Origin of the sequence: Streptomyces flavusporus (genome assembly GCF_046267975.1) — a bacterium.
Classification (GTDB): Bacteria; Actinomycetota; Actinomycetes; order Streptomycetales; family Streptomycetaceae; genus Streptomyces; species Streptomyces flavusporus.
In genome coordinates this window covers 4,533,092-4,590,762 of the sequence record NZ_CP176503.1, presented here as the reverse complement: position 1 = coordinate 4,590,762, position 57,671 = coordinate 4,533,092, and the positions used below count along the sequence as shown (strand labels likewise).

At 67.1% G+C, this 57,671-nt stretch carries 46 protein-coding genes (2 of these 46 running past the window's edge); 27 read left to right on the top strand and 19 right to left on the bottom strand.

Annotated elements, in window-relative coordinates; all coding sequences use genetic code 11:
• On the bottom strand, positions 1–231 hold the beginning of the coding sequence (locus ACKTSN_RS21675) for a DUF5994 family protein (protein WP_409470630.1). 294 nt of this gene lie to the left of the window's left edge; only the first 231 of its 525 coding nucleotides appear in the window; it begins with the start codon at positions 229–231; the stop codon falls past the left edge of the window.
• Between the two features lie 156 nt (positions 232–387).
• Positions 388–639: a hypothetical protein gene (locus ACKTSN_RS21670; protein WP_409470629.1), complete on the bottom strand. Its 252-nt coding sequence runs from the start codon at positions 637–639 to the stop codon at positions 388–390.
• A gap of 178 nt (positions 640–817) precedes the next feature.
• Between ACKTSN_RS21670 and ACKTSN_RS21665 the strand changes: the two genes are divergently transcribed.
• Complete coding sequence (locus tag ACKTSN_RS21665) at positions 818–1,303, top strand: DUF5994 family protein (protein WP_409470628.1); 486 nt, start codon at positions 818–820, stop codon at positions 1,301–1,303.
• Positions 1,304–1,472: 169 nt separating this feature from the next.
• Here ACKTSN_RS21665 and ACKTSN_RS21660 read toward each other — a convergent pair whose 3' ends face one another.
• The 8 genes from ACKTSN_RS21660 to ACKTSN_RS21625 all read right to left on the bottom strand — a co-directional run bounded on the left by ACKTSN_RS21660 (position 1,473) and on the right by ACKTSN_RS21625 (position 6,452).
• A complete protein-coding gene (locus tag ACKTSN_RS21660; protein ID WP_409470627.1) occupies positions 1,473–1,961 on the bottom strand; it encodes an Asp23/Gls24 family envelope stress response protein in 489 nt (162 codons plus the stop codon).
• 173 nt (positions 1,962–2,134) lie between these two features.
• A complete protein-coding gene (locus ACKTSN_RS21655) occupies positions 2,135–2,302 on the bottom strand; it encodes a hypothetical protein (RefSeq protein WP_171117910.1) in 168 nt (55 codons plus the stop codon).
• Between the two features lie 348 nt (positions 2,303–2,650).
• Positions 2,651–2,923: a hypothetical protein gene (locus ACKTSN_RS21650; RefSeq protein ID WP_409470626.1), complete on the bottom strand. Its 273-nt coding sequence runs from the start codon at positions 2,921–2,923 to the stop codon at positions 2,651–2,653.
• Positions 2,924–3,005: 82 nt separating this feature from the next.
• On the bottom strand, positions 3,006–3,266 hold the full coding sequence (locus ACKTSN_RS21645) for a hypothetical protein (protein WP_409470625.1): 261 nt from the start codon (positions 3,264–3,266) through the stop codon (positions 3,006–3,008).
• A 105-nt stretch (positions 3,267–3,371) separates the two neighbouring features.
• Positions 3,372–3,596 carry a hypothetical protein gene (locus ACKTSN_RS21640; protein ID WP_409470624.1) on the bottom strand — a complete coding sequence of 75 codons (225 nt, stop codon included), beginning with the start codon at positions 3,594–3,596 and terminating at the stop codon, positions 3,372–3,374.
• A gap of 4 nt (positions 3,597–3,600) precedes the next feature.
• Positions 3,601–4,161 (bottom strand): DUF5994 family protein, encoded by a 561-nt coding sequence (locus ACKTSN_RS21635; protein WP_409470623.1) that lies wholly within the window; start codon positions 4,159–4,161, stop codon positions 3,601–3,603.
• Positions 4,162–4,868: 707 nt separating this feature from the next.
• Positions 4,869–5,687: a hypothetical protein gene (locus ACKTSN_RS21630; protein ID WP_409470622.1), complete on the bottom strand. Its 819-nt coding sequence runs from the start codon at positions 5,685–5,687 to the stop codon at positions 4,869–4,871.
• A gap of 84 nt (positions 5,688–5,771) precedes the next feature.
• A complete protein-coding gene (locus ACKTSN_RS21625; protein ID WP_409470621.1) occupies positions 5,772–6,452 on the bottom strand; it encodes a DUF488 family protein, N3 subclade in 681 nt (226 codons plus the stop codon).
• Positions 6,453–7,245: 793 nt separating this feature from the next.
• On the opposite strand from ACKTSN_RS21625, the gene ACKTSN_RS21620 reads away from it, so the two are divergent.
• The 11 genes from ACKTSN_RS21620 (at position 7,246) to ACKTSN_RS21570 (ending at position 28,209) form a co-directional block, all read left to right on the top strand.
• Positions 7,246–8,034: a hypothetical protein gene (locus tag ACKTSN_RS21620; protein ID WP_409470620.1), complete on the top strand. Its 789-nt coding sequence runs from the start codon at positions 7,246–7,248 to the stop codon at positions 8,032–8,034.
• Positions 8,031–9,353, top strand: a complete 1,323-nt coding sequence (locus tag ACKTSN_RS21615; protein WP_409470619.1) for a 7-cyano-7-deazaguanine synthase — start codon at positions 8,031–8,033, stop codon at positions 9,351–9,353. The genes ACKTSN_RS21620 and ACKTSN_RS21615 overlap by 4 nt, the downstream gene beginning before the upstream one ends.
• Before the next feature lie 175 nt (positions 9,354–9,528).
• Positions 9,529–10,572 (top strand): DUF6615 family protein, encoded by a 1,044-nt coding sequence (locus ACKTSN_RS21610; RefSeq protein ID WP_409470618.1) that lies wholly within the window; start codon positions 9,529–9,531, stop codon positions 10,570–10,572.
• Positions 10,573–11,195: 623 nt separating this feature from the next.
• Entirely contained in the window at positions 11,196–11,804 is a 609-nt protein-coding gene (gene brxE, locus ACKTSN_RS21605) for a BREX-6 system BrxE protein (protein ID WP_409470617.1), read from the top strand.
• Positions 11,801–12,586 (top strand): hypothetical protein, encoded by a 786-nt coding sequence (locus ACKTSN_RS21600; protein ID WP_409470616.1) that lies wholly within the window; start codon positions 11,801–11,803, stop codon positions 12,584–12,586. Before brxE ends, ACKTSN_RS21600 begins: the two co-directional genes overlap by 4 nt.
• Positions 12,583–13,221 (top strand): DUF1788 domain-containing protein, encoded by a 639-nt coding sequence (locus tag ACKTSN_RS21595; RefSeq protein WP_409470615.1) that lies wholly within the window; start codon positions 12,583–12,585, stop codon positions 13,219–13,221. Before ACKTSN_RS21600 ends, ACKTSN_RS21595 begins: the two co-directional genes overlap by 4 nt.
• Positions 13,222–13,229: 8 nt before the next feature.
• Positions 13,230–16,850, top strand: coding sequence for a BREX system P-loop protein BrxC (brxC, locus tag ACKTSN_RS21590; RefSeq protein WP_409470614.1), 3,621 nt, complete (start codon positions 13,230–13,232; stop codon positions 16,848–16,850).
• Positions 16,851–16,866: 16 nt separating this feature from the next.
• Complete coding sequence (pglX, locus tag ACKTSN_RS21585; protein WP_409470613.1) at positions 16,867–21,156, top strand: BREX-6 system adenine-specific DNA-methyltransferase PglX; 4,290 nt, start codon at positions 16,867–16,869, stop codon at positions 21,154–21,156.
• A complete protein-coding gene (gene pglZ / locus ACKTSN_RS21580; protein WP_409470612.1) occupies positions 21,153–24,080 on the top strand; it encodes a BREX-6 system phosphatase PglZ in 2,928 nt (975 codons plus the stop codon). The genes pglX and pglZ overlap by 4 nt, the downstream gene beginning before the upstream one ends.
• Positions 24,077–25,402: a BREX system ATP-binding protein BrxD gene (gene brxD / locus ACKTSN_RS21575; RefSeq protein WP_409470611.1), complete on the top strand. Its 1,326-nt coding sequence runs from the start codon at positions 24,077–24,079 to the stop codon at positions 25,400–25,402. Before pglZ ends, brxD begins: the two co-directional genes overlap by 4 nt.
• Complete coding sequence (locus tag ACKTSN_RS21570) at positions 25,399–28,209, top strand: DEAD/DEAH box helicase (protein ID WP_409470610.1); 2,811 nt, start codon at positions 25,399–25,401, stop codon at positions 28,207–28,209. Before brxD ends, ACKTSN_RS21570 begins: the two co-directional genes overlap by 4 nt.
• Positions 28,210–28,633: 424 nt before the next feature.
• Here ACKTSN_RS21570 and ACKTSN_RS21565 read toward each other — a convergent pair whose 3' ends face one another.
• The gene (locus ACKTSN_RS21565; protein WP_409470609.1) at positions 28,634–29,683 is read right to left on the bottom strand and encodes an IS110 family transposase; all 1,050 of its coding nucleotides are present in this window, start codon (positions 29,681–29,683) and stop codon (positions 28,634–28,636) included.
• A 478-nt stretch (positions 29,684–30,161) separates the two neighbouring features.
• On the opposite strand from ACKTSN_RS21565, the gene ACKTSN_RS21560 reads away from it, so the two are divergent.
• The 4 genes from ACKTSN_RS21560 to ACKTSN_RS21545 are packed head-to-tail and all read left to right on the top strand — an operon-like array spanning position 30,162 to position 38,901.
• Positions 30,162–31,454 carry a helix-turn-helix domain-containing protein gene (locus ACKTSN_RS21560; RefSeq protein WP_409470608.1) on the top strand — a complete coding sequence of 431 codons (1,293 nt, stop codon included), beginning with the start codon at positions 30,162–30,164 and terminating at the stop codon, positions 31,452–31,454.
• A gap of 60 nt (positions 31,455–31,514) precedes the next feature.
• The gene (locus ACKTSN_RS21555) at positions 31,515–32,762 is read left to right on the top strand and encodes a hypothetical protein (protein ID WP_409470607.1); all 1,248 of its coding nucleotides are present in this window, start codon (positions 31,515–31,517) and stop codon (positions 32,760–32,762) included.
• Positions 32,759–36,070, top strand: coding sequence for a hypothetical protein (locus ACKTSN_RS21550; protein ID WP_409470606.1), 3,312 nt, complete (start codon positions 32,759–32,761; stop codon positions 36,068–36,070). Before ACKTSN_RS21555 ends, ACKTSN_RS21550 begins: the two co-directional genes overlap by 4 nt.
• The gene (locus ACKTSN_RS21545) at positions 35,971–38,901 is read left to right on the top strand and encodes an RNaseH domain-containing protein (RefSeq protein ID WP_409470605.1); all 2,931 of its coding nucleotides are present in this window, start codon (positions 35,971–35,973) and stop codon (positions 38,899–38,901) included. The genes ACKTSN_RS21550 and ACKTSN_RS21545 overlap by 100 nt, the downstream gene beginning before the upstream one ends.
• A 293-nt stretch (positions 38,902–39,194) precedes the next feature.
• Here the strand turns inward: ACKTSN_RS21545 and ACKTSN_RS21540 are convergent, their stop codons facing one another.
• Entirely contained in the window at positions 39,195–40,685 is a 1,491-nt protein-coding gene (locus ACKTSN_RS21540) for a hypothetical protein (protein ID WP_409470604.1), read from the bottom strand.
• A gap of 143 nt (positions 40,686–40,828) precedes the next feature.
• Here ACKTSN_RS21540 and ACKTSN_RS21535 point away from each other — a divergent pair, with 143 nt between their 5' ends.
• Both ACKTSN_RS21535 and ACKTSN_RS21530 read left to right on the top strand, forming a co-directional pair.
• A complete protein-coding gene (locus ACKTSN_RS21535) occupies positions 40,829–41,395 on the top strand; it encodes a hypothetical protein (RefSeq protein WP_409474888.1) in 567 nt (188 codons plus the stop codon).
• Between the two features lie 155 nt (positions 41,396–41,550).
• Entirely contained in the window at positions 41,551–42,399 is an 849-nt protein-coding gene (locus ACKTSN_RS21530) for an IS5 family transposase (RefSeq protein ID WP_409467250.1), read from the top strand.
• On the opposite strand, the gene ACKTSN_RS21525 is transcribed toward ACKTSN_RS21530, so the two are convergent.
• Both ACKTSN_RS21525 and ACKTSN_RS21520 read right to left on the bottom strand, forming a co-directional pair.
• Positions 42,347–42,892 carry a hypothetical protein gene (locus tag ACKTSN_RS21525; protein WP_409467249.1) on the bottom strand — a complete coding sequence of 182 codons (546 nt, stop codon included), beginning with the start codon at positions 42,890–42,892 and terminating at the stop codon, positions 42,347–42,349. The genes ACKTSN_RS21530 and ACKTSN_RS21525 overlap by 53 nt on opposite strands.
• Before the next feature lie 152 nt (positions 42,893–43,044).
• The gene (locus ACKTSN_RS21520) at positions 43,045–43,989 is read right to left on the bottom strand and encodes an IS481 family transposase (RefSeq protein WP_409470603.1); all 945 of its coding nucleotides are present in this window, start codon (positions 43,987–43,989) and stop codon (positions 43,045–43,047) included.
• 593 nt (positions 43,990–44,582) lie between these two features.
• Between ACKTSN_RS21520 and ACKTSN_RS21515 the strand changes: the two genes are divergently transcribed.
• Positions 44,583–44,732, top strand: coding sequence for a hypothetical protein (locus ACKTSN_RS21515; protein ID WP_409470602.1), 150 nt, complete (start codon positions 44,583–44,585; stop codon positions 44,730–44,732).
• Positions 44,733–44,948: 216 nt separating this feature from the next.
• Here ACKTSN_RS21515 and ACKTSN_RS21510 read toward each other — a convergent pair whose 3' ends face one another.
• Positions 44,949–45,206, bottom strand: coding sequence for a DUF397 domain-containing protein (locus ACKTSN_RS21510; protein ID WP_409470601.1), 258 nt, complete (start codon positions 45,204–45,206; stop codon positions 44,949–44,951).
• Complete coding sequence (locus ACKTSN_RS21505; protein ID WP_409470600.1) at positions 45,203–46,084, bottom strand: helix-turn-helix domain-containing protein; 882 nt, start codon at positions 46,082–46,084, stop codon at positions 45,203–45,205. The genes ACKTSN_RS21510 and ACKTSN_RS21505 overlap by 4 nt, the downstream gene beginning before the upstream one ends.
• 221 nt (positions 46,085–46,305) lie before the next feature.
• Here ACKTSN_RS21505 and ACKTSN_RS21500 point away from each other — a divergent pair, with 221 nt between their 5' ends.
• A complete protein-coding gene (locus tag ACKTSN_RS21500; RefSeq protein ID WP_409470599.1) occupies positions 46,306–47,646 on the top strand; it encodes a hypothetical protein in 1,341 nt (446 codons plus the stop codon).
• A gap of 55 nt (positions 47,647–47,701) precedes the next feature.
• Entirely contained in the window at positions 47,702–48,406 is a 705-nt protein-coding gene (locus tag ACKTSN_RS21495; protein ID WP_409470598.1) for a 2'-5' RNA ligase family protein, read from the top strand.
• Here ACKTSN_RS21495 and ACKTSN_RS21490 read toward each other — a convergent pair.
• Positions 48,302–48,847 (bottom strand): ATP-binding protein, encoded by a 546-nt coding sequence (locus ACKTSN_RS21490; protein WP_409470597.1) that lies wholly within the window; start codon positions 48,845–48,847, stop codon positions 48,302–48,304. The two genes, ACKTSN_RS21495 and ACKTSN_RS21490, sit on opposite strands and share 105 nt — an antisense overlap.
• A gap of 212 nt (positions 48,848–49,059) precedes the next feature.
• On the opposite strand from ACKTSN_RS21490, the gene ACKTSN_RS21485 reads away from it, so the two are divergent.
• The 6 genes from ACKTSN_RS21485 (at position 49,060) to fxlM (ending at position 55,624) form a co-directional block, all read left to right on the top strand.
• Positions 49,060–49,467, top strand: a complete 408-nt coding sequence (locus ACKTSN_RS21485; protein ID WP_409470596.1) for a hypothetical protein — start codon at positions 49,060–49,062, stop codon at positions 49,465–49,467.
• Positions 49,467–49,643, top strand: a complete 177-nt coding sequence (locus ACKTSN_RS21480; protein ID WP_170198239.1) for a hypothetical protein — start codon at positions 49,467–49,469, stop codon at positions 49,641–49,643. Before ACKTSN_RS21485 ends, ACKTSN_RS21480 begins: the two co-directional genes overlap by 1 nt.
• A gap of 185 nt (positions 49,644–49,828) precedes the next feature.
• Positions 49,829–50,005, top strand: coding sequence for an FxLD family lanthipeptide (fxlA, locus tag ACKTSN_RS21475; protein ID WP_409470595.1), 177 nt, complete (start codon positions 49,829–49,831; stop codon positions 50,003–50,005).
• A 79-nt stretch (positions 50,006–50,084) separates the two neighbouring features.
• Positions 50,085–53,138 carry a lantibiotic dehydratase gene (locus tag ACKTSN_RS21470; RefSeq protein WP_409470594.1) on the top strand — a complete coding sequence of 1,018 codons (3,054 nt, stop codon included), beginning with the start codon at positions 50,085–50,087 and terminating at the stop codon, positions 53,136–53,138.
• A complete protein-coding gene (locus tag ACKTSN_RS21465; protein WP_409470593.1) occupies positions 53,138–54,313 on the top strand; it encodes a lanthionine synthetase C family protein in 1,176 nt (391 codons plus the stop codon). The genes ACKTSN_RS21470 and ACKTSN_RS21465 overlap by 1 nt, the downstream gene beginning before the upstream one ends.
• 87 nt (positions 54,314–54,400) lie before the next feature.
• Positions 54,401–55,624, top strand: coding sequence for a methyltransferase, FxLD system (fxlM, locus tag ACKTSN_RS21460; protein WP_409470592.1), 1,224 nt, complete (start codon positions 54,401–54,403; stop codon positions 55,622–55,624).
• Between the two features lie 444 nt (positions 55,625–56,068).
• On the opposite strand, the gene haaN is transcribed toward fxlM, so the two are convergent.
• Entirely contained in the window at positions 56,069–56,548 is a 480-nt protein-coding gene (gene haaN, locus ACKTSN_RS21455) for a cyclophane-containing RiPP N-acetyltransferase HaaN (protein WP_397874962.1), read from the bottom strand.
• A gap of 92 nt (positions 56,549–56,640) precedes the next feature.
• Positions 56,641–57,671: the 3' portion of an FxsB family cyclophane-forming radical SAM/SPASM peptide maturase gene (locus tag ACKTSN_RS21450; protein WP_409470591.1), read on the bottom strand. The gene runs 130 nt beyond the window's last position; the window shows 1,031 of its 1,161 coding nt (coding positions 131–1,161); the start codon falls outside the window, past its right edge; the stop codon is at positions 56,641–56,643.

The following is a 57,671-nucleotide window of genomic DNA, read 5'->3' as shown; positions in this document are numbered from 1 at the left end:
GATCGGCCAGTGGCGCGGGTTGACGGCGATATGGGTGATCCGTCCCCACAGCGGATCCAGCACGTCCGCCAAGGCGGAGAGTTCGTGTGTCAGGTCACGTGAACGGGGCCACCAGGCGCCGTCCAGCTCGACGTGCCCTGGTGAAGGGCTCTCGTGTTTCAGCGCGAGTCGCGCGGTCGGGGCCCTGAAGGGAACGGTCCGTAGCGGGGGATGAGAGGTGGTCGCGGACATCGCGCGAACCCGTCTCCGGACCTCTGCGCGAGCGCAGCCGCCCGGTGTCGTTGCTCACCGGGAACGACACCGGCATCGGAGCCGGTGCGCGAAATGCTCCCGATGAATTCACGCTACTCCCCGAAGAGGCCGAACAGACCGCTCCTGGACGTCGGCTCAATTCCGTCGGCGGTCGTCCTCCGAGGAGCGGCTGGTCTCCAGCCAGGACCGTGCCGGTTCTGCCGGGCGGGTGGTGTCCACGGTGAGCTGGAGGCGGGTCCCACCCTCGGCGTCCGCGGGATAACTGCGCTGCTCGGTCGCGGCGAAGCACTGGCGGAGAACCTCCGCGACGCGACGGGCTGCCTCCGGGGAGGCGGCGACGATGCGGACCTCGGCGTGCCCGTCCGGGGGTGTTTCCGTGGGCTGCATGGCGACCTCGTTGTTCGGGCACAGATCAGCGGACCGGATCTTTCACTCTGCTCCGGCATGTCCCGTGGTCCTCGGATGTGACCGGCGAGCTTCCCGGCCGGCGTGGGCTGCGGAGTACCGTGAAGCAAGGAAGTCACTCCGTTTTCCTTACAGGCAGGCAGGCAGGCAGGCGAGTGCGATGTCCGACTCCGGCTCCCCGCGTGTGACCAGGCTCCTGCCGGACGCCGTCCACCAGGCCGTGAAACCCGGGACGGCTGTCGTACGGCTGGAGACGACGCACGACCGCCGGGGTGTTCTCGACGGGGCGTGGTGGCCGCGGTCCCGGGACATCGCCGCGGAGCTCCCCGTCCTGATCGCCGCCCTGGCCGAGTACCTCGGGCCGGTCACGCGTGTCGGCCTGGATGCCGGTGCCTGGGAAGGACTGCCGACGAGGCTGGTTATCGATGACCGAGTCGTGCACATCGACTCCTTCCCGGTCGGCGACGACACCGTCCTCGTCACTCGGGGCGAGCAGGATCTCTTCTCCCTGCTCGTGGTCCCGCCGCACGCGACGCCCGACGCTGCGCGCGCCGCGATGGCCGAGGCCGTCCGCGCCGGCAACGTTACGCAGGCCGATCAGATCCTCATCGACACCGGCATCGACCGGGCAGCGCCGGAGGTGTGAGAGCGATCAGCCGCGGCGGTCCTCGGGGAGGTCCGGTGCGGGTGCCGGGATGGTCGCGGTGAGGTGGATCCGATGACCGCCGTCCTGACGAGCGATCACCCCGCATGGCAGGCAAGCGAGGACGGGAGGCGTGCGCGCGCTCCTTGCTCGATTCGGCTCCGGCAAGCGATTACTCGAGCCTCCGCTCTGGTTGTTCCTCGTCCTCGTCGAACATATGCACATCGCCGACCGCGATGTTGACCTCGACAACTTCCAGTCCGGTCATCCGCTCGATGGCAGCGATCACGTTCTCTCTGACGTCGCCCGCGACATCGATGATGGAGACGCCGTACTCGACGACGATCTCCAGGTCGACCGCGGTCTGTACCTCGCCGACCTCGACCTTCACCCCGCTGGTGACGGACTTCCCGCCGGCACCGGGCATACGTTCACGCATGGCCCCCATGCCACGGGCGAACCCACCGCCCATCGTATGGACGCCCGGCACATCCCGGGCCGCCATCCCGGCGATCTTCGCCACCACACCGTCGGCGATCGTTGTACGGCCACGCGATCCCGGATCGCTTCGGTGCGGCACCCCCGCACTCTTCCCGCCGCGCTCGCCCAATGATCCCGCGTGAGGGGTCTCGGGCCGGTTCGGCAGTCCGGTGTCCGTCATCTTCGGTCACCTCTTTCCGAGGCGCAGGCAGCCTGTCGTGCCTCTTCTTCACGCTAACGGCGATTGCCCGACGTCGCTCAGGCAAGTGGTATGCGAGCCGATGTCGGGCCTTGCGCCAGGGCCCGGTGGCACCCCACGCAGAGGGGCGGGTTGGGTGGCCGGTCGGACCGCCCCTACCGGACGCGGGGCCTGCGGCGGCGCCCCATCCGCGTTCTGAGAAGGACAAGGTCGGCGATGAGCACCATCACCCCGATGATCAGCAGGTAGAGCGTGTCCCTGCCGAGCGCCCCGATGACGCCGAGCGCAACCGCCACGATGAGCAGCAGAAGAAACAGCACCACGTCAGCCTCCCGGCGTCAGCGGCGGGCCAGTCCAGTCCAGTCGCGTCAGTCGCGTCGCTCTCCGCCGTCCACGTAGACGGCGCGCTGATCTCTCGGCCCTTCGGGTCAACGACGTCGCAGTTGCGTCACTCGCGGAGATCGGCCGAGTGGATCGCACCTTCTCCCTGTGGCATGTGCCGGTGACGCAACGGCCCCGGCGTATACACACCGGGGCCGCCCTTCCGGGTCGTTGCACGTGAGAGTGCACCGGCCCACTCACCAGGATATGCTCGGGAGGCCATTTCGGTCATATGGGAGGACATGGCCGTCATGTGACCGGCCGGAGCGCTGAGGGCGGCCTGGGCCGTGTCAGTCACTGTCCTTCTCCTCGGTCTCCATGAGCTGGATCCCCTTGTGCGTCAGTGTGATCATCGCGGGTGTGTTTCCTCGCGCCCAGTCGACCTGGATCAGCCCCTCGGCCGCCAAGTACGTGCAGGCGGCGGCCAGGTCCTCCTCGGGCATGGCGAGGTCCTCGCGCAGCCGCGCCCCGGTGAGGCCGAGGAGGCGATTGCCTTCGATGGCCTCGTACAGGGTCTTCATGATCGCCTCGCGGTAGTGCTGCCGCTCGTGCAGTGTCGCCATGGTCGCCTGCCTCTCGTGCTGGCACCGACGTAAACCCGTACGTCTGGGGCGGTATCCTCCTTCCCCGCTAAGGGCCATCTCCTCAGATTTCGTCCGGCTGTGTGTGATCGTCCCGGGAGGACTGGCTGGTCAACAGCCAAGAGCGCACCGGCTCCGCCATGCGCGTGGTGTCCACGGTGAGGTGGAGGCGTGTTCCGCCGTCAGCGCCTGCGGGGTGGCTGCGCGCTTCGGTGGCGGCGAAACAACGGCGGAGAATCTCCGCGACATGGCGAGCCGCATCCGGGTCCGCGGCGACAATACGAACCTCTGCGTGCCCGGCCGACGGCAGTTCCGGTGACTTCATGGTGCCCCTTGCTCATACAGGACGACGTGCATCAGAGGCGACGCGTCGGTGGGTGTGACGGCCGTCGCCCCACACCCACCCCCGGCTGGAAGCAGGTCTGCGTCATCAGCGGCTCCCCTCTCGATGCTCACGACGTGTGGCGTCGGCAGGAGGACCCTTCGGCGCGGTCGCACGCGGGCTCTTACGGGTCCGCCGACCGATTCCCGGTAGGGCATCGCTGTAGCGGAACGCCCCGATCCTTTCGTCATGCTGCGCGTTGAGCCGGTGGATCAGGAACATTCCCGCGATGATCACGAAGATGATCACGGCGACGGTGACGGCTGTCTCCACGTCCTCACCTCCTCAGGGCGGAACTCAAGATCCCGATCGCGGCTCCGGCCGCCGCAGCGGCTCCGCCGTCGGTCTCCCATCCCTCTTCCCGGCCCCGAGCCTCTGCCGCGTCGTGGCTCATGGCCTCGTCGGCCATCAGACCGCTGGCGGTGCGGATACCTCCCGGAACGGTTGCTGCGGCCATCAGCCGGGCGGCGGCGGCCGGCTCCGTCTCCGGAGGGATCACCAGCAGGTCCAGGCGGCCCACCGTGTAGGAGAGGAGGATCACTTTGTTCGGGTCCTGCTCGTCGGCGAACCAGCCGACATGCACCGTGTGCCCCGCGACGGGGACCTTGCGCGGGATGACGGGCCAGTGGGCCGGGTTCACGGTGACGCGGGTGATCCGGCCCCAGCACGCGTCCAGCACGCCCGTCAGAGTGGGTATCTCCCGGAGGAGATCACGGGAGCGGGGCCACCAGGCACCGTCCAGGAGACCTGGACCCGAGCTGGTCGGGGCCAGCGACAGCCGAGCCGACGCCGAAGGCAGGTGCTCTTTGATGATCGTAGGTTCGATGGTCGCGGTCATGACGCGGACCTGTCTCCGGTCCTCCTCTCGGAGGCCGGTGTTGTTGCTCGCCGGTAACGACACCGACATGGCGGCCGGTGTGCGAGGTGCTCCCGGTGTTTTTACTCTACGCCGCTCCGAGGTCCGGGACGTGCTCGTGAGCAGGCATTTTACCGAGATACAACGAGTCCGGCACCGCCGGCGAGCGCAGCCCGTGCGGCGGCGCACGACTTACGGTGAGAGGAGGAGGTCCCGCGTTCGGCGGCGACACCGAATCCCGCAGACCGGCGCACACGCCATGACCGAATCCGACATCCTCGCGCCCCCGGGCTTCTGCCGGACGCGATCCATCGGGCCGCGAAACCCGGGGGCTGGCCGAGGCGGTGGAGACTGCGACGCCGATCACGAAGCCGTACGAGGCGGAGATCAGCACGTCTCTGGGGCATGAACTGGCTGGGTATCGGGAGTCGCAGCCGCGCAAGGTGATCTTGCGCATCAGGTTCTGAGGCGTACCGGCGCTTCATCTCGGCAGCGAGTCTCACCTCACCGACAGCATGATGCCACCGCTGCCGGTGATGCCGGGGCGGGACCGTGCAAGGTCGTGGGTGCAGTGCCCTCAGTGGGGCGTCGGGTGCGTTGTAACTGAGCGCGGCACTACTAGGGCGTAGGAACGGCGGCTGGGCCCCCGATGCGGCCGGCCCACGGGACCGTGCCCTGCGTACTCACCCTCACAGGTCGAACAGACTCTCCTGGAAGTTCTCGACGACATCCCGTCGCGGGTAGAACAGGCCCAACAGCAGAAACGTCTTGGGGCGGGCCGCGACGTTTCCGACGAGGCAGTGCACGGCCTTCTCCGGAGAGACCATCCGGTCGAACCAGCGCTCGCGGAGCTTCTCCTCCACGTCGTCCTTCCCGTACTGGCGAAGGAACTTGCGGTACGACTCGCCCGCCTCCCAGTCCCTCAGCCCCATGTCGTGACCGCCGCACTCCTGATCCGCACATCGGAAGCTGTACCGGAACTCAATTGGCACCCATTCCAGTTGGCGAAGGTCCTGCGCGAGTAGATCCAACTGATCGGCCAGGGCCGCCTTCGAAGCGGGCCAGGGCTCGGCAGGAGCGAAGCGGAAGCCGGTGAACTCCTCTGGGCGGAAGACGCCGAGCGACGTACCTCGCACCTCCTGGTCCCGTTTTATGGAGCACAGAGACGGCGCTACGAGGGGCCGAACATGCGAGAAGCGTTCGCGCCAACCGTCCGCTGTCCCGAGGCGCTCGATGACCTTGAGGGTCTGCAGATTGGGGCGCAAGCTCTCGGGCCGACGGTCCCCATGGTGCCGCTGCACATCGACCTCGACGATCGAGTACTTGGCGAACTGGCTTTCTTCATTCAGCAGCCGGAACGGAACCGGGAAGAGCCGCACGTGCTGGGGCGCCCCCTGGTCGAGCCGTATGCCAGCCACGCAGCTCGTCTCGTGGTACTTCGCGGACAGTTCCGGATAGGTCTTGACCGTGATCATGATCTGTGCGCGCTGCCAATTCCCCGATCCCATGGTTGCCCCCTCCACTGATCTCCCGATCCGATTGGAGGAGAGGCATGCCACCGGCAAGGGCGCGTACAGGAGCGAGGGACGAAGTCAGGCCAGGGGAATGACGGGCACCGCGGCCCGTTTGCGGACCGTGTCCAGAACGACCTGCCGGTGGCAGCGGCTCTCGTCCTTCTCGAAGCACAGGACCGCGACCCGGGACTGCCGGGCATGCTCCGCGAGGCGCTCAAGATCGGTCTGCGCCTCCTCGGACCGCAGCACCCCACGGAACCGGGCCCGGCCCACGTCGAGCCGGCCGTCCCAGAACGGCGCCCGGTTGTCCTTGGGATTGCCCAGGCCGCGCAGGTGCGTGTACTCGATGCCGGCCTCGGCAAGTGCCTCCCCGAGGCGGGTCTTGCTGAAGCCCTTCTTGCGACTGATCGGCGTGAGCCGTACGTCCGCCACGACATCAATACGGCTGTCGAGGAGCGAGGTGACGAAGGAGTCGATGTCCCGGCCTTCGTACCCAGCGGACCAGAGGCCGGGAGCGACCTTGGTCTCCTGGAAGAGCTCATCGAGTGAGACCTCAAGTGCCTCGGCGACCGCTCCGACGGTGAAGAAACCTGGCTGGATCGCTCCCTCGCTCTCCAGACGGGCCAGCGTTCCTACGGCGATGCTGGCTTCCTTGGCGAGCCGCTCCCGCGACCACCCTCGGCCCTCCCGCATCGCTCGCACGCGCTGGGCGAGCGCTCGGGCGTGGTCGTGGGGGCGCGCTGAGTGATGGCTTGCCATGTGTCGTGATCCTAAGGGCGGTTGAGGCGGGCGGGCATGGTGTTCCCGGCCGACTACGGGGCTGGATTCGCGAACGCGCAGGTCCGAGTGCCCTCAGCCGCCTTACTTCTGACGGCCTCACCAGTCACCCCCTGGGAGAACCCGACCAAGATCTTCTCCCAGGTTTCTCCCAAACGATCTCCAGGAACCACTCAGGGGCCTGATCCACTCACTGGATCAGGCCCCTGACCTGGTACTTCTCTGTCGGGGTGGCGGGATTTGAACCCACGACCTCTTCGTCCCGAATGAGGTTCGGGTGCTGATCTTGTCAGCGCCGATGACGTTTGCCCTGGTCGCAGCGTCGGGCTGTCGTGGTCTCGGGTGGTCTCGAAGGGGGTTGGGGAGCAGGTTGGCTCCCAGGTAGCTCCCAGGGGGACCTCAGTCAGGGGCCGCTGAGTCCGGCCTTCCCGCCGTGTTCGCCGAGGCCGACTGCGGCGAGCAGTTCGACACTCCGCTGAGCCACACGGAGATGGCCTAGCGCTCGCAGCAGGCACGAGGTATGCGACACACGGAGCAAGGAGCAATCTTGCCAGCCCGTGACCTGCCCGGAACCGGGGTTTGCGCGACGTCTGTGACCCAGCGCTACGACAGGTTACGCTCCCGGGTGCGTGTGTCACAGAAAGTGATATCTCTGGCCAGTTGGCCGCCGGACCGGTCCGCGCCGCCCTGGCCGAGTCCCGCTCTACCTGGGGATCGTCCGGTCTGATGCCATGGCTGGGAGAGCAGGTCGGGACACCATCGGGCTGGGGGCGCTGTGGGGACATCCACGCGGTGGAAGGGGCCGAACGGCGACCAGTGGAGCCCCGCAGCGAGGCGGCTGGCGCGCTGGCGAGAAGACTCGCGCAACGCGGATCAGCGGCTGGAGGAGATAGCCGCGGACCATCTACACGCCCTGCACGAGACGCTCCGTGCCGATCGATCGGCTTTCGGGTTGTACGACACGGCCTGTGCGGCCGGCGAACGGCTCGCCGGGGCCCTGGGCTCGCTGGCCGCCGAGGGCGCGGAGTCGGGGGATGAGCTCGTCGCACGTCTCGTCGCGGAGGTCGGTGGAGACGGCGGCACACTCGCCGACGCCGCGGTGCGCAGGGGGGTGGCCGCGGCGGTCCGCGATGTCCTGGAGAGGCATCCCGAGCTGGACGACGCCATCGACGCGGGTGCCGCGCGCGACGGCTTCGCCTGGGACATCCTGTGCGATCTCTACCAGGTGTTCTTCGCCGACATGGTGGGGGAGTTCCTCCGATCCGTTGTCGCCGAGCACGTCAAGCTGGCCGTGCCGGTGCTGATCGCGACCGATCCGGAAGGCAGGATCGCCAACTGGGTCGCGGAGAAGGTGGTGGACCTGGTGCCGAATCCCTGCGAGGAGTCCGCGGAAGCGACGGGTCTCGCACAGGCCGTGGACACCGCGCAGTCGGTGGTAGGCGCTGTGCAGGATCCGTCGGCCGCGCTGCCCAAGATCGCCGAGTCGCTGGTACCGCGGGCGGTCGGCAAGGCACTTGGCTTGATCACTGAGGAGATCACCGGAGAAGAGGGAGCCGCGGCATGACCGGTTCTGACCATTTCCTGTGGTGGCGCGGCTCCCGAGGGGATCGGCCTCATGATGACCGCTGGACGGAGATCGGTGAGGAAGCGTTCCAGGAAAAGGAGCGGCGCATCACCGGCCGGCACCATCTGCCCGGTCCTGTCCCCGACTGGGCCGAGGACCTGTTCCGCGTCGCCAGGGCCGCGTTCATCGCCGATAAGTACGTACGCCGGACCGGCGTCCGGGACCGGTGGACTCGCCGTATCAGCCTCGCCGTGCCCGTCACGGAACACGAGCGGTGGCAGAGCGCAGCAGTCCGTACCCACCTCACCGCACTCCTCCAGATCCTCACCGGGGACCTCTGGAATGTGGACTTCCGGCCTCTCACCGGTCACTACGTCGAGGAGGCGATGGTCTCCCCCGACGACCCGCGTGCCTCGGAGGTAGCGCTGTTCTCCGGTGGACTGGATTCCCTCAGCTGGGCCGCCACCCGTTCGCGCGCCGACGACCCCCGACCGCTGCTCCTCGTGATGTTCCGTGAGATCGGCCTGCTGCGTCTCCAGCGGCGGGTGTACAAGGCCGTCGAGCGACTGGACGGAGCACGGCCGGTGCTGCTGCTACCGATGAGCCAGACCCCGGCGGGCGACGGCTCCGGGCTGCGGCTGGAAACCTCCTCCCGCACCCGCGGTCTGCTGTACGCGGCCGGCGCAATCCGCGCCGCTACCGCGCACGGAGTGGGCACCGTCCACATCCCCGAGAACGGCCAGCTCGCCCTCAATCCGCCCCTGACGCCCGCTCGTTCGGCTGCCTGCTCCACCCGTTCCGTGCACCCACGGACGCTGAGCAGTCTGAACGCCCTGGTAACCGCCGTGGGAGACGCCGGGAGCGCGGTACGGGTGGGCAACCCCTTGGCACAACTGACGAAAGGTGAGGTGTGCAAGGCTGGACGTGATGCGGGCCTCACCCGGTCCGACCTGGAGTCCACCCTGAGTTGCGGGAAGCCGCCCGCGCGCCGTAGCGGCGGCCCTCCCATTGCCAACTGCGGTGTCTGCTTCCCGTGTCTGGTGCGCCGCTCCGGGCTAATCCACGCAAACGGCACCGACGGCACCCGGTACGAGGCATTGCCATGGGCGGACGCCCTACCCCTCGACCGGGGTACCGACTGGCGCGCACTGCAGCGGTGGCTGCTCGGTCGGTACACCCTTACGGATCTCCTCACCGATACGCCGCTGCCGCCGGACACGGACCCGGCGGTGGCCTTCGATTTGATCAGGCGCGGGCGAGAGGAACTGGCCCGGCTGCTTCAGATCGCGGAGGCGACTGAGGCCGCTGACGCGGCGTAGGCGAGATCCAGCTCGCACCAGTCCGTCTTGGTGGTCATGGACGGCATCCAGCCGGACCCGTGCCGAGCTGTCAGTGTCGTCTGGTTAGCTTGGCCACGTGATGACGCTCGACGCCGCCGCTCCTTCCAGACCTCTCCCAGGCAACCGATCGTCCTTGTGTAGCGTGCTGTTGTGGATGGCCAGCGACACCTTCCGTTGGCTGGAGAGCGGATATAGAAGCCCTCCCGCCGCCAACGAGGAGAGTTTCACCGACATGAATGTGCGCCATTTCCGTGACTTCCTCGACCGTCGTGTCAAAGTGATCCAGTTCGACAAGTCCACGGAGCGCGTGAACGGCTCCGACTGGGAGATGTGGATCCACAACCGCTCCCATGGCATTGGGCTGCGGATTCAGGCGAAGAAGGCAGACAGGGGCGGCCGTTACCTCTTCGACCACGAAGTGAGGAGGCAGCGGGCCTACCAGTGTGACCAGTTGATCCAGCACGCTGCTGCCGTGGCGTGCGTGCCGGTCTACTTGCTCTACAACCACTGGGCCTGGCAGGGCGGCGCGCAAGAGAAGGCTGCGGATGCGGGGCTTCTCTGCGGCCATATAGCCAAGGACGGCTCGCACCATGGCTGCACCCTCGTGTCCGCGCACGACGTACAGGCTGAGCTGTATAGAAGGCAGAAGAACCGGAACATACGCCATAAACGGCTGTGGGAGAGTTCCCTGCCTTGGAATCGTGTCCTGTGTGACGAAAGGCTGCCACGGGCACAGCGACGTGGCGACGCAGCGCTTCGGGGCATCTTCGCGGCCGTGCAGCGTCTGGATGCTTCCGGGCGAGAGGCGGTGGCTGACACACTTCCCGGCGAACAGCGCACGCACGCTACTGGCCGGGCAACCTCCTCGGTCCGCGACGCGGCCACGCCTCAGAGCACTGCTTACGCTCGGTCCAGCGGTGGGCACTCCGCTCCCTCCCGGCGGGTGACGCCCAGCCACATGAGATGGGGTGAAGACGCCTTCGCTCAGGTGCCGTACGAGGATACGTCCGAGGCTGCTAACGTCGTCCTGGAGGACGGCCCGCAGGTGCTTCCTGAGCATGTGCAGGCGCTGTTGGACGCTCATGAGCTTGAGCCTCCTCCGCCTCCGGTTCCTACCCGCTGCACGTTGCTGTACGACGTCAGCGACGATGGCGGCAACGAACTGCCTGCGGATTCTTTCGGATGCGTCACTCTGTAGCGGCCCTTCAGGCCACAGCCGGTGCACAGGCGGACGCCAGTACATGTTGCTTGTCCGACACGCATACAAGATCAACGGCCGCGCAAAGGGAAGGGTAGCTCCAATTTGCGCAGCCGGACGGGGCGCTCGTTGCCGCCGACAAGTTGAGGGAAGTTCTGTTCCCTGAAGTCTGCCGAGTGATCGTTCCCGGACCGTCCGGGCTGTCCAAGGCCCCGAGGCAGATCACCAGCTACCTACAGTGACAAACGAGCCACAGCCAGCAGCGGCGAAACCCCAGGTCATAGCCCCGCGGCCACACGGGTCAGTAGATCACTCGCGCTGCACCTTCAAGCGCCCGCACACTCACTCCTGCGTCGGCGAGGATACGATGTACCGCGGTCATCGGCGTGATCGCACCGGGGAGGGTGGCGAAGATGGCGAGGAGTGATGGAAAAGGGTCGGTGGGCGACCGTCACCGAGTCTGAGTTCCGACACGAGAAGCGGGGACTGGAGTCAACCCGCAAGCAGCTCCTTTCCCTACCTGCGCACCGGGTGGGCCGGTTGCGGAAACTCAAGCTCTCACAGGTCGACGCTTGGATCGAGGCGGGTGGAGCAGCGGCGTTGAACAGCGAGAAGGTCGAGCCATGAGCATGTTCGATGTCAAGAGCGTACCGACTGGGAGTGAACGAGCGCCGATTCCGATGTCGGACATCGACACCGCACTCACCTCCCAGCTTGTGGTGGCGTGGGCGGGCGAGACAGGGGAAGAACACGGGCTTGGTTGGTGGCGCTCCGACCTCGTTTCTGAGTACGGCGGTGAGGATCTGTTCCGTCGGCTGTTGCCGGGCACCTGGCGCTGGGCTGTGCTTCAGGGCGCGAGAGAGGCAGCCCGACGGATGGACGCGGAGCGCCGGCGCCAGGACCACGACCCTGACCGAATCGTCTCGCTCTTCAATCTGGGTTTTGAGCTGGACGGGCGAATCGAGGAGCGCTTCCAGGATCTGAAGCGTTCGGGCCGCGCGCCGGACGAGGCGCTACCGGGCCTGGCAGTTATCAGTGCTGGCTGGCACCGGGATCATTTCTGGGACTGGGTCATCGGCCACGGTGAGGCTGATGCGGCAGCTTCACCGGTTGGACGGCGACTTAAAGGGAGCCCTCCGATCGCCTTGGCTCAACGGGTGCGGAAGCTCGTCGCGGGGCTCACCCCAGCGACTGAGACCTACCCGCTTCCCCACTACAGGAGAGCATCATGACGGGCCGCCCGCGGGAGGTGACAGACACGCACACGCGCCTCTCGAAGTGTGCCCTCGAGGTGGATAACTCACGCGCCTTCTGGGCCCACGCCGACGAGACCACTGACGTGAACGCCCAGCGGGCCTTCGACGAGTACTGGTTTGGCGCTCGCAGTCTGGCGCGCGTGGAGGTGCTTCTCACCAATATGCGTGCCCGATTCAGTACGTTTCCGTCGGCTCTCGCCGTGCTCCACAGCTGGCAACACATGTCACCGGAAACACGCAGAGCCATCTGCCACTGGCATCTGCAACTCACCGACCCGCTCTATCGGCGCTTCACGGGAGACTATCTGGTCGCGCGTCGCTCTGGGCCTAGGCCCGAGGTGACTCGCGATCTTGTCGTCGCGTGGGTCGGGCAGCAGGGGCCCAGCCGCTGGATGATGTCGATGCGAATCCAGTTCGCCAGCAAGCTCCTCTCCGCGGCGTACTCGGCAGCTTTGGTCACCTCGAACCGCGACCCTCGCCCTATCGGTATGCCGCATGTGCCAGACGAAGCGCTTGAGTACCTCATGTACTTGCTACGAGAGACGGAGTTCGAGGGAAATCTCCTCGACAACCCGTACGCGAGTTCGGTCGGCCTGGAGGGTGCCATCCTTGAGGAGCGCTTGCGTGGGCTCCCTGGTCTTGCTTTCAGGCGGCAGGGTGACCTCATCGACTTCGGCTGGAGGCATCACGACTTGCGGATGTGGGCCGATGCCAACCTCCGAAGCGAGGAGCGGCGCCTGGCTGGAGCTGCCCTATGAGCCTTCATCTGTTTCAACAGCACCTTTTGCAAGAGGCGTTCGTCGCGCTGCGCCGAGATCTCATCCACGAGGATGGCCCTCACATAAGCACGATGCGCAACTACCGCTTCGCGATTATGCAGTACGACCCGTCCGATGAGTTCGACCTCCGTGGCGAAGTGCAGCGCTTGACCGCAGACCTCGTCGCGAACGGCTGGATGGTCCTTTCGATCAGCCTTCAAAAGCTTCTTCTCGACCGTGTCAGAGCGCAGGGCCTGGAGTGGGTCGACCGCGTCGTGCAGATGGAAGAGCGCATGGCCGGCATCGAACCAGAGCGCGGGTTGAACTATCTGAAGTCGAAGCTCTGGCCACTTATCGAAGGGCCGGACGGGATCGCGGCGGACTGCAGCCGCCTGATCAGCGAGTACGCCGATAGGCACCCGGACACCGTTGACCGGACGGTGGCCTTCATCGGGCGCGCGGGCGCGCTGTATCCATTCATTCGATCATCGGCTCTTCTGCGCCACCTCGACGGCAGGACTCGAAATGTGCCGGTGGTCCTGCTCTATCCGGGCGAACGACGAGGAGTGGCAGGGCTCTCGTTTATGGGCATTCTCAATCCGGACAACGACTACCGGCCTCGGATCTATCCATGAGAGACGACATGCTGATTCGCGACCTCTTTCTCTCTGACGCCACGCGGGATATCCCGCCGGTCGTCTATTTTCACGAGCAGGGCGCGGACAAGCTCGCCGCTGAGGTTTCCGAGTACATCATCACGGGCGGCTGGCCCGAGGACCACCCGAACCATCGTCGTGTGCCGAGCGGCATCCACGAGCAGTACGTCCGACTGCTTACGAACATCGCCGCGGAGCTCGATAAAGCAGGTGGGCCCGAACTCCCCAACGCATGGATCTCAGGTTTCTACGGCTCCGGTAAATCGAGCTTCGCCAAGTTGCTCGGGCTCTCTCTCGATGGCGTCGCCTTGCCGGATGGAGGATCGCTCGCGGAGGCGTGGCTACAGCGAGACACGTCGCCGAAGTCTGCCGAGCTGCGCGAGGCATGGCGTGTTCTTCGCCAGAAGATCGATCCGCTGGCCGTCGTGTTCGACATCGGCGGCATCGCGCGCGACAACGAGCACATCCACGCCGCGACCGTTCGGCAGGTCCAACGACGGCTCGGCTACTGCAGCACCGAGCCGCTCGTAGCGGACTTCGAGCTGGGCCTCGAGCGCGACGGCGAGTGGTCCCGCTTCGAGGAGACGGCCCAGGAGACACTCGGCACGCCATGGGCCGACGTGAAGGACAAGGCGCTGGCCGAGGAGGAGTTTTCGCTCGTCATGAGCGTGATGTACCCCGACCGGTACACCGACCCCATGAGCTGGTTCACCAGCCGCGGCGGCACTCATGCGCGCTTGGAGTCGCCCGAGGAGGCCGTGGCGGCCATTCGCGACATGCTCAAGTTCCGCCGCCCGAGTGCGACGCTGTTCCTCGTAGTCGACGAGGTCTCCCAATACGTCCTATCCAACAAAGACCGCGTGGATCGGCTGCGTGCCTTCGCGACCGCCATCGGCTCCACGCTCCGCGGCAAAGCCTGGCTGCTGGCACTCGGGCAGCAGAAGCTCGACGAGGAGGCGGACGACTCCTTCCTGGTGTGGGCGAAAGACCGCTTTCCTCCAAAGCTCCGCGTCCATCTGGCGGCCACGAACATCCGGGACGTCGTCCACAAGCGACTCCTCCAGAAGCGACCCGACGCCGAGGGACAGCTGCGCGCGCTCTTCGAGAGCCACCGGCCTGATCTCAAGCTGTATGCCTACGGTTGCGAGTCGGTGACCCCCGAGGAGTTTGTCGAGGTCTACCCGATGCTGCCCGGGCAGATCGACCTGATCCTGCAGATCACCAGCGCCCTGCGCACACGCTCGGCCCGAGCCCAGGGCGATGACCAGGCCATCCGCGGCCTGCTCCAACTCCTCGGTGAGTTGTTCCGCGACCAGAACTTCGCCGAACAGCCAGTGGGCGCTCTCGTGACCCTGGACCAGGTCTACGAGGTTCAGCACACTGCGCTCGACTCCGACGTGCAAGCGTCGATGGCCCGCGTGCTGAGCCAGTGCACCGATGATGCGGACGGGCTCCTGGTGCGCGCGGCCAAGGCTGTGGCACTGCTCGAGCTCATCCAGGACACCCAGGCCACCGATGCAAAACTCGTGGCGCAGTGCCTCTACGACCGAGTCGACCGCGGCAACCATGTGGCTGCCGTGACTGAGGCGCTCGAGGAGCTGCGCCGCAGGAACCTCCTGGGGTACTCGGAAAAGCACGGCTACAAGATTCAGTCCTCAGCCGGCGAAGAGTGGGAGCGTGAGCGCCGCGACATCGGCGTCGCGCGTGAAGCCATCAGCGAGATCGTGCAGGGTGGGCTCACCTTTCTCCTCGCTGCTCCGGACCGCCCGCGACTTCAAGGACGGCCGTTCCCTTGGGCGGGGCAGTTCTCTGACGGCCGCCGCGCGGACGACGTCAACCTCGTCGACCCACGCGATGACGCTGCCGTCCGTGTCGACTTTCGCTTCCTGGCCCGCGAGGAGCGCACTGAGAGCGTCTGGGTGAAGAAGAGCGGTGAGACCGCACTTCACGACCGTCTCGTCTGGCTGTGCGGCGACAGCGACAACGTGGACCACCGTGCGCGCGAGCTCTACCGCTCGCGGGCCATGGTCAAGAAGTACAAGCCGCGCCGCGAGTCGTTGAATCCCGCCCGCAAGCTCCTGCTTCAGCTGGAGGAGAACCGTGCCGAGGATCTCGAGAAGCGCGCGCGGGACGACATCGCGGCGGCGTGGATGGCCGGAAAGATGTACTTCCGAGGTCGGAGCATCTCTCCACAGGAGCAAGGCACGTCGTTCGCCGTAGCGCTCCACGCAACGGCCACCCGGGTGCTGCCAGACCTGTTCCCGCATTTCACCGCCACGCAGGTCCAGCCCTCCGAACTAGTTCAGCTCGTCGAGGCCGAGCTTTCCGGCCCGTCACCCAAGTTCCTCACAGGCGACCTCGGCATCCTCGAGCTCGACTCCGGACGTTACGTCCCCTCGTGCAGCGGCGTCGTGGCACGCCGCATCCAGGAGCACATCGAATCCGAGGGGGGCCTCGGCGGGACGACACTCCTCGCCCACTTCGGAGGCCCACCCTACGGCTACACGGCGAACGTCGTGAGGGCCTGTGTCGCGGGCCTGCTCCGCGCCGGCAAGGTGCGTCTGCAGCCCGATGGCGGAAATGAAATCACCGCCATTCGCGATGCGGGAGTGCGCGACCTCTTCGATAAGGACCGCGCCTTCCGACGTACAACGATCTTCCCTGCAGGCGAAGACGACATCGGCTTCCAGGCACGGGCGCGCATCTGCAGGTTCTTTGAAGAACGCCTCAGGCACCGCATGGATCGCGAAGATCACGCCATCGCCGACGCGGTCGCCCAGCACTTTCCGCAACTCGCGCAGAAGCTCCGCAGCGTACAGGGCCAGCTCAACCAGCTCCCAGGCTCGCCTGAGGGGCCGGCTGTGTTCGGCAAGCTCGGCGATGCGCTCGAGCAGTGCATCCGCACCTGCCGGCAGACCAAGCCGACCGTGAAGCTGGTCAAGAAGCACCTTGAGACGCTGCAAGACGGCGTCCAGCTCCTGCAGCTCTACGACGCAGAGCTGACGGACGACGCTATTCGGGCCGTCACATCCGCCCATGGTGTGCTGACGTACCAGGCAACTCAGCTTAAGGACCTCGGCGTCGAGGCCACCAAGGTCGAGGCAGCCGCGACGCGCGTCGCTGCCCAGCTCGAGGCCGAGCGGCCTTGGCGCGACATAGGTGCACTTGATGAGGATCTCGCCGAAATTCACAATTGCTACCTTGCTGAGAGGCAGCGGCTGCTCCAGTGGCAAGAGCAGGAGGCAGAGACGGCCCGTACACGAGTGAAGGCGCGGGACGGCTTCAGCACCCTCACGGGCGAGCAAGCACACCGTGTGCTCCGGCCCTTCGTGTCAGCGGTGACCGACACCACTGCCGAGGCAATCGCACCACCGCTCGTCTCCCTGAATGACCCGTTCGTGCTCGCGCTGCAGCGTGCCGAGGACCAGGCGAATGACCTCCTCGATGAGATCTTGAGTGAGGGCGAGAAGCCGCTCATTGCCCGGGTCGACCTGCGACTGCGCAATCGAGAGGTGGCGACGGAGGCTGAAGTGCAGGCGCTCGTCGACGAGATCAAGGAACGCCTGCTCGAGCAGGTCCGCGCTGGCGCGCGCGTGCGGCTGCTGTGACCGGAGGATGACGACCATGCCCATGACTTCTGGCGCCAAGCGCGCGCTCTCGACAACCATCCGGTCCCTGCGTGCTCGCTTGCTCGAGGATCTCCACGCCGCCACCGAGACGGCCTACCGGCTCTCGGTGCACGCCCGCGAGGCCGGGCTGGACGAGGCTGCGCGCACCCGGCGAGGCCGCCTGGAGGCGTGGGTAGCCGAGCAGCTGCGAGCACAGGGCGCCGCCAAGGCCAAGGGAGACCGATCCGCGGATGACTTCCGCCGCGAGGCCGAAAAGCAGGCCGCCTACACACTGCTGAACCGGCTAGTGATGCTGCGGCTCATGGAAGCGCCAGGGCCCTCGGGCGAACCGCTTCGCGCGCCCGCCGTGGTGACCGGAGGCTGGGAAAGTCGTGCCTACAAGGATTACCGGCAGCTCGCGCCGGAGCTCGTGCGCGGCGATGAGACCGAGGGCTACGCCTTTCTGTTGCGCCTGACTTTCGAGGATCTCGCCACCGAGCTGCCCGGTCTCTACGGGCCAGCAGGGGTGGCCGACCTCGTTCCGATCCCGGCGGCGACGCTCCGATATGTCATCGACGCCCTCAATACCGAGGTGCTCGAGACATGCTGGACCGATGACATGACCCTCGGCTGGGTCTACCAGTACTGGAACGACCCCGAACGCGAGGCGCTCGACGACAAACTCAACGGCGGCGGCAAGGTTGAACCGCACGAGATCGCGAGCAAAACGCAGATGTTCACCGAACGCTACATGGTGGACTGGCTGCTCCAGAACAGCCTCGGGCCGATGTGGCTGGCCATGTGCCAGAAGCACGGGTGGACGCCCGATGTTCAGGCCGACGGCACGCTCGACCGCCTGGAAGAGCGGAGGTCCGAGTGGCGGGCCAAGCGCGCGTCGCGCGAGGTCGCGCTCACCGACCTGATGCCGCTCCATACCGACGCTGAACGCCGCTGGGCCTACTACGTACCGCAGCCGGTTCCCGAGGACGCCGTTGCGCAGGCGCCCGAGACCGTGCGCGAGCTGAAGCTGCTCGACCCTGCGGTCGGCTCAGGGCACTTTCTGGTCGTGGCGCTCGACCTGCTGGTGGCCCTCTACCGAGAGGAAGCCCGGCATCGGGGCGAGGCCGGCGGGGAGCGCTGGTCCGACCCGGCCATCGTCGAACGCATCTTGGCCCACAATTTGCACGGCATCGACCTGGACCCGCGGGCGGTGCAGATCGCTGCCTCCGCGCTGTGGCTGAAGGCCCAGCAGGTCGCACCTGACGCCCGGCCCGAGCGGCTGAACCTGGTGGCGTCGAACCTGCGCCTCGCAAGCCTGCCTGACGACGACCCAGCGCTCATCGAGCTGCGACGTGAGGTGGAGCGCGAAACCGGTACCCCAGGCGGACTGACCGACACGCTGATCCACGCCCTGCGCGGCGCCGACCACCTGGGCAGCCTGCTCAAAGTGGACACGGCGGTGGATGAAGCCTTGGCGCGGCACGAGGCGATGCTTGGACGGGCAGTCGCCGAGCAGGGTGACCTGTTCACCGGCTTCAATCCTCAGCCCGAGCGCGTCGCCATCGGTCGCGACGAGGCCAAGGCCACTCTCCTCGACCTGCTCGAGGGCTTTCTAGCGAAGCACACAGGAGGCGATGACCTTGGTCTGCGGCTGCGTGGCGAGCAGCTCGCGGCAGGTGTGCGTTTCGTGCGGCTTATGCGTCAAGGGGTCTACGACCTGGTGGTGGCGAACCCGCCATACCAAGGCACGAGCAAGATGGCGGATACAAAGTACATCGAGAAGACATACCCGCTCGGCAAGGCAAACCTCTACGCGGCGTTCCTGCTGCGTGGTCTGGAGCTAGCGCGCGATGGGGGCGTGTCGGCGATGCTCACGATGCGGAACTGGATGTTCATTCAGCAGTACGCGGGCTTGCGAAAGCATCTGTTGGGGACGCATGGGTTGCGGGCACTCGGCGACTTCGACCGCGGAGCATTTGAGGGCGTGCCGGACGAGGTCGTAAGTGTCGCCGTGGCAGCGTTTGCGCGGGCCATGTCGACCAAGGAATCGAAGGCACTCTGTCCGACGTCGCGAGAGGACAAGTCGCGAGATGCTGAGCGAACCCAGCGCAAGCGCGCCGCCACGCTCTGCCACGAAGGTCGCCATGTCTTCGACCCGGTTGCACTGAAGGACGTACCAGATTGGCCACTGGTTTATTGGTGGGAACGCAGCTTTATAAGGAAGTATGCAAGTCTCGCGAAGCTGGCTGACGCTGCACCAGTGCGGAATGGGATGTCCACACAAAACAATACCCGATTTCTTCGTCTGGCGTGGGAAGCGTTGCCATCTCACCTCTATCTTGGGATGGGTGCCTTGAACCCCTGCCCTCGTGCGACTTGGGCTCTATACATCAAGGGAGCAGAAGGGCGGGCGTGGCTTGAAGACGCTAGGGATATAGTGCGCTTCTCGCGCTTCGGCATGGAAGTGAAGATCTTCAATGAGGAGCTGTACGGGTCATACTCTCGGACAGTCAAGAATGAAGTTCACTACTTCGAGAAAGGTGTCGCATTTTCACTCATCGGTAGCGGGTTCACCGCAAGAGCCCATCGCTACCGCTCGATCTTTGGACATAAGGGTGCGTCCGTTTTTCCAGGTGAGCAAAATCTCGCTTCAACCGTCTGCCTTTTGAATTCATCACTCGCGCGATCCGTACTTTCGTCACTCAACCCAGGAATGGATTTCCTTGTGGGGGATGTGAATCGACTTCCTCTATTCCCCGTGGACGACGCTGGCGCCATCTTCGCGCAGGTCGAGGCAGCATTCGCCACCCACGAGTCCCACCGCGAGCCCTCCGTCGAGTTCAAATACCCCGGTCCCTCGCCCTGGCGCCACGCCCAGGATTGGGCCCAGACTGCCGTGGACCGTCCTGAAGGCGAGCTGCTCCCCGATTACATCGAACAGCTCGACAGTGAGTTTCCCGCCGACCACTTGAGCTTCGCCTTGGGCGTGGCCCTCGGGCGCTTTGATCCCGAGGGGAAGGGGGTGCTAGACCCGACCATCGCCGACGTTTCCCAGGCCCTGCCGCACGGCGTCCTCTTCCTCGACAGGACCCTTGACGCCGAGGACCGCCGCGACAGCCTCGGTCACCCCGCCGCAGCGCCCTTGCACGCCGCTTGGAGCGAGTACGGCCTGGCCATCGGCACGAAGCGAGGCTTGCGCGATTGGCTGGCCCTCGACTTCTTCAAGGACGTCCACAAGGGCATGTATGAGAACCGGCCCATCCACTGGCCGCTCTCCTCGTCAGACAAGACCTTCGTCGCCTGGGTAAACATTCACCGAATGAACGAGCAAACCCTGCGGGTGCTGCTTGCCGACCACCTCGTGCCGACGCTCGCCCGCCTCGACGGAGAGCTCTCCGATCTGCGCTCCGCCCGCGACGGCGCCGACAAGAAGGCTTCCCGCGCCGCCGAGCGGCAGTACGACCGGGTGCTCAAAACCAGAGACGAACTGCAAGCCTTCATCGCCGACGTCGAGCAGTGCGCCGATCGGGGCGCGCCGCCGACCGACAACAAGTGCCTGCAGCGCGAGCAGGACGCCCGTTACGCGCCTAGCCTCGACGACGGCGTGATGATCAACTCCGCCGCGCTGTGGCCGCTGCTCGACCCGCAGTGGAAGGACCCCAAGAAGTGGTGGAAAGAACTCGCCACCGCGCTGGGCCGCAAGGACTATGACTGGTCCCACCTGGCGATGCGCTATTGGCCGACCCGGGTAGACCGGAAGTGCCAGCAGGATCCGAGCCTTGCCGTCGCCCACGGCTGCTTCTGGCACTATCACCCCGAGCGCGCCTGGGGCTGGGAGCTGCGACTCCAGGACGAGGTAGGCCCCGACTTCAAGATCGAGGAGGCACCCTACCGACTCGGTGGACGCGACCTTGGTGACGGCGGCGACCGCCCCCATCGCGACGCCTTCCTGCGCGACCACCCGGCCAAGGCCCTTGCCACCATTGAGAAGGAGGCCGCACGGCGCATGGGACGTGGCAAGAGCCGAAAGCTCGTACCCGAAATGCGCATCCTCGAGACGGGTCTTTGGTCGGCCCACGCCGAGGCCCTCTGGGAGATGGAGCTGCGTCTGGCTGAGAAGCAGGGCGCCGAGCTCCGCATCCTCGCCTCCGATGAGCCCGAGGCCCGCGCGGCGTTCGAATCGCAGCACCCCGAGAAGGTTCGCGCGCGCAAGGACTTCCTTGCCACGCTCGTCCCGCCCGTCGACCTTTTTGAGAACGAGGACGCCTACGACGATGCTGAGGAGAGCGAGGGCGACGACACGTGACGACGACAGCAGCACCCCAGCCATCGACGGTGGGGCTCGGCGGCCCTGTGTCCGCGAGCCTTGAGGCGGACCTGCGCTCGTGGGTGCGCCGGCAAGGCGTTGTCGTGTGGCTTGACCAGGCCGGGCACTACCGAGGGTTTGTCGACCGCCTCCAGGCGTTGTGTGACGCCGGTGCGCTGCCCTACGAGGTCTACGCCTTCCGAGGCAGCCACCTGGCGCTGATGATGGCCCTTGACGGGGTCGCTGCTGGAACCGAGAAGGTGCCGCTAGTCATCCACCTGCCGGGCTTCACCGAGGAGAGCGTGCGCAGCACGCCGCTCTTCGAGCTTTACGCGGCCGGCGTGAGGTACCGGAAGGCGCTCGACACCCTCGTCACCGAGGCCGCCGCAGGACGGGTACGCCCTGATCAGATCGCCTCCTTCAAGGCGCAGCCCGACATGACGCTAGCGGGGGCCGACGCCTGGCTGAGTGCACTCCTGGATGACGCCGAGGGGGGCATCGCGGGGCAACTCCAGGCCATGAAACCGACGGCCGTGTTCGACGACCTGCTCACGGGGGGATTCGTCGCCGGACGAATCAGCAAGCTTGACGACGAGGATGCGCTTTGGGAACGCTTCGGCGTCTGGGTCGGCCTCCCTGGCTCCTGGCGCGATACCACGCTTCCGCCCTCGCGGCCGCGTGCCGAAGATGTGGCGTTTGTCGCCGCGAGTTGGGCGCTCTGCGTGGAGTACGTGGACGACCTGAAGCGTGCGCCGGTGAGTAAACACCTGGCGCGCGTCGCCGACCTGCCGCGCCCGGTCATCGAAACCTGCCGCGCCGTGGCGGCCCATCTCCGGGAGCGCCACCCAGGCTTCTACCAGCGGACGGCAGACGAGACCGAGGCATTGCTCGCCGATGAGGCCGATGCGGCCCGGGCCGAAGACCTCGGTAAGGTCGACACATTCCGGTTCGAGGAAGACAAGGTTCTCAAGGCGGCGCTGGCTGCCCTCGATCGCGCGGCTTACGACCTCGCCGCCGACTGGTCCGACATGCGGGTGGACCTCAAGTCGGCGAGTACGTCGTTCTGGCTTCGAGACGATCCCACGAGGCAGTCCGCCTGGCAGCTCGTCCGCGACGCGGCCCGTCTCGGCCAGACGATCGCGCGTGCGGGTGAGCGAATCGGGGTCGACACGCGCGACGGCGGTGGCCTCGAAGCCGCCGTGAACGCCTACGTCGAGCGTGGTGCCGCCGTCGATCAAGCGCATCGGCAGCTCGAGCAACGGCGGATGGCCTTGCTCTACCCGCAGCTTCCCGAGTTCGAGACCCTGCGGACGCGCCTCGACGGGATGCGCCGCGCCTGGCGAGTGTGGGCCGATGCCTGGGCGCGCGAGTTCAATGCGCTCTGCAAGGCACAGGGTTTCCTCGCAGGTGCTTCGCAACAACAGCGGATGCTCTTTGATGAGGTGGTCAAGCCGCTGACCCAGGAAGCCGGCACAACTGCATACTTCGTCGTCGACGCCCTGCGATTTGAGATGGGCGAGGAGCTCTACCGCCAGATGGAAGGCACCCCGGCCACCACTGTGCTGCTCAAACCCCGGCTTGCCGAACTCCCCACCGTGACCGAGGTGGGCATGAACGTGCTTGCACCCGTCGAGAAGAACGGTCGTCTGCACGTTTCGATGGCGAGCGACACCGGGAAGGTTCAGGGCTTTCAGACGGGTGAGTTTCGTGTGTCTGACCCTGAAACGCGCAAGCGGGCCATGCACGACCGGGTCGGCGGTGGGACATGTCCATGGCTCACCCTCGAAGAGGTGGTCAGCCGCGACAGCACCTCGCTCAAGCGCTCGGTCGCGCAGGCACGACTGGTCGTCGTACACAGCCAGGAGATCGACAACGCTGGCGAAAAAGGTGTCGGCCCCGCAGTGTTCGACCACGTCATGCAGAAGCTGCGTGCTGCATGGCATCTGCTTCGAGACGCGGGCGTGCGTCGGTTCGTCTTCACCAGCGACCACGGCTTCCTCTTGCTGGAGGACAGTGTCGCATCCGCCCAAGCCCACGGTCGTCGCATCGATCCGCAACGAAGGCATGTCTTCTCTCCAGTGGCGGCGGATCACGCGGGAGAGGTCAGGGTCGCGCTGGCGGACCTCGGCTACGAGGGAGTGAACGGGCACTTGATGTTCCCGGAGACCACGGCGGTCTTCGATACCGGCCGACGGTCCATGAGTTTTGTCCATGGCGGCAACAGTTTGCAGGAGCGCGTTATCCCGGTGCTGACCGTGGTGCATCGCACGGCGGCCGGCGGGAGCAGCGTGCAGTACGGCATAAAAGCCGAGGCCAGCGAGGGCGTGGCTGGGATGCACTGCATCGAAGCCAAAGTCGAAGTCCTTGCGCAGCGGTCGTTGGACTTCGGAAGTCCAAAGGATATCGAGCTCGCGCTGCGGGTCCCTGACGCCGAGGGCGTACAGGTCGAGCTTTGCCAGACACGCGGCAAGGCGCGGATCGCGGGCGGCGTGGTCGTCGCGACCGTCGGTGAACGCTTCGAGCTCTTCTTCCGGCTCTCCGGAGCCGTGGACGCGCGTGCGCTCATCGAGATCCACCACCCGAGCGCTGTGGCGGACGTTGTGCCGTGCGTACCGGATGCTCGCTTCGCGGTCACGGCGACGCGGGGGCCGGCGGCACCACCATCCACACCAGCAGCGGGCTTCGGGGCGGGCCATGGGAGCTGGCTGGAGCAGCTCCCCGAGTCGGGGGTCCGGCAGGTGTTCGAGCACCTGGCGGCGCATGGCACGGTCACGGAGAACGAGGCCGCCGCGATGCTGGGCGGCCCGCGTGGCCTGCGGCGCTTTGCCCTCCAGTTCGAGGCATATGCTCAGAAGGTCCCCTTCGGTGTGCGCATCGACGTCGTGGCCGGAGTGAAGCGATACGTACGTGAGGGAAGCGGATGAGCACCCTGACCCAGAAGGACGTCGAACACGTCTTCGAGTCGCTGCGTAAAGGCCTGGTGCCCGAGCGGGGAATCGACGCGTTCGCTGTCGGCATCGAGAAGCAACGCGGAGAGCTGCATCGACAGCTCGACCTGGCGAGGAGTGGCGAGGGAACTGTCAAGTTCCTTCGCGGCGGCTACGGTTGCGGCAAGACGTTCATGGCGCGCCTCGCGCTGCTGGATGCGCAGGCTCGGGGGTTCGCGACCAGCTTCGTCGTGGTCTCCGATAATGATCTTAAGTTCCACCGATTCGACGATGTGTATCGCAAGGTGCTGACCGAGCTAGGGACCGCGTCGTGCTCACGAGGAGCCCTGGGCGACGTACTTGACCGGTGGATTGGCCGCGTGGAAGAGAGCCTCGTCGCGGCCGGAGAGGACGACGCGGACCCCGCCTTCGACGCCAAGGTGCAGAAGCGTCTCGACGAAGACCTCGCGGCCATGACGGGCGGTCAAGCGCCTCAGGACTTCGTTCGCGTCATTCAGACCATCTTCGAGCTGAAGCAGAGGGGAGAGGTTGCGGAGGCAGGAGCTCTCATCTCTTGGTTGTGCGGCAGCGGCAACGTCGCCGCATCGGCCAAGAAGGCGGCAGGCATCAAGGGGGACATTGGGAGCCGTGATGCCCTCGACTACCTGCGGGGCGTGCTCGAAATCGTGAAGGCTGCCGGGTACGCGGGGCTCATCGTCGTCATCGACGAGGCCGAGACCATCCTCCGCATGCGTTCGGACTCACGGCACAAGTCGCTCAATGGGATTCGGCAGATCGCCGACGCATCAGGCTCCTATCCGGGCATGTTGTGGGTCTTGACGGGCACACCGGAGTTCTTCGACACGCGGCACGGCGTTGCTGGCCTCGCGCCGCTCAACGACCGGATCAGGTTCCTGAAGCAGGGCCGCTTCGCTAGCTTGAGACAAGCCCAGCTCGAGCTCGTCCCCTTCGACGCCGATCGGCTTCGGTCGGTCGCCCTTCGTCTCCGTGAGCTGTTCCCCACATCGGACCGTGGCCGCCTCGACCAGAAGATCAGCACGTCCTTCGTGGAGAGACTGGTGGCGGAGGTGACCGCGGGCTTCAAGGGTGACGTCGGCGTGGTGCCGCGCCAGTTCCTGCGTGAGTTCATCACCCAGCTCGACCTGGTCGAGGAACATGCGGAATACGAGCCCATGTCCGAGTATGGGTTTCAGGCCAAGGAGCTCAGCCCTGAGGAGCAGCATGTCCTCTCCGGCGCCTCGCTCGTCGACCTCGACGACCAGGTGGAAGGGCTCGTGCCGGCCGAGGACGTGTGGTGAGTGTCTTCGCCCGCTTCGCACCGCGCCTACAACAGGCGATCGTTTCCCGGCTCGGTTGGTCGAGCCTGCGTCCGGTGCAGGAAGAGGCGGGCGAGGCGCTGCTTGCTGGCGACAACGCGATCATCTTGGCACCCACCGCCGGTGGCAAGACGGAAGCGTCGATCTTCCCGACCCTTTCTCAAATGGTCGATAACGAGCCGGAAGGAGTAGGCGCCCTCTACATCGCGCCCATCAAGGCGCTGCTGAACAACCAGGCTGACCGCCTCGGGCTATACACAGAGATGGTCGGTCTACGGCGCTTCGTGTGGCATGGCGACACGCCCGACCACCCCCGCCGTCAGTTTCTCAGAGAGCCTGCAGAGCTCCTGATGACGACGCCGGAATCGCTCGAAGTGATGTTGGTGTCGCCGCGAGTGGATGAGAACAAGCTCTTCGCCGATCTACGAACCGTGGTCATCGATGAGGTCCATGCGTTGGCCGGTTCCGACCGGGGCGCCCACTTGATGAGCGTGCTCGAACGCCTGGCACGCATCTCCAAGCATGACGTCCAGCGAGTGGGGCTGTCCGCGACCGTGGGCAACCCAGAGGCGATTCTCACATGGGTCCAAGGCACATCGAATCGGCCGGGACGCGTGGTCAACCCCCCAAAGCAACCTGGGCGTCGGCAGCTCCTGGTTGCCCATCGCCAAGATCTCGCAGAGCTCTCCCGCGACGCGGCGGGCGTCGCGACGGGGCAGAAAAGCCTGTTCTTCTGCCAGTCCCGCTCAACGACGGAGGCGGTCGCCGAATACATGAGGCGCTCCGGCACCGCCGTGTTCGTCCACCACAGCGCAGTGTCTCGAGAGGAGCGTCAACTCGCTGAAGAGCGTTTTTACCACGGCAGCGACGCCTGCATCGTGTGCACCTCCACACTGGAGCTGGGCATCGACGTCGGCGACCTCGATAGGGTCCTGCAGGCGGAAGCGCCGGACACCGTGAGTTCGTTCCTGCAGCGCATGGGGCGAACGGGGCGGCGAACGGGGCAAGCAGCCAACACCACATTTTTCTGTGAGACGACCGAGGGCGTACTGCAGGCCATCGCCTTGGTCGAGCTGGCCAAGGCCGGCTGGGTCGAAGCGGTCGAGGTAGAGCGCCGCTGCTGGCCAGTGCTCATCCACCAGCTGCTCGCCATGGCGCTGGCGAGCGACGGGATCGCCGCTGACGACGCCTGGGAACACCTGTCGCGCGTACCAGACTTCCAAGGCATTCACCGGGCCGAATACGACCGTCTGTTGAAGTGGATGGTACGAGATGGCGCGTTGCGGCTCGTAGGGGGTCGGCTAGTCCTCGGACCCAAAACGGAACGTCGTTTCGGGCGCAAGAACTTCATGGAGATTTTCGCAGTCTTCTCGAGCCCGCAGACCTACACGGTACAAACCGCCGACGGCCAGCCCCTGGGCTCGTTGAACCAAGCCTTCGTCGACCGACTCGTCGATGGAGTCAGTAGCTTCCTGCTCGGAGGACGCGCGTGGGCTGTCCTTCAAGTACGGCACGACGACCGCCGCGTGGTCGTCGAAGCGGCTCCACGTGGACGGCAGCCCACGTGGGGAGGCTTTCTCCCGCAGTTTCTCGGCTCTGACGTCTGCCAGCGCATTCTGTCGGTGCTCCTGAGCGATGAGCGCTATCCATACCTCGACGACGCGGCATGGGCGGTACTCGCCGAGCATCGTGCTTCCATGCGCGGGATCATCAACTCCCAGCGCGGAGGCATGGAGTTCGTCGATGGGGAGATTCGCTGGTGGACCTTCGCGGGAGGACGCATCAATGCGACTCTTCGGTACGCGCTCGAAGCCATCGCGGGAGATTGGAAGGTCATCCCTGACAACTTCTTGATCAAGGTGCGGGGTGAGGACATTGACAGGCGCCGCTTCCTCGACGCGCTCACCAAGCTGGCGGAGCCCGAGTTCTGGGAGAATGATCGCCTCTGGGCAGAGGTCGCCGAATCGCTCCCGAGCTACCGCCTCAGCAAGTTCCAACCGCTGATGCCGCCGTGGGTCGAGCGTGAGGTAGTCGCCGGCTACCTGCTCGATGTCGGCGGTGCCTGGCGATGGCTTTCGGGGGTCGAAACCAGTCGACCCCGCTTGCCCGATGGCGTTCGGACTTTGACGCGTGGTGACGCGGAGCGTGTCGCCCAACTCGAGGGGGCACTAGAGGAGCTGCCCCTTCTGCGTCGAGAGAATGATCGACCGCTGATCTGGGTGCGCACGCTGCCGCAACTCAAGGCGGCGGTCGACGCGTTGATGTCCGAACCCGTTGTCGGTCTCGACGTCGAAACCACGCTCGCGAATCGCACGCTGTGCCTGATTCAGGTGGCGGGTCGCGAGGCCACCTACCTCATCGACGCGCTAGAGCTTCCCGATCTGGAGCCTCTCGGCCAGCTGCTCTCGAGCGCTGAAACGACGAAGCTGATCCACTACGCCTCATTCGAGCGTGAGGTCCTCGGCCGGCACGGGTTCGCCGTGGATGCCGTGCTGGATACGCGCGACGTGTCGAGGCGGCTCCGCCGCGCTGTCAGGGGCCACAGCCTTCGCGAAGTCTGCGCCCGTGAGCTCGGCATGGAACTCGATAAGAGGGAGCAGGTCGGGGATTGGACCCGGCGACCTCTCACCGAGAGTCAGGTGACCTACGCTGCTCTCGACGCCGAAGTACTGCTTCGCTTGCACGCGCACTTCGAGGAAATTGCACGAACTTCTGCAGCTCGTCGCCCTGCAGCTGGATCTGGTCCTGATCAGGCGAGTCGAGGGTTCCGCCGTCACAGACGAATCTGAGGCGGTCATCACACGGGCGGTGCGTTTTCACCCAGCCCACCACGCTCCTGATCGTTGGGCGTGCTTGCAGTGTTCGCGGTTTTGGACGAGATGGTGGCGCGCCCTCAAGAGCGCTGAATGAAACTCGGCAGCTTCGCGGTTTGAGGACTGTGGGCGTCGCGGTCTGCCCCGAACTGAACGGCGGAGACCCGCGAGGTTTTTCCCGGTCCTCGGCGGAAGGCGCGGCGGCCGCAGTATCAGCTGGCCCGGCGACCTTCCGGCCGGACTCGACCAGATCGAGGACGCGGCGGCGGAACTCGGGCGGATAGCTGCGGGGCATGATGGCCTCCGAAGGCTGCTGGACTGTCAATTCTCCAGCGCCCAGGCTCCATCAGATCCAGGGCAGACCAAGATCTCTACCGAATCCGGGGTGCCTCTGTGTTTGTCAAGCCGCTGCGGTGAGGCGGGACTTGACTCGTCGCTCGTCGCCGAGCATGACGCGCCATACGTGGTCGGCCAGGCGGCGTTTCAGGCACCGCTTCGCTTCCTTCGCGGTCTTGCCTTCGGAAAGTTTGCGCTGGTAGTAGGCGTGTCCGGGCGAGTTGGGCATCCGGATCTGGACGACCGCGATGGTGTGAAGGACTGAGTTGAGCTGACGGTCGCCGGAGCGAGAGAGTCGATGGCGGGCCTTGTCCGCGCTCGCGATCTCCACGGGTGCGGCACCGGCGTAGTTCGCGAACGCTGCCGCGGTGGGGAAGCGGCTGGCTCGCCCGACCCTGCCGATCAGCCGGGCTGCCATCACCGGCCCGATGCCCGGAGTACTCATCAACGTGCTGTCAGCTGCCTCCACGAGAGCCTGCATGCGGGCGCTGTTCTCGGTGAGTCGCTTGTCCAGCGTGCGGATTTCGGCGACGAGGTCGCGGGCGAGGTCCTTGCGGACCTTCTCGACGTCTCCGGTGGGACGGACCGCCCGTAACAGCGTGGCCGCCTGGTCCGCGGAGAGCTGGGCCGGGGCGCCGCCTGGCAGCAGGTCCCGCATCAGCGCATGAAGTTGGTTGACGGTGCGGACCCGGGCCTGGGCGAGGTTCACGCGCCGCTCGTCCAGGAGGGCCAACGCCGTGGTGTGGTCCTCGGCCCCGACTTCGCGGCTGTCGCCGTGCAGGTAGGCCACCGTGGCGGCAGCCGCTGCATCGATCTGGTCGTTCTTGCGCCGACCACCGCGGGAGAGCTCACGGACCCGGCTGGTCGCGGCCGCCGGAACGTCGACGACGCGCTCACCACGGGCGATGAGCCACTGTGCCAGGTGCCGGCCCAGCCCGTTGGCGTTCTCCACCGCCCAGGTGCGCTGCGGCCACGTGCGGGCCCAGGTCAGCAGCAGCCGGTACTCCGCCAGACTCGCCTCGATCCGCAGTGAGCCGATCTGCCGGTTCGAGGCAGGCTCGACGGCGGTGGCGGTGTGAGTGGACTTGTGCGGATCGACACCGATCAGTATCACGGGGCTGCGCTCCTCACGGTCGGACGACATGGGCGTCCACGGCCGACACGCCGACTTCCGGAACCAACCGACCCGGGACACGCCTCTGTTGAGTCAGACCGCGGATGGACGCCGCTCCGGTGACATACCCCGGGAGAGCCAGCCCCGAAGAGCGGCAGACGGTTCACGAGTCACCCGGACCGGCGTCCTACGGAACGCTACGAGCAGCCAACCCGACCGCGTTCCGCTACAGCCATACAAGTCGGCGGTTCAGGTTGCCCCGACACGCTTTCCATGTCCTCGTCTGGCGGCTCTGGGGCGTACAGGGACGTCCTGACCTACGGTGTGGCTGGTGCGGAAAGGGCTTCCGGACGGCGCTGTACGCCGGTGACTGCAACCAGAACTGCAACCACGAACCCACGCATTCGACCTGGCCAGCGGATCGGTCCTGGTCGGCTTCAAGCTGTACGGACTGCCGGTCTTGGTGAGCGCTATTGCCATGAAGTCTTCATTGCAGTTCTATGGAGGCATGCCATTGCCTATGCGCGTGATAGCGCCAGGTCGCCTAGCGACGCTGAGGGAGCAGGCAGGGCTGTCGAAAGCCGAACTCGCCCGGCGAATCGGGGTGTCGACGCGCATGGTGTTCTTCTACGAGGAGGGTCGGCACACGCCGACCCCGCAGCGGCTGCAGAAAATGGCGGAGGCACTGCGCTGCGATGTGGAGGAGCTCACCGGAGTCCGTCGCGGAGAGGAAGGACTCGTCGACCTGCGGTTCGCTGCCGGTCTGACACTCGACCAAGCGGTGGAGCTACTGCGCCGCACGACCGTCGGGCGTGACCTTCACCTGTCGGCGCCGCGGCTTTCCGCCTTGGAACAGGGGCATCCCGTCCTTGGCCGGAACTGGGGCGATCGCGATGTGGTGGGACGGCTTCCTGCCGCACTGGCCAAGATCTACGGCGTCCCCGTGCGTATGGTCGTGGACGCCTGGATGCGTACCCGTCCTAATGAGCCGACGCCGGTGCGCCCGAGGCACCGGCGCCGGAAGGGCGCGAGCGGCCCGGCCGATGCTGCCTGGCGGTCGTTGAACGAGCGGCAGAGGGTCTACCTCGGGGAGGTCCTACGGGACGAGCGCATGACGGAGACGGAGATGTGGATGCGCCGGGTCCACCATCTACCCGTGCTGCGGCCTGCTGAGTGGCGCAAGCTGCCCCTCGCTCTGCATGCACCTGCACGCGTCGTGGGCTACACGCGACTGCAGGAACGGTTGCGGAGCAATGGCGTTCACGACCCCGGAGCTGGTGCGACGGTGCATGCCTTGGAACGCCGCGGACTGTTGATCACCAGCACTGACGTAGTGCACCACCCGACAGCGGGTGAAGTGACCAGAGTTCGGGTCGAGATGACGAAGCAGGGTAGGGCAGCCGCCCGCGCGGGGCTAGGCGAACCCGCAGAGCAGCAGCCTCACATGCCACTGCTGTCCGAGTGGCTGTGGGGTGTCATGGCCCGGGTGGCCGCAGCAGGCCCGGATGGTCTGGATCGGGACGCGTTGTCCGGCCGGGCTCCGTTCTACCTGGGCGTCGGCTACAAGAGCAGGTCCGCGGGGCGGCCGAGCCGCGGGTTCATCGACGAAGTGCCAGTGCTTGCCACCGACGGAAGTCACATCGTCGGCTACCGGTGGAAGCTGACCCCAGTCGGCCTGCGGCACGCAGCTGAGTACCTGGACGAGTACCGTCGACGGTACCCACGGGTCGATGCCACTGTCGTCGCGGCGCTCGCTGACGAACACTCATAATGCGCCTGTTGCATACGAGGCCAGACGAATTGTCAGTGGCGGCTCTTACCCTCTGGGTTCATGGAGAACGCGACGAGCGATGACGTTCGGCCGGTCGATGAGCTCTGGGTGAAGTCCCTAGTGGCGCGCTCGGTGCTGCGGGCAGCCGACGCGATGACGGCCCCCAGGGTCACGCCCTCCGCCCGCCTTGGGACTTTGATGGAGTGCCACGGCGCGCTGTTGGCCGCGTGTGGTCCGGGCAGCGCATTGTCCTTCGGTGACTTTCGGCGCCAGGTGCGAGGTGATCCTTCCCAGCTCCTGCCCGAAGGGGTCCCCGGGTGGGACGTAGACGAACTGCGCGCGGTCGATGCCGACGGGCACGTCACGGAGGACGCTTTCGACATCGACGCGGAGCAGCGCCTGGTGCTCCGCGTCCTACAGAAGAGCAGTCGACGCACAGGTCTGATCAGTGCGCGGGACCTGGACGACGAGGTCGCGCAGGAGACGGCCTTCGCCCAACTGTGCAAGGCGGGGAACCAGAAGGTCTACGAGAGCGGACGTACCGATCTGATCCGTTACCCGGCTGGCCCGGTCAGCATGCTCAACGAACTGCGGTTGCCTCCACTGGTCGCGGATCTCTACGAGGACATCCCGTACGCCTCGACGTACCGGGGCTGGTGGTTCGCATGCCCAGTGTGCAGATGGCCGATGCGCGTCGCGATCCGCCGCGAGGCGGGCCGGCAGATCGGTGTGGTCGCTTGCTGGCACAAGCCGCACCAGGAGATGGGCGCCGACTACCGCTTCCGCCCCGTCGAGGGGCTCGTGCCGCCCGAACTGCTGCCGGAACCTCCCCCGCCACCCCCACGTGCCCGGGAAGCTGTCCTCTGGCCCGACTTGGAGGCCGTGCCAGAGGCGAAACCTGTCGAGGGGCAGAAGGCTCTGGTCCGGGGCGTGTGGCGATACACCTGCGTCCCAGGATTGGCGGAGCTGGCATTGCGGGACCGGCTGGTCGAGCTCGGCCTCAAGGTGGAGCTGTGGCCTGCCCTGGACGCCTACGACCTTTGTGTGCACGTCGGGCGCAAGCGGGCGCGGAAGAAGGAGCAGCTGCGCGTCGACGTGAAGGACTACACCTCGGGCACCGCGCTTGCGCAACTGATCCACGCACAGGAAGGCGACAGCGGGGGAGCAGAGTGGCTGGTGGTTCCAGACCACCGGGCCACCCAGGTGCCCCTCTTGTTGGGAGTGGGAGAGAGGTACGGACTGAAGGTGACCACAGCGTCCGAGTTCGGCGAGATGGTCTGTGAGCGTTCGGGGGTGGCCTGGGCGTGAGCAAGTCATCCGTGGAGAAGACAGTCCTGTGCGCCACGCTCGCACTGGCCGCCCATTACTTCCCTGACCCGTCCGTGGATGGCGACGCACCCGCCGCCCCCTTCCGTAAGGCAGCATTCCTGCTGTCCGGGCAGTTCCGGGCTTGGGACCGGTGGCCGGAGCTGACGAGTGAAGAACGCCGCCGCATCGTCGACGTGTTCAGCAACGCCCCCGGCTGGCTCGGCGACGTACGGAACTTCACTCTGGCAGCCCGCACACTGCTCGCAGCTTTCGACGACGAGAATCCGGGTGAGCCCCAGAAACTGCTCACCTTCGAACCTGCCGGCGGCAACCCGCTCACTGCCGAGGCGGCCATCCCCCGGGTCGGCGGTGACCTGCTGGCCTTCGTCGACCGCCAGATCGCCCGGTTCCGGCGGCCCAGCGCCCGGCCGAAGCCTCCCGAGTTCGCCGGCCCCGGAACCTGGAAGACGGGAGAGATCTACCTACCCCAGGTCGGGCAGGTGCACGGCCAGCTGACGATCCCCACCTATCCCGGATTCACCGAGGCATTCGGCCACGACCGCCTACCGCACATCGACTCCGCACCCCCACTGGATGACCTCCGTATCCCCACTGAGGACCTGCTTGAGCTGGCCGCGCAGATCGAGAGCGGCGAGCCGCAGGAGAAGCGCTACCTCCACGCCACGCTCAAGGGACTGTTCTTCGTCCTGCAGACGTCCGACACCATCAGCCCGCAGGAAGCACTGCGGATGACAGCGGGCGGCCTGGAGATCTTCCACGCTCCGACCGGGACGGGCAAGAGCGTCCTCGTGCGTGTCCTGGCCGCATGGTTCGCCAAGCAGAAGTACCGGGTCACCATTGTTCTGCCCGACATCAAGGCGTGTCTGGCCATGACCCGCAAGATCCAGTTCGACCTGCGCGTCTTGCAGGACCTCGACGTCATCAAGCACGAGACTGGTTGCGCGCACCTGATGTCGTCCTCGGGCATGCACGACCGTGCGCACAAGCTGGCCCGCCTCATCGACGAGGACCCGCAGTCGCCGGGAGAATGGGGCGAGAACGGCGAACGGGACGTAGACCCGCTCTCCTACGGTTGCGCCCAGCGACCGCTGCTGGAGTCCAGCGCCGACTATCCGCCTGGCCGCGAGCCCTGTCTGTCCCTGTTCCGGCAGGGCGTGGGCGCGTCCGCCTGTCCCTGGATTCCTACCTGCGGCAAGTTCGCCCCTGTCTACGATGCGTGCTCGTCGCACGTGATCGTGACGAACCACTTCGCCTTCCTTCAGGGCAACTTGCGCATCGGCGTGAACCTCGACGGACGGCCGGTCAGTGGGGTGAGCGTCGCTGAGTTCGCGTTGCGCACCTGCCACGCCGTCCTCGTCGACGAGGTCGACCAGTTCCAGTCGAGAGCAGTGGACCGATGCGCTGGCGAAGTCGTCCTGCACTCGCGACGGCACTGGACGGCGGCCCCGCAGGAGATGGACACGGATGCGAAGCGGCTGCCGGTCGTGGACGAGGCGGACCTGCTGCCGTCGGTTGGCCAGGTCCGGCTGATGGCGGAGTTCCTGCTGCTTGCCGTGTGCAGCAGCGCGTTGCGCCTGGACGTCATGGACGACGAGCGCGCCCAGAACCGTGTTCCGGACCGGACCGGGCTGCGGTGGCACCTGGCTCGTGGGCGTGACCGGCAGTTGGTCCGCTTGCTCTGGCCCGACCTGGACACCTCCGCGGAGGCGGATCTTCCGGCCGACCTCGCTCTGCGTCTCCAGGACCTCATGCCTGCTCGCTACCTGCAGCCACGTATTGCGGAAGCCGACCCGACAGAGGTGGGCTGGGACGAGGTACGCCGAGCCCTGGAAGCGTTGGTGGCCCCGCGCGGCCAACAGCTGTTGGAGGCGGTCAAGCTCGATCTGCACCGGCTGCTGGAATCACGGGTGAAAGACCCGCACCGGCGTGCTCAAGCGGTCAACCTTCTCGTCACCCGGGCGACCATGACCGAGCTGGATGAAGCGCTCTCGGAACTGCGTGCCTGCGCACAGCACTACCGCTCCTCCGGGCTCCGCTCCGCCCAGCGGATCGCGGAGACGCTCAGCCCGAGCGCCGTCACGGCCGTCCTGCCGCTCGGCCTGCTGGGGCGCTCCCTCACGGGATACCGAGTGACCGGTCTTGATGACCGGGAGCGCAGCGCCGAACTCGTCGCGCAGAGCATCGCCGGCGACCCGCACACCTTCACCGCCGAGCTGGGCGGCCTCGTCTCGCTTTGCCTGGCCGGAGTCGAGCGTCCCGTCATGGGACTGTCCGCCACGGCGTACTTCCCCCAAGCGGTCCGTGAGCACGTCCACGCGCCCGTGCGCTGGTGGATGACTGACGCCCAGGCCCGCTCGATCCGTGCCCGGCGCCACCGCATCGAGTACGGCGAGGGCCACCCCCTGTACGGCGAGCCGATCAAGATCTCGGGCCAGCACCCCAGCCGCAAGAAGGGCGCCCTGATAGAGCTCGGCACACAGCTGTACGACCAGTACATCCACCGGGAGCTGGAGCGGCAGCGCGCCAAGGACAAGGACCGCGCGCACGTCCTGGTCGTGGCCAACTCCTACCAGCAGTGCGCCTGGCTCGCCCGAGGAATCGCCCAGGCCGGCACCTACAGAGAAGGGCTCTGCATCGCCGTACGGGACGGAGACCGCCACAGCCCAGACCCGGACCTGCCTCGCGAGAACGTCGCTACGCGCCTCACGGCCGAGCAGTTCGAGGACTTCCCTCAGCACGGCAATGTCCTGGTCGTTCCCCTGTCCCTGATCGCCCGTGGTCTGAACATCGTCGTCGGCATCCGCTCCGCTGTGCGCTCGGTCTACCTCTGTGTCCGACCTCTGGCGCTGTTCGCCGAACCCGCGGAGATGTACGCCAGCGTCAACGCCGCCGGGCTACACACTCTCCCGGCGGGTGGCACCGCCGATCCCGACGACGCGCTGGATGTGGCACGTGCCGCCGCGTGGCAGCGGCTCGAACTGATCCTGCGTGCGGCACCCCAGTTCACCTCCATGCCCAAGTCGCTCCAAGAGGAGGTGGTCGCGGGCGTTGTCGTCGACCTGATCCAGCTGGCTGGACGGGCTCGACGTGGCGGTACCGAGGCCGTCCTTCACTTGGTCGACTACGCCTTCCACGAGGACACCTGGAGCTCTGACCTGGAAACCGTCCTGCGCCGCATCCACGACCAGTGGCCGCCCGCAGTGAGGCGGCAGATGAACGACCTGTACGGGGAAGCCCTGAACGCTTTCCTCTCCTACGCGGGCATCGACCCGACCCTCACCCACTGAAAGAGAAGAGACGAGTGAACGACCAGAACCTCGAGCCGGGCAAGTACCTGCACACTCTGGCCTACTGCTGTACTCCCGGTCTGGTGGGGGACGCGACGGTTCACGTGCGCCGACTCGACGCGGAGACCGCCAAGCTGTGGAGCACTTTCACTGCTCAGTGCCGAAAGCGCTTCGGCAAGGAGGAGGCCCAGGCTCCGTACACCATCGCCACGACCGTGCTTCAGGTGATCACCGGCGGGTATGCGTTCTTCGAACCCAAGGGCGCGTCGCCGTTCCTGGTGTCTCGGCAGTCGATCGACAGCGATCTCCTGTGCAAAGCCTTCACCTTGACCCACGGTCTCGCCCTCGGCGAGCAGGTCGAGATGATCGACCTGCGGCAGCCGCCCGAACTTGCACGGCGTATCGCGCAGACGCCTGAGCGGGAGATCGCTCTGCACGAGCATCTGGAGGGGGCGGAGGGAACCCAGCCGGATGCTCCGAACTGGCTTTACAAGAGCGTGAGTTGGGGTCTGGTCGAGCGCCTCGCAGCCGTTCCCTTCCAACTCTCCAACGGTCGAGAGATCACTCTGCGTCCCGATAGCACTGGTGGACTGGTCGCGTTGGACGACGCCTGGGAGAACGAGGGGGGCGGGCGCTACGCCGTGTGCCGCACGGCGGTGCGTCTGAAGACTCTGCCGAACGTGCAGCATCCTGTGCTGCTCCTGGACTCGCGCGTCTCTCGCATCTCGTCCTCGCTGATCTTCAGCTCCACAGCTCTGGCCGTCCAGCCCGGCGAGGGGCGCCCGGTACTGGAGGTCAAGCTCAACGGGCGGGGCGGGGCGAAGACGATCCCCCGGCAGGCACTGGAGGCGCTTGGCCGATTGGAGATGGACTACTCGATTCTGCAGTCCATCAAGAAGCGTTCCGAAGACGAGCAGAAACTTCGCGAGCGGGCCCGAGCCTTCAAGGAGAAGCTGCAGTTCCCCCGTGTACACCCCGGCCAGATCTGGCCCATTCCTGCGAAGAACTACAAGCACCCCATCGGAACCGGCGTCGGCATGCACCACCTGCGGCTCTTGCGTGCTCACGCGGACGCTGTCTTCGGTGACGAAGCCCAGCACCTGTCTCTGCGCCAGTCTGCGATGACCCTGCCGCGCCGCCCTACTGCTCTCGAGACGATCACGGCCCAGGAACTGAAGCGACGCAAGGAGGAGCGGGAGCGGACCGGTAGTAAGGAACCGCTGCGCGCGCGTGGCAGCCTCTTTCCGTCGGCAGAATCGCTCTGTACCTCCGTGGACGAGGCCGGCTTCAAGAAGCTTCGCATCGCCTGCCTGTGGTACAGGGACGAGACCCGGCAGCGCATGCTGCAGACGTTCTGTCGCGCGTTCGGGCTTGACCCTGTCAGCCTGGACACCCAGGAAGGCGTTGAGGTCGATCTCTACCAGGGCCGCATTACGGCCGTGTTCTACTACGCGCCGGACTTCCTGCGGCCGGGGCGCGGGAAGGACCGCGCAGAGGCCCTGGAGACTTTTGCCGCTTCGCTCAGGCACCGCGACGGGATCCTGGTCGGCGCTTGGTGTGAGACCGAACTCCCACACGCAGACGACTTCCCCGGCATCGACGCCCGCGATCTTGACGATCTCGATGCCAAACCACAGACGAAGACTGTCCTGGCCCGCCTCGACGTCCCCTCGCAGTACCTGATGGGCCGTGGGAAGGACGGAGTCATCGAGCCGGGCGGCGAGGACCACCCGGCACAGATGGCGCTGCTCGACCTGTACCGCTCGCTCGGTATCACCGACGAACGGATCTCCAACGCCCTTCAGAACAAGGGCGGATATCCGGTCGACCGGATCGCGCATGTCGGCGTGCACGTGCGACAGCAGAACCGCCGCTTCGGCGAGAAGGGCGAGCCCAAAATCGTCATCACAGCCACCGCACTGGTCCCGCCGCAGGCTTCGGAAGGGGCATGGTCCCTGCTCGGCTGGAGCTCCACGGCCCCGGTGTGGCGGCCGTACCGCTCAGCTCAGAACGCCTTCCACGCCCACCCGTATCCCGAACCTTCTGCAGAGATGACGAGCTATCGGCAGAAATGGGACGGTGCCGCCGACATGGTGGAACGCGCCCTCGGCGACCTCGTCGACGAATTGGACGGCGTTCCGTACACAGTCACTTTGGACGCACAGTCCGCACGTCGGATGTGGGACGGCCTGCAGAACGTGCGCCTTGGTGAGCAGCACGGCAAGGCAGGAACTGACGGCAACCGCAGCCGGTACCAGCTCCCTGGGGCACGGCTCGGTGGGGATGCCCCGCTTGCCGTCATCCGTCTCAACACGGAAGACGAGGAGGTACCACAGCCCGTCAGCGTCACCCACATGGGCAAGAAGGAAGGCGCCGAGCCGATCGAGAAGGACACCTCGACGCTGCTCTTCGAAGTCGCTACGGACTTCGGTACGCCGGTATGGCTGCTATGCAACGTGCCCCGCGCCTACGACGGCAGTGGAGCTGGCCGACTGGGCTCCAAGCGCACCCGGTGGGAGGCGGAGAAGTCGGTGCAGTCAGAAGACCGGTCGGAGCGTCGCAAGGGCGAGATGCCGCAGAACTTCTACGCCATGACTGCCACGGAGATCCTCCCCATCGGGGGACCGTCCGACGCGGCGCGCGAGGCGCTGGCGGCCATGACCGCCCGCCTGTGCCACCAGACCCTCTTCTGGTCCGACCGAGCCCGCTACCCGGTGCCGCTGCATGCGGCACGGCAAATGGACCTCGACCACCCGCAGTACCGGCGCGAGGTGGCCGACGCGGAGCCAGGGAGTGGGGACAAAGCAGCAGAGGGAGAAGCAACGGAGTAGAAGAGCTAGGGCACCGTTGACGGACGCGGGTGGTGGCTCAGTTGGCTCCATTGCCCGCGTCGCCCCATCCTGCCCTAGCCCCACTCCTGGAAAAGGGTTGCCCCCAACACGCTTTCCAAATGTTCGTCTGGGGGTTCTGGGGCGTACGGCAACGTCCTGACCTGCGGTGAGGCTGGTCCGTGCGGGGGCCGTGAACGGTGCTGTACGCCGGTGAATGCAACCAGAACTGCAACCGCCGAATGTCATTCGAGTACCTGCGCGGAGTGTCCCGGACGGTCTGAGAGTCCGAGTCATCATCTTTGATGATCACGAGGATTCCGGAAGCAGTGCATGAGCTTCAGCGCGAGTTCCTCGGCGATGCTCGGTACCGCGCCTTCGATGGTCGCGGCGTCCCAAGCCTCGTCGGGCAGGATCTGCACCGGGCCACCGCGTCCGCCGCGTGCCAATGGGAAGCTGTTGGAGTTCTTGGCAGAGTCCAGGCTCATTACGGTCAGGACCTCGGCGGGGTCGATGGCCAACGCGGGAGCGAAGCGGGTTTGCGGGACGTCGTGAAGACGTACCAGCAACTGGAGCAGGTCGGCGATGCGTGCCTGGGTGAACTCTGGGTCGAGAACCGGCATGAACATGTGACTGGAACGGGGTAGCGACTCCCAGCAGCTTCGTTGACCAGACCGCGTAATCGCCAGACCGCAACTGCGTCCTTGCCTGGCGTCGCGGACGTATGCAGCAGTGAAGTCGTCGCCGATCAGGCTGGATACTTCTTCGGTGGCTGTGAAGAACAAGGCTGACCGCCCCAGAGGCACGAGGTCGTCCTTGAGCTGATTCATCTGGCGCATGGACAGCCGGGGGCTGTTCTCCAGCAGCAGATGGAGCTCCATCGTGGCACTTTCGCTTCCCCATGGGGTCAGCAGCTCCCTGCGCCACGCGATTGGCAACGGCTCCTTGAGCTGCTGACCGGCGACAGCACTGGCCACGACAGAGGTGCCGACGGTCTCGGGACGCTTGGACGTTTGTTCGGTCTTCACTGTTCCGGGGAGGGTTAGCGACTTGATGACGGCGATGGTGAGGGCAGCGGCGTTGGCGGCGGCGATGAGCTGGAAGCCGCCGGTGTCTGTCTGCTGCTTGCTGCCGTCAGCTCGGTCACTGATGCCGCGGATGACCAGGGCCGGAACATCGTCGGCCATTGAAGCGGCGCCTGAGAAGCCTGCTCCTTCCGTTTCGACGGCGGCAACACCGTTGTAGTGCTCGTCTAGGAGGTTCTGGAGTGCGGAAGCCTGGGCGTTCACGACCACCTCGCCGGCGGCGATCGGTTTGAAGTGGACTTCGGGGGCCTCCCGGCCTGCGGGCAACAGAGCCTCCGCCCACTGCGGATCCAGCACGGCGAAACGGGCTGTCTGCTCAAGACGGTGCGAAGCTGACCAAGTAACGGGCCGGGTCTTGAATGTCTCTTCCTGCTTCCCCCCGTGGTAGGCGAAAACTTGCGTCGCAACGACGACGTCGCCCAGAGCTACGTCGCGTTTCATGCCGCCAGCAATTCCCGTGAAGAAGACAGCGTCCGGGCCGATCATGCGGATGGCGCGCTCAGTAAGGATGGCAGCGCCCTGGTTTCCTTGGCCGACCTGTGCGAGATACACCTCCCAGTTGGTTCCCGGGAGTCGGCCGACCTCGAAAATTGTCCCCGCCTCGTGGTCGACCCGCTGTGGGCCCACGACCAGCGTCCGTACTGCTCGATACTCCAGTGGTAGCGCGGTGAAGATGATGATCTTTCCACTGGACGGACGCACGTAGCACCTCACGAGGACTGGCCTGTCTACCCCAGCGACCGTGATGCGCTGGGGTGTGAATCACAGCGTAACTCCGGGGTCGGACAATGCTGTTCAGTTGCAAGGTGGTTGAGTACGCGCTCGATTCTCGAATGCTCTTTCGAATGGGAGGCGTCGTGGCCGATGTCGAGGAAGTTACTGAGAGTAAGATTCTGCTGGCCGAGTACGATCGCATCAAGGAGGAGCAGAAGGCTCGGATCGGATTCCGAGATAACCTCCTCTACTTCACTCTCGCTGCATCCACTGCGGTCTTGGCGATCACCTTCCAGAACAGGCGCGCTCAACTGTTGCTCGTTCTCCCTGCCATCTGCCTCGTCCTGGGCTGGACCTACTTGACTAACGACGAGAAGATCTCGGCGATCGGCCGATACATTCGCGACCATCTGGGGCCGAGGCTGGCTGAGCTCAGTGGTACGTCCCGTGGCGCCATATTCGGTTGGGAGGTCTACCACCGTGGTGACGCCAGCCGTGCCACGCGCAAGCGCCTGCAAACCTCTATCGATCTATTCACGTACTTGGTGTTTCCGATGACGTGTGTGATTGCGTTCTGGACCTCTCGGGCTGTCCACCCTCTGCTCTTGATCGTCTCAATCATGGAGACGCTTGCCTTAGAAGCCGTATCTCAACCGATCATGGAACGTGCGGGTCGAACAGGTTTCCCGCCGGGGTGATCTTCCCGTTGTACGCGCATGAAGACAGGGCCTCTCGGTAGCTCGGGGATGCGAATCTAACCGAGCAATGCCGGGAGGCCCTGGTGTCGTTGTTGTACGCGTCCGAGCCCGTCCAGTTCAACTCGGCTGCACCATCGTGTGATTGCCTCGCGCACGTGTACGGCAACGCGGCCGATCATCCCGATCGGGTGCGCCGGTATCCGTCGGACATGACGGACGCGGAGTGGGCGGAGGTCCGGCCTTTGCTGCCGGTGCCGGCCTGGCTGCAGGGCAGAGGCGGGCAGCCCGAGGGCTATTGCCACCGCCAGATGCTGGACGCGATCCGCTATTTGGTCGCGGGCGGGATCTCGTGGCGGGCGATGCCCGCGGACTTCCCCGCATGGGGCCGGGTTTACGCCTTCTTCCGCCGCTGGCGCGAGCACGGGCTGATCGCCGAGTTCCATGACCGGCTGCGTGGGACGGTCCGTGAGCGCGAGGGCCGTGAGGCCGAGCCCACGGCGGGGATCATCGACGCGCAGTCGGTGCGGGCCGCCGCGACGGTGCCGGCCTCCTCACGCGGCTACGACGGCGGGAAGAAGGTGCCCGGGCGAAAGCGGCACATCGTGACCGACTGCCTCGGCCTGCTCCTGGTCGTCGCGGTCACCGCCGCGAACATCGGCGACCGGGACGCCGCGGCGGGCCTGCTGCAGCGGCTGCGCCGTCTGCACCGCGACATCACCCTCGTCTGGGCCGACGGCGGCTACACCGGCGGCCTCGTTGGCTGGTGCCGGGACAAACTCGCCCTGACCTTGGAGATCGTCAAGCGCACCGACGACATGACAGGGTTCGTGGTGCTCCCCAGACGCTGGGTGGCAGAGCGCACGTTCGCGTGGTTGATGAACTCCCGCCGTCTGGCCCGTGATTACGAGACTCTGCCCGCTTCCAGCGAGGCGATGATCCGGTGGTCGATGGTTACGCGGATGGGCCGGCGTCTGGCACGTCCACGGGCCGCCGGCCGGCGCTGAACATCCCCGACGTCTCCTGCAGGAGCCACCCCCGCTCTGCCAAGCGCCTGGCCTTCGAGCGCACCCCCTCGACCTTCGCCGGCGTCGTCCCCAGGCCCAGCCCCACCGCGATCTCCTTGGCCTTCGCCGGCCCCCTGCCCGCTGACCGCCGCTCCTCCAGCACGCCCAGAATCCGCTGGTAGTCCGGTGCCAGCACCGACACCGTCAGCCCGTCCCGCCAGGGCGGCACCGTCGAGCCCGGCACCGGCACCGGTGAGCACGCCGTTTCCTGCTCCGCCTCGGTCACGGCAGTCGCCTCGGCCGCGGACGCGGCCAGGGCCTCGACCAACTCCTCCCGCGCGATCACTCGCCGGTCCAGCTCGATCTCCGCGGCCTCCAACACCTCAGCCAACCGCGCGGCTTCCTCCCGCAGACCCTCCACCCGCACGCGGGCAGCCGCCTCCCGCTCCTCCAGCATTCCCAGCACCGACGCCACCGCGCACCCCTCGGTCATGAAGCGGACACAAGACGCCGCATGCCTCCCTCACCCCGAGCGAAACCATGCCTGACCAGCAGAAATCAAGGGATCGCGTTCGGTTGAGATACGGCTTCTTAGCCATACTAGGCTGGCAGTTCTTGCATTACGCTGAGCGATAGAGCAGCGCCCTAGGTGTATTGACCCGCAGCGTTGTTCACACGGCTGATCGGTGGCTGGCCGCCGAGTGCGGTGTGGCAGCGGTGGTGGTTGTAGCTGTGCAGGAAGTCTGCCAGGGCTGCGGTGCGTTCGGTGTTGCTGGTGTAGGGCCGCAGGTAGGCCCACTCGTCGAGCAGGGTGCGGTTGAAGCGTTCGACCTTGCCGTTGGTCTGCGGCCGGTAGGCGCGGGTGAGCTTGCCGGTCGCGCCGAGGTCGGCAAGCGCCTGTCGCCAGGCGAAGCTCTTGCGGTAGGGCCAGGCGTTGTCGGTCAGGACTCGCTCGATGCGGCCGATGCCGTGCGCGTGGAAGAAGGCCGCGGCCCGGCGCAGGAAGCCGGTGCAGGTGGCGGCCTCCTCGTCCGGGTGGATCTCGCTGTAGGCCAGTCGGCTGTGGTCGTCGACGGCGGAGTGGACGTAGTCGAAGCCCATGCCGTTGCGCCTGGCGCGACCGGCCTGGCGGCCCAGCACCTTGTGGCCACCGCCGTCGGGGATCCGGCCGAGCTTCTTGACGTCCACGTGGACCAGTTCGCCGGGCCGGTCACGCTCGTAGCGGCGGATGACCTGACCGGTGGGCCGGTCCAGGAAGGCCAGCCGGTTCAGGCCGTGGCGGACCAGGATGCGATGCACGGTGGAGGCGGGCAGGCCGATGCGGGCCGGGCCGAGCTTGCGGGCCTGCCGTAGTTGGCGGACGCGGGCCTCCACGGTCGCCGCAGTGCGGTGTGGCGTCGTGCGTGGCCGGCTGGAGCGGTCGCAAAGGCCCGGCTCGCCCTCGGATTGCCAGCGGCGGATCCACTTGTGGGCCGTGACGCGGGAGATGCCCATCTCGGCGGCGACATGGGCGACCGGGCGACCTGAGCGGATACGTTCGACCAGCAGCCGCCTGCCGTGAACGGTCAGCCGGGCATTACGGTGGGACACGAAGACCTCCGTGCGGTGCGTTCCTAGACAGCTCCACCACACCGGAGGTCTTCGCCATGATCAAGCCCGGCCAGTGTCAACAACGCTCGTGATCAATACACCTAGGCCCGATAAGTCGGCGCGTGGGGGAGGGCTTCGATCGTGGCTGGGCGTAGACGGGGGACGGCTGCTCGCCGGCGGCGGGCGGCACGGCTGAAGGCAGTGGCGTCGGCGGCGGCCTGGTGCTGGCCCTGCTGGTGGTGTTCTGGTCGGCCGTGTGGCCGTACATCACGGGCACATTGGTCCTCGGCGGACTCGGAGCGGTGGCCTAGTGGCTGTGGCGTACGGACCGGCTCCTGCGTGGGCGGGACAGTCTTTGGCGGCAGGAAGAGGCGGTGAAGGCCGGCCACCGGACACTTGCCGAGGTGGACAGGATGACCGGCACCGAGTTCGAGGATTTGGTCGCAAGTCTGTGCCGACGGGACGGATGCACAGAGGTCCAGGCGGGTGGGCGGTGCGAACGGCAACGGCGCCGACGTCGTCGGCCGCCTGCCGGACGGCCGGAGCGTGGTGATCCAGTGCAAGCGCTATGCGCCGAGCAGCACGATCGCGAGTTGCGCGATCTGCTGGGTGCCAAGGTGCATTTCGGGGCCGATCTGGCGGTGTTCGTGACGACCACGCGCTTCAGCCGGCCTTCCGAGAGGTTCGCGGTGCACCGCGATCACCTTGGCATGTGGAACAACGGTGCCCCCTGCTGTCCGTGAGCGAGGTGAACGGCAGAGGACAGGGAGACTCCCGGCACCGGGCACGCTGGAAGCGCGCGTACGGGAGATGACCGGCCTCGCGGGTACGCGAGGCCGGATCTTGCAGGACGTTTCGCGGCGCGGCCTCAGTTAGCGCCATGCCGGTCGTGGGACCCGAGACGATTGCGCCCACGACGACGACCGTCACGACTCTCACCTCACGCACCAGCTCTCTGCTCAGCCCCGATGCTCACCGATTGCCCCGCTGGCGATCCCGCTGACCAGCGCGCGCACCACCGCCTTCGAGAAGAGCAACGGCCCACGGCTGATGTCCTTGGAGTCGCGCACTGCCGTGTGTCCGCCCAGTTCTGCGACCTCCACGCAGTCGTTCGCACCGCCGCTGTACGAGCTCTTCCGCCACCGCACGTGCGCGAGATCGACGTCGTGCGGAGCTGTAGTGACGTCGTACGGGGCAGTCGTGCTGGGCGTGCTCACTCTTCGAGCTCCTTGCTGATGCTTGCGATGCGGGTGCGGGTCTCCGTCGGGTCGAGGGCGGTGCTCCTCAACTGGTCGAAGATGTCCGTGTAGTTGTCCACGTCCACCGGGGACTCGAGATACACGGAGTTCTTGGGGTTCTCCAACCACACTAGATCTGGCGTGGGGTCCGGGAAGGTCAGGATGACGAACGGACCGTACAGCCCGGGATGCGCTCCGAGCGAGAACGGCAGCAGCTGTACGGTGAGGTTCGGCTGCTCGCTCGCCTCTACCAGCTTCCGCATCTGGTCGCGCATCACGTCAACGGAGCCGACGGTCCTGCGCAGCACGGCTTCGTCGAGGATCGCCCAGAGCCTGGCGGGGGCTTCACCGTCCAGGCGGCTGTTCTGCCGCTCCATGCGGACCTTCACCAGGGACTCGACCTGCGGCGGGGACAGGTCCTTCCTCATCTGGGAGATCACGGCACGCGCGTAGTCCTCGGTCTGGAGCAGCCCCGGCACGAGCATCGGCTGGTAGCTGGCGAGGTGCGTCGCGCCCGCCTCCAGCGCGAGGTACCCGTCGTAGCGCGTCGGGGTGAGCACCGTCGAGTACTTCCGCCACCAGGGCTTCTGCTGCTCCTTGTCCGCCCGTACGAGGTCGAGCACGTCGGCGCGCCGATGCTCGTCGTCGACGCCATACAGGTCCAGCAGTGCCCGGACGAGGACCGGCGTCGTACCGCGTTCGCCGTTCTCGATCCGGCTCAGCGACCCCTGGTTGACCTCCAGTTGATCGGCGACCTCGGTGAGGGTGAGCCCGGTCGCGTCACGCAGTTCCTTCAGCCGTGCCGCGAGCTGTCGCCGGTACACCGACTGCGGGACCAGGCTTCTCTTCAAGGCCATGCCGGAAGTCTCTCCGTACCGGCGACACCTCTACAACCCATACGGGTCAACTTCACCAGACATATTGCCTAGTTGGCGGTTGCATCGGCATGCTGTCAGGAGTCACGGCGCGCGTTCGTACGGGCATGCGCCGCAGCCGACCGATGGGCGAGCAGGCCACGACCTCGCTACCGGCACGCGCCTTCGCGTCGGTCCTGCACGCCGCACCAGGAGGGTGGGCCATGCCACGGACAACGCTGCTTCGGCAGCTGCTCCAGCAACGGCACCTGACGACGCACGAGGCTTTCGCCGCCCAGTACGAGCGGGCCGCCGCCCGGCTGGCAGAGCTCGACCGAGACCCCCGCCTGGCGTCCCTCCAGGTCTCTCCACGTCAGTTCGACCGCTGGTACGGCGGGGAGTTGTTGACTCTGCCCCGTCCTGACGCCTGCCGAGTTCTGGAGCACATGCTGGGCAGACCCGTGTCCGAGCTGTTCTCCACGGCATACGACGGCGACTCCGCGCACGACCGCGACGAGGGGCCGAGCACGCGCCAGCAGGTGACGAGTGCCCCTCCGCCACGCGAGGACGACGAGAACCCACTGGACATCGTCGCCCAGACCCGGCAGCTCACGGCCAGCAACACCGACGACGCGACGCTCGCTTTCCTCGATTCCTCCCTGGAGGGCATCGCCAGCCGGTACGAACAGGACGGGCCGTACGCCCTCCGTCCCCAGGCCCGCCAGGTGCGACAGCTCGCCCACACCCTCCTCAACGGCCGCCAGCCCCCACGTACGCGCCGGGATCTCTTCCGCGTCGCCGCCCGCGCCTCCGGCCTGCTCGGCTACATGGCGGTGAACACGGGCGACTTCGCGCTCTCGGAGGCGTACTGCACCGAAGCCCGGGATCTCAGCCGCGAGATCGGCGACCTGGACACCGACCTCTGGGCGTGCGGCACCCTCTCCTTCAGCCTCTACTACGCCGGCCGGTACGACGAGGCGGACGCCTGCGCCGCCGCGGCCGTCGAGCGAGCCCCACGCCACGCCCAGTGCATCCGCCTGCTCGCCAACGGACGGGCCAGAGCCCTCGGCAAGACCGGCGATCGGCGTGCTGTCGAGCAGACCATCGGACAGGCACTCCGCCTCTCCGACCTCCACGAGGTACCCGTCGGGCTGACCTCCTGCATCTCCTTCGAGCCGTACGGACGGGCCAGGACGCTGGCCAACGCCGTCACGTCACACGTCGCGCTGCGCAACACGGCCCAGGTACTGCGCGACGCCGAGCACATCGACGACCTGGTGGAGCACTCGACCTCCTCCTGGAGCCGTTCGCTCGTACGCCTCGACGTCGCCACCGCGCTGCTCCAGCAGTGCACGCCCGACATCGACCAGGCCATGGCACTGGGTCGTGAGGCCCTGCAGTTGTGCGGAGAGACACCGATCAGCTCCGTCTACCAACGCTCCCGTGACCTGCATGAGCAGGCCAGGCCATGGCGTGATCACCCGGCGGTACGCGATTATGGCGACGAGTTCCGGACCTGGAGCTCGCAGCCAGCGGCCCTGGCCATGGCGTCATCTGCGTCGTAGGCGCTGAGGGTGTCGTCGCGCTCCGGGGCAGTGTGAAGCCGAAGGAGTACGTCGGGTGCCCCTGCTCAGTGCCGATCCCGCCGCGTTCCCCGCCGAGCCCCCCGCCGACACGCACGATCCGGCGGTCACCGCGGCCTACGACTGGGCGGCGTTCAGCGCACTCGACGAGATGACCGACCACTGGGCACGCCCCGGCTGGTCGGACGGCAGCCGGGCGTACTACTGGATGCTGACCTTCCCGGATGATCAGCGGCTCGCGACTCTCGCCGGGCACTGCCAGGAGGAGCTGGCGCCCCTCGGCCTCGACCCGGTGCCGACGGACGGCCTGCACATCACCCTCGCCCGAGTCGGAACGCCGTGCGTCGTCACCCCCGGCCAGCTGGACAGCCTGGCGCGGGACGCCGAGGCGCTGCTGCCCTCCGCGTTCTCCGTACGCGCCATGCCGCTGGCCGGATCCCGAGGCGCCGTCCGCCTGTCCCTCGGCCCCTGGGAACCCCTGCTCCGGCTGCACCACGCGCTGGCCAAGGCAGGGAGCAGCGTCGGTCTGGCCCCGAAGAAGCCGACGTCCGCATTCCGGCCGCACCTGAGCCTCGCGTACAACAACCGCCGGCGCCCCGCCGCGCCCGTTGTGGAGACGGTCTCAGGGCTTCGCGCTCTACCGGCTGTCGAACTCTTTGTGTCCGCCGTCCAGTTGGTGGAGCTCCGCCGTGAGGGGCGGACGTACCGCTGGGATGTGCGGAGGAACGTCGCGCTCGGGTAGCCCGCTGGCGTCCAGGGCGAGAATTACGACCACTTCCTTGCCGATCGCGGTCGGCCGGACGGACCACGCGGAGGCCAACTCGCTGACGAGCAGCAGTCCGAGACCACTGCCCGTCAACTCATTCACCGACTCCTCCGCAGAGCGTGCCCGGACCCTGGAGACATCCCGTCCCGCGTCATGGACGCGCAGTACCGCCACGTCCCGGTAGACCTCCACACACATGCAGTCCGGTCCGCCGGCTGTGTGCCTGAGCGCGTTGCCCACGAGCTCCGAGGCGATCAGAACGGCGTCGTCGACCCGCTCCGGCGCGGCACGTCCATCGAGGAACTCTCGTACGTGTCTGCGCGCGAGGCCCGAAGGCTCGGTGCAATCGGCCAGCTTCACCCAATGACGCCGTACTGGCGTCCGCCTGCAGAGGCGCTCTTCGTCCACCGCGTCCATCGCCGCTTCTCGTTTCCGCTTGGCACTGGACCGATCAGCCTCGCTACGCCTGAGCCGCGGCGGTACGCCGCGGCTCCGCCTCCTCGCGCAACGCCGGACGGCGGACGAACGGCGTGCTGACGGCGTACCGCCGCCGACTGCCCCCGACGAGGCTCTTCGTCGAGGCGCCGGACCCTTGGCGTCTCGGCTCACCTGGCTGGAGGTAACGCGGAATGAGCGGCAGTGCGAGGCAGACCGCACCACACGAGGTGCCCCCGGGCACGCGCCTGGTGTTGTACGCCTGTCTGCCCGCGTCACTCGGTGAGGCCGCCGACCACAGCGTGGCCAGCGCACGGCGGTACGTGGCCGATGCCGGCTGGGAGGCGGTCGAGACGTACGTCGACCGGGCGGCACCGTTCGAGAGCCGCGCCCTGTGCGAGGGCTGGCACAACGCTTTGGCCGCGGTTGAGCAGGGGAAGGCGGCCGGGATCGTCACCCCTCTGCTCGTGATGCTGGGGCATCTGGAGGAGGACAGGGCGAACCTCGCTGCCTGGCAGGCTCGGGCCGGGGCGCTGATCACGACGCCGTGGGCGGTCGTCGACGCCGCCGGATCCACGGCCTTACGGCGGTCGGCGGCGTGATGACCACCAAGCGTCAGGGGGTTCTCCGGCAGCTGCTCGGCCAGGTCGGATGGGTGCTGCGGCATCCGGCGACGTACGTCGGTCGGTTCGGCTTCGGCACCTTCCAGGTGCTGTTCCTGCCCGTCCTGGTGACCGGCACAACGTTGACCACGCTCTACGCGGGCCAGTTCCGGTAGCCCCGGCCCGTGTCCTCGACCCCCCTCTCCGGATGCTCCGAATCCATGTCCCCCACGGAATCCGGTCTACCGGAGAGGGGCCGCACCCAAGGTGCGAATGCAGAAACCCGGCCCTGCGGCACTCCGTACGCAGGCCGGACAGCACGACGAACCGTTCGGATCCTTCCGACAGAAGAGGAAGTGCGATGACCGCAACCATGTTCAGCCCGATCACGACGGCCACCACCGGGGCGTCCGCCGACCCGTTCGACGTCGACCTGACCATCGTCACGGAGATCGGCGCCGACCTGCTTCCCAAGGCGTGCGGCACCGGTGACGGGTGCGCGGCCTCCTGCGCCTCGTCCTGCGCGAGCGCCGTCTGACGGCGGCTTGTGCACGGGGTCGGGGGCGCAACCGCTCCCGACCCCGCCCGTTCACAGCACTGATGGCGGAGGCATTGGCATGGGAAGCGACGACGGAAAGCTCTACCAGCACACGGGCGCGGCGCTGCTCCGAGCCGCCGCGATGCCACTGACGAGTCTGCCGGGGTGGTGGCCCGATCCCTCCGACACGGACGCATGCGGCAGGTGGCTGAAGCAGGTGTGGGCCGGTGAGCGGTTCGTCGACGCCGTACGGCAGGCGAGCGGCGATCTCGCCACGCGGGTCGACGCGATCTGCGCCGGGCAGCCGGCACGTCCCAAGCAAGTCCGGCGCGCCGCCATGGCCAGCGTCCGCTACTTGTTGCGCGCCACCGGGCGACCGACCCCGTTCGGCCTCTTCGCGGGAGTCACCGCGGCCAGCGTGGGCTCGACCCCGCACGTGAGGTGGGGCGACGCACACCGGGCCGTGGCGCGGGTGGATACCGAGTGGCTGGACGACGTCATCGTCCGCTTGGAGGCGTGCCCGGCCCTGCTGGAGCGCCTGGATGTCGTCCTGAACAACCTGGCGGCGCGCCGCGGCGGACGCCTGCACGCCCCGCATGGCGGACCGATGGGCGCCACCATCCGGCGCACCAGCGCGGTCCGCGTGATCGAGGACCTGGCACGTCGGCCGGTCCGCTTCGCCGCCCTCGCCGAGCAGTTGGCGGCCTCCTTCCCTCGAACCGAGCCGCAGAACATCCGCACACTGCTCGGCGCGCTGGTGCGCGAGAAGTTCCTGATCACCAGTTTGCGCGCGCCGATGACCGACACCGATCCGCTGTCCCACCTGATTGACCGGCTGCATGGCGCGGACGCGGGTACGGTGCCGCAGGTCGCGCAGGTTCTGCACGAGCTGGAAGCGGTGCAATGCGCCGTACACGTGCACAACCGGCGTCCGGCGAGCGCGCAAGGGCTGACTCGGGAGGAACTCACGGGTCGACTGCGTGGGCTCTCCGACGCGGGCCGAAGCCCCTTGGCCGTCGACCTGAGGCTGGACGCCGAGGTACGGATCCCCGAGAGCGTCGCGCAGGAGATGGAAAGGGCTGCCGCTGTTCTACTGCGGCTCACGCGCCGACCGGCGGGCCAGGGTGTGTGGAAGGAGTACCAGGTCGCGTTCTGGGAGCGGTATGGCACCGGCACGCTCGTGCCGGTGAAGGAGGTCGTCGACCCGGCGTCCGGGCTCGGCTATCCGGCCGAGTACCCCGGCAGCCGCATGACCGCACCGCCCCTGACAGTCTCCGAGCGGGACGAGCGGCTGCTGGCCCTGGCCTGGCAGGCACTGGCTGACGGCAGCAGGGAGATCGTCCTCACCGGCGACCTGATCGACCGCCTGGCCGGCGATGCGCCGACCGGGCAGGAGGTACCACCCCACGTGGAGATGTGCGCGCGCCTGCACGCCGACAGCCTGTCCGCCCTGGAGCGCGGGGACTTCACGCTCACGGTGACACCGGCCCGCGCCGCGGGGACGCTCACCTCCCGGTTCACTCCGGTTGCCACCGGCACGGGACTCGACGAGGTCTACCGCCAAGTTCCCACGGGCGTCGAGAACGCGCTGACCGCGCAGCTCTCCTTCCCGCCCCTTTACCCGCACACAGAGAACGTCGCCCGCATCCCCGCTTATCTCCCGCACGTGATCCCGTTGGGCGAGCACCGCAGCCCGGATGACACCGCGCCGACGGTCATCGACGTCGACGACCTCGCGGTCACGGCCACGCACACCCGGCTGTACCTGGTCAGCATCTCCCGCCGTCGCTTGGTGGACCCGCAGGTCTTCCACGCCATGGCCCTGGACAAGCAACCCCCGCCCCTGGCCAGGTTCCTGGCGCACCTGACCCGCTCCTTCGGCCCTGCCTGGACCAGCTTCGACTGGGGGCCGCACGGCGCACGGCTGCCGTTCCTGCCGCGCGTCCGCTACGGGCGCGTGATCCTCTCCCCCAGTCGCTGGAACCTGACCGCCGACGACCTTCCAAGCCGCGGCGCGGACATGCGGGAGTGGACCGACGCCCTCGGCCGGTGGCGGAAGCGGTGGCACTGCCACGGTGCCGTCGAGCTGCGGGAGGACGATCGGACACGTCGGCTCCAACTCGACGTGCCCGCACACGCCACCGTCCTGCGTGCCCACCTGGACCGGGAAGGCCATGCCGTGCTGACGGAGGCGCTGGCCGAGGAGACCTACGGCTGGATCGGCGGCCACGTCCACGAGATCGCCCTGCCGATGACCAGCACCCGCCGGCCGATACCCGACCCGCTCTCCGGCTTCCTCCCCGTGCTCACCAACAGCACCCTCGGGCCCGTACCGGGGGCTGTACAGGCACCCTGGCTGAACGCCAAGATCTACAGCCACCCCGAACAGTTCGAGGAGCTGATCGGCACTCACCTCGCGCGGCTCGTGCCCCAACTCCCAGGTGCACCCGAGTGGTGGTTCGTCCGCTACCGGACCCCGCACGACCTCGACCACCTTCGCTTGCGCATCCGCACGCGCAGCCCCGGACAGTACGCCGCCTGCACTGAGCTTGTCGCGGGATGGGCCGCTGGGCTGCGCCGCGAGGGGCTCAGCAGCAGGCTCGTGTTCGACACGTACACCCCGGAGATCGGCCGTTACGGCCCAGGCGCCGCTCTGCGCTGTGCCGAGGCGATGTTCACGGCCGACTCGGCCTACGCCCTCGCCGCCTTGCAGGGCCCCGGAGCCGCCGGCGTCGACGGACGTGCGCTGGCCGCGGTCGGCATGGTGGACATCGCCTGCGGCTTGCTCGGCCCCGACGAGGGCATGCGGTGGCTGGCGAACCGGCCCGCGCCTCCGGCTCGCGTCGAGCGAGGCGTCAGCGACCAGGCCATCGAACTCGTTCGCCGCACTACGCCTCGTGCCCGGGGCTGGGGCGAAGAGCTCGCCCAAGCGTGGCACCGTCGCGCCGTGGCCCTGGCGCTGTATCGCGAGGGCCTCGCCGAGAGCATGGACCTCGACTCCGTCCTGGAATCCTTGCTGCACATGCACCACAACCGCCTGCGTGGCCTGGACCGGGAGGACGAGAGGGTCTGCCGCCGCCTTGCCCGTCAGTCCGCCGTCGCATGGGCCGCCTGGCCGGGGGAGAGTCGCTGATGAACTACGACGCGCCGCCCACACCCACCGGGCCCGGCTGGGGCCAGTCGCTGTACTCCGGCGCGGCGGGAGTCGCCTTGCTGCACGCCGTCAGGGCCCACACCGGCGAAGACGACAGGGACGCGCTCCGGCCATGGGCCGCCGCCATGCTCAAGGGCCCTATCCAGGCCGCCGCCGAAGCATGCGGTCTGTACGAGGGCGCCCCGGCCGTCGCGTACGTCCTCAGCTTCACGCACACGAACACCTCCACTCGCGCCCTGGCGACCCTGGACACACACCTTGCCGACGTCACACGCCAACGACTCCAGCGGGCACACGCCCGCATCGACTACGGCGCGTTGCCCACCCTGGGCGAGTACGACCTCATCAGCGGACTGACCGGGCTGGGCGTGTACCACCTGCACTGCGGCCACAAGACGGAACTTCGGGACGTCCTCGCCTACCTGGCGCGGCTGACGGAACCGATCACCAACGAAGCGCAACGTCTGCCCGGCTGGTGGACGGGAGACAGCCCCGATCTACGACCGACACCGCGATGGCCCGGCGGACACGGCAACTTCGGCCTCGCCCACGGCATCACCGGACCGCTGGCGCTGCTGGCCACGGCCCTGCGCCACGGCCACACGGTGCCCGGACAGACGCAAGCCATCACCCGGATCTGCGACTGGCTCGACCGGTGGCGCAACGGCACCGACTCGCGCGCCTGGTGGCCGGACCTGATCACCCGAGCCGAACACCGACGCGGTGAGCTCCAGCGTCCAGGACCGAGACGCCCGTCCTGGTGCTACGGCACCCCCGGCATTGCCCGCGCCCAACAACTCGCTGGCCTCGCCCTTGGCGACCGTGACCGGCAACGGCAAGCCGAGCAGGCCCTGGCCGGATGTCTGGCCGACGACCAGCAGCTCGCCCAGCTCACTGACGCATCCCTCTGCCACGGTTGGGCGGGGCTCATACAGACCGTCTCCCGTGCCGCCGCCGACGCCCTCGACGATGAACTCGCGTCGCATCTACGCCGCCTGAACGTCCGGCTCAACAAGCACCTGGACCACCACGGACTGCCGGACGGCGCGGGCCTGATGGACGGCACGGCAGGTATCCACCTGGTCCGTCTCACCGACCCCGTCAACACGGCGATCACCGCCCCCTGGGACCGCTGCCTGCTCCTGACAGGGTGACGCCGCGAACCGCATCCGCACACCAGAACAAGTGAGAACGATCTGCCCCTGCCGTACGCACAGCCGGGCACCTTCCGAAAGGACGCGATGAACACCACCACCGGCGCCTCCCCCGAGGACCTGCGTAACCGCCTGGTCGACGCCATCCTGAAAGAGGACCTCTCCGGCCTCCGCGACGGACGCGTCGAGACCGCCATGCGGACCGTACCCCGCCACGCCTTCCTCCCCGACGCGCCCATCGAGGAGGCGTACGCCAACAAGAGCGTGACGATCAAGGAGAACCCCGACGAGGACGCACTCCCGCTGAGCTGCGCCTCCCAGCCCGACGTCGTGCACTTCATGCTGGTCCAACTCGCCGTCCGCGAAGGCGACAACGTCTTCGAGATCGGGGCCGGCACCGGCTACAACGCCGCCCTGCTCAAGCACCTCACCGGGAAGTCCGGACAGGTCACCACATGCGACATCGACGCCGACGTGACCGCCTACGCCCGCCGGACGCTGGACGCCAACGGATACGAAGACGTTCGCGTGGCCACGAGGGACGGTGCCCTCGGCGCCCCGGAGTTCAGCCCGTACGACCGAATGATCGCCACGGTCGGCATGTGGGACCTCCCCGGCGTCTGGTGGGACCAGCTCGCCGTCGGCGGACGCCTCGTGGTCCCGCTGCGGTGGCGCGGGCTCTCCAGGGCCGTGGCCTTCCAACGGGAGGAGGGGCGGATGCGGTCCGACTCCGTCAAGATGTGCGGCTTCCTCCCGGTGATCGGCCAGGACGGAGAGCGGAACGACTACATCGACGACGACCGGCTCGTCAGGCTCTACTGGGACGAGGACCAGTCCATCGCCCCGGAACTCCTTCGCGACGCGCTCACCCGACCGAAGTCGGTCGTCTGGACCGATGTGACAGTCGGCCCCGTCGAGTCGTTCGACGGCGTCTGGCTACGGCTGAGCGCCACCGAGCGAGTGACCTGCCGCATCACCGCGAAGCCCGCAGCGGTGGAGGCCGGCCTCCACCGCCCCGCCTCACCCGCCCTGAGCCCCGCCCTCGTCGAGGGGGACTCCATCGCGTACCTCACCCTGGAGCGGACCGCCGAAGACCCCGAGACAGAACCCCGGTTCCGGCTGGGAGCCGTCGGCTATGGCCCGGCCGGCGCCGGTCTCGCCGAGCGGATCTGCGCGCAGATCCGCGCCTGGGGCGCGGACCGGATCGCCGAACCCGTGGTCACGGCCTACCCCGCGGACACACCGGACAGTGACCTCGCTGACAGAGCCGTGATCGACCGGCCCTCCGTGCGGCTCGTCATCAGCTACTGATCCTGACGCAGATGGGCGCGGCCGTTGACGGGTGAGGCCGCGTCCACCGAAGCGATGACGCACTGTGGTGGTTAGCCCTGCGCGAGGTTCGCCTCACAAGTAGTGCACCGTCGCACGGCCCGCCGTCTCGGATTGCCCGCGGTGGCGGTCGCCGGAGAAGCACTGCTCAACCGCTCCCAGAGCCCCGGAGGAGGATTCGGGATCCACCCCCAGCGCGGCGGCTGTACGTCGTCCTCGGTCATGTGGTCGCACCATCCCGGCTTGTGCGCGCACTGGGCCGGGGAGATCAGGATTGTGTCCTCGGGGTGAGTACGCCACTCCGTCCTCACCGAACGCGGGGTCGCCGACGCGGACGAGCCCGGCGGACATTCGCATCCGAGCCCGATGACGATCTTGCCGCCGCACTCGTCGCAGCGCTCCACTTCCATTGGCCTCGTACCACCCTCACGCCGTGCCGGAGTCGACCCGGTAGACGATCTTCCCATCGAACTCGGCGAACCCAAGTGACTTGTAGAAGGCCCGTGCCCCCGGGTTGTCACTGTCGGTCATCCATTCCACGCGGCTGCACCCGGGGCGCCCCGCCGCGATGGCACGGAGTTCGTCCATGAGGCGGGCACCGGTGCCCTGCCGTCGGAGCGTGTTGCGGACGTACAGCTCCTTGAGGAACAGAGAGTGTGAGGAGCCAGCAGCCGGCCAGAGGAACGAGTAGGCGGCGAGTCCGACGATGTCCCCGGTCTCGTCCTCGACGAGCAGCGCGGAGGCCAGCGGCGGCGAGCCGAACAGCGCCTCTTCGACCTGGGTTCGGCGTTCCTCCAGTGGCTGGATGTCGGTGTCGGTCGCACCGTAGAACCGCTCGATCTCCTCGATCAGCTCGGCCATGGCCGGGACGTCCCGCTTCTCCGCAGGGCGGATCGTCACGCTCATCGGCGCCTCCTGTCGTTCCTCGGTAGCTTCGGTCACTGTTTCACTCATTCGCTCCAACGCGTGATCCCCGCCTGGCGGTACGGCATACGCGTCTACGGCGAGGAGGCGGCCTGCGCATACGGGTCCCAGCCGTGCTGCCGCAGGGAGCCCTGGACGTATCGGATGAGGTACTCCAGGTCCGCGCAGTAGACAGACGGGTTCTGGTAGCCCTGGGCTTCGCTGAAGCGGTGCGGGAGGTAGCCACCGCCGCACACGTCCACGAGCGGGCAGGAGCGGCACTGTTCGGCGAGCGCGTCCTTGCCGTGCTGCCGGTGCAACAGTTTCGGATGCGACAGAACTTCGTCGAAAGAGTGGCGGAGGACGTCGAGCCCGAGCCAGGAGGCGCCCTCCTTGACCGACCGTAGGGTGTCCACTGCTTCGATGGAGCCGTCGGACTCGATCACGACGCTCGTCGGCGGGGCCAGGCCGAGCGTCTCCACCGAGCCGCGAACGCCAGAGCTGAGGGCCACGATGTCCTCCAGCATCCGGACGCTGTGCCGGTACTCGGGCCGGTCGAGCCAGGCGTCGTACACCCTGCCCATCCACAGCCCGTACTCGGGCACGCTCGGATCGGAGCGGTGCGGCGGGTCGTCGTGGGTTGCGTGCGGCAGGCCGAAGTCGATCACCGGCGGTTCGAACGCCGCCAGGTAGTCGTGGACCTCCACGGGGTCGTTGGCCAAGTCCACGACAGCGAGCATCCCCGCGAACAGGTGTGGCCGCGACCGCAGGAGTTCGATGCCGCGCACGGCGGAGGCGGCGCTCGACCGCCCGGCGTGGGTCAGCCGGTGCCGGTCATTCGCAGGTGGCGGTCCGTCGAGGCTCACGCCGACCGCAACCTCGTACCGTTCGAAGAGGTCCAGCCACGCATCGGACAGAAGAGTCCCGTTGGTCTGGAGCTCGAAGAGGACCCGGGTCCCGGCCGGCGCGGCGTCCCGGACGGCCTCCAGCAGACCGGCCATGTGCCCGACGCCGACGAGAAGCGGCTCCCCGCCGTGCAGTACGACGTGGATGGTCCGAAGGCCGTGCACGGTGGCGTGCTCACCGATCCGCCGGGCCGCAGCCTGGGCCACAGCGAGGTCCATTC

Bases quoted from the DNA above. Each gene is read 5' to 3' on its own strand.
- ACKTSN_RS21670 (WP_409470629.1), bottom strand. From the start codon at position 639: ATGCAGCCCACGGAAACACCCCCGGACGGGCACGCCGAGGTCCGCATC.
- ACKTSN_RS21665 (WP_409470628.1), top strand. From the start codon at position 818: ATGTCCGACTCCGGCTCCCCGCGTGTGACCAGGCTCCTGCCGGACGCC.
- ACKTSN_RS21660 (WP_409470627.1), bottom strand. From the start codon at position 1,961: ATGACGGACACCGGACTGCCGAACCGGCCCGAGACCCCTCACGCGGGA.
- ACKTSN_RS21650 (WP_409470626.1), bottom strand. From the start codon at position 2,923: ATGGCGACACTGCACGAGCGGCAGCACTACCGCGAGGCGATCATGAAG.
- ACKTSN_RS21645 (WP_409470625.1), bottom strand. From the start codon at position 3,266: ATGAAGTCACCGGAACTGCCGTCGGCCGGGCACGCAGAGGTTCGTATT.
- ACKTSN_RS21635 (WP_409470623.1), bottom strand. From the start codon at position 4,161: ATGACCGCGACCATCGAACCTACGATCATCAAAGAGCACCTGCCTTCG.
- ACKTSN_RS21630 (WP_409470622.1), bottom strand. From the start codon at position 5,687: ATGGGATCGGGGAATTGGCAGCGCGCACAGATCATGATCACGGTCAAG.
- ACKTSN_RS21625 (WP_409470621.1), bottom strand. From the start codon at position 6,452: ATGGCAAGCCATCACTCAGCGCGCCCCCACGACCACGCCCGAGCGCTC.
- ACKTSN_RS21615 (WP_409470619.1), top strand. From the start codon at position 8,031: ATGACCGGTTCTGACCATTTCCTGTGGTGGCGCGGCTCCCGAGGGGAT.
- ACKTSN_RS21610 (WP_409470618.1), top strand. From the start codon at position 9,529: ATGGCCAGCGACACCTTCCGTTGGCTGGAGAGCGGATATAGAAGCCCT.
- brxE (WP_409470617.1), top strand. From the start codon at position 11,196: ATGAGCATGTTCGATGTCAAGAGCGTACCGACTGGGAGTGAACGAGCG.
- ACKTSN_RS21600 (WP_409470616.1), top strand. From the start codon at position 11,801: ATGACGGGCCGCCCGCGGGAGGTGACAGACACGCACACGCGCCTCTCG.
- ACKTSN_RS21595 (WP_409470615.1), top strand. From the start codon at position 12,583: ATGAGCCTTCATCTGTTTCAACAGCACCTTTTGCAAGAGGCGTTCGTC.
- brxC (WP_409470614.1), top strand. From the start codon at position 13,230: ATGCTGATTCGCGACCTCTTTCTCTCTGACGCCACGCGGGATATCCCG.
- pglX (WP_409470613.1), top strand. From the start codon at position 16,867: ATGCCCATGACTTCTGGCGCCAAGCGCGCGCTCTCGACAACCATCCGG.
- brxD (WP_409470611.1), top strand. From the start codon at position 24,077: ATGAGCACCCTGACCCAGAAGGACGTCGAACACGTCTTCGAGTCGCTG.
- ACKTSN_RS21560 (WP_409470608.1), top strand. From the start codon at position 30,162: ATGAAGTCTTCATTGCAGTTCTATGGAGGCATGCCATTGCCTATGCGC.
- ACKTSN_RS21555 (WP_409470607.1), top strand. From the start codon at position 31,515: ATGGAGAACGCGACGAGCGATGACGTTCGGCCGGTCGATGAGCTCTGG.
- ACKTSN_RS21535 (WP_409474888.1), top strand. From the start codon at position 40,829: ATGGGAGGCGTCGTGGCCGATGTCGAGGAAGTTACTGAGAGTAAGATT.
- ACKTSN_RS21525 (WP_409467249.1), bottom strand. From the start codon at position 42,892: ATGACCGAGGGGTGCGCGGTGGCGTCGGTGCTGGGAATGCTGGAGGAG.
- ACKTSN_RS21505 (WP_409470600.1), bottom strand. From the start codon at position 46,084: ATGGCCTTGAAGAGAAGCCTGGTCCCGCAGTCGGTGTACCGGCGACAG.
- ACKTSN_RS21500 (WP_409470599.1), top strand. From the start codon at position 46,306: ATGCCACGGACAACGCTGCTTCGGCAGCTGCTCCAGCAACGGCACCTG.
- ACKTSN_RS21490 (WP_409470597.1), bottom strand. From the start codon at position 48,847: ATGGACGCGGTGGACGAAGAGCGCCTCTGCAGGCGGACGCCAGTACGG.
- ACKTSN_RS21485 (WP_409470596.1), top strand. From the start codon at position 49,060: ATGAGCGGCAGTGCGAGGCAGACCGCACCACACGAGGTGCCCCCGGGC.
- ACKTSN_RS21480 (WP_170198239.1), top strand. From the start codon at position 49,467: ATGACCACCAAGCGTCAGGGGGTTCTCCGGCAGCTGCTCGGCCAGGTC.
- fxlA (WP_409470595.1), top strand. From the start codon at position 49,829: ATGACCGCAACCATGTTCAGCCCGATCACGACGGCCACCACCGGGGCG.
- ACKTSN_RS21470 (WP_409470594.1), top strand. From the start codon at position 50,085: ATGGGAAGCGACGACGGAAAGCTCTACCAGCACACGGGCGCGGCGCTG.
- ACKTSN_RS21465 (WP_409470593.1), top strand. From the start codon at position 53,138: ATGAACTACGACGCGCCGCCCACACCCACCGGGCCCGGCTGGGGCCAG.
- fxlM (WP_409470592.1), top strand. From the start codon at position 54,401: ATGAACACCACCACCGGCGCCTCCCCCGAGGACCTGCGTAACCGCCTG.
- haaN (WP_397874962.1), bottom strand. From the start codon at position 56,548: ATGAGCGTGACGATCCGCCCTGCGGAGAAGCGGGACGTCCCGGCCATG.